Raw genomic sequence first — 57671 nt, 5'->3', positions numbered from 1 at the left:
GATAACGTTAATAATGGGCGCCAGCGCATTGGGCAAGGCATGGCTGAGAACAATGCGCCATTTGGGCAGCCCTTTGAGCAACGCGGTTTCGATATAGCTGCTGGACATGACCGCCCCGACCGACGCTCGCGTCATGCGCAGCATATGCGCCAGCACCACCAGTACCAGCGTGAGCATCGGCAATGTGCAGGTGTACAAACGCTGGCCGAAGCTCACTCCTGGGGCGACTGTCGCCAGGCTGGGAAACCACGCGAAATGGATAGCAAAGAACATCACCAGCAGGTAGCCGACAAAAAACTCCGGTACCGAAATACTCAGCAACGTCAGATTATTAGCCAGACGATCAAACCAGGAATCGCGCCAGATAGCCGAGGCTATCCCCAGCACCATAGCTAACGGGATAGCCACCACCGCCGCATACCCGGCCAGGAACAGGGTATTCTCCAGACGCGGCAGTAACACTGCGCTGACAGGCTCATTATTCGCCAGTGACACCCCCAAATCGCCGTGCAACACCCCGCCCAGCCACTGGAGGTAACGCCATGCGGCGGGTTGATCCAGCCCTAACTGGCTGCGGAGCGCCGCGATGGTTTCCGGAGTACCGTTTTGCCCCAACAACGCGCTGGCGATATCTCCCGGCAATAATTCGGTGCCGAGGAAAATCAGCATTGATACCAGCCACAAGGTTACGATCCCCAGCAACAAACGCTGGATTATCAGCTTTTTCATCACGCCTCCAGCCAGACCCGTTCCGCAAGGCGGCCACCCATAAAGTTAAACAATGGATGCGGTGCGATACCGCCGACCTTCTTGCTGGCGGCATCCAGATAATCACCAAACAGGGGGATCATCGCCCCTCCGTCGTCACGGGCAATGCTTTGTAGCTCACCATAAATTTCCGCGCGTTTGCGGTCATCCAGCAACGAGCGCGCCTGGAGCAGCAATGCGTCGAATTTTTCATTTTTCCAGTGGGTGTCGTTCCACTTCGCCGTGGATTGCCAGGCGGTGGAGAACATCTGGTCGGCGGTAGGCCGCCCACCCCAGTACCCCATACAGAATGGCGCTTTCATCCAGACATCGTCCCAGTAGCTGTCCGCGGGCTGGCGTTTGATGCTGACCTGAATCCCTCCTTTTTTCGCCTGATCCTGGAACAGAGCCGCCGCATCCAGCGCCCCGGCAAATGCCGCATCCGATGAAGACAGCTCCACGGCCAGACTATCCATTCCGGCTTTTTTCAGGTGGAAACGTGCTTTGTCCGGGTCGTACACCCGTTGTTCCAGCGCGTGATTAAAGAAACGATCGGTTTTCGGAATGGGGTGATCGTTGCCCAACTGGCCGTAGCCGCGCAGGATGGTTGACAGAATTTTTTCGCGATCGATGCCGTACTTAATCGCCAGACGCACATCATTGTTGCTGAATGTCGGGGTGCGGCAATCCATCAGGAAGGTGAAATGCTGCCCGCCGGACGAGCGCACGATATTCAACGCAGGGCTACGTTTGAGGAAATCGACTGTTTTGAAGTCCACACGGTTGATGGCGTGCACCTGGCCTGAGATCAACGCATTGGTTCGCGCGGTGGCGTCGTTGATGACCAGCACTTCCACCGCGTCGACAAACGCGCGGTTCGGCTTCCAGTAATGGGGGTTGCGCTGGAATAACGAACGTACCCCTGGCTGGTACTGGCCGAACACAAACGGGCCGGTGCCAATCGGGTGCGACCAATCATTAAAACCATTGGGCACCACCAGCAGGTGGTAATCCGCCAGCAGATAAGGCAAGTCGGCATTGCCGCTATCCAGGGTGAGCGTAATTTCGTCCGGTGCGGATTTCACCAGGTTAACAATGCTATCCAGTTGCGTTTTAATGGCGCTGCGCGACTGGTCGCCACGGTGTAAATTGATAGACCAGAGAATGTCATCCGCATCGAGTGTTTTACCATTATGGAATGTCACATCTTTACGTACTTTAAACACCCACTCTTTCGCGCCCGGTTTGGCTTCCCAGCTTTCCAGCAGTTCCGGCACCGCCTGGTTATGTTCATCAATTTCCACCAGGCCATTCATCAGCATATAAGCCTGGTTTAAAGGCACCCAGTCGGTAAACAGACGTGGGTCCAGCGTATCGCTGGTATTCCCGCCGGACATCCCCAGTTTCAGCGTGCCACCTTTTTTTGGAACGGCATCGGCGGCAAAAACATTCAGAGGAGAAAGAGAAAACGAACTACCAATCCCCAGTGCTGCGGCGCCGGTGATAAAAGACCGGCGGCTCAGACGCCCCTGTTGAAATAATTCCTGCCAATGGGAGTGACTCTCTTTCATTTATTTTTCTCCGTGAGTTATCAGTCTGCTTTACGCATCTCCTCTGCATCGTGGAGTGTCGCAATTATGATTTATATCAAAATGTTTTATGACTAATGCATGAATTTTTCGTATCAGACTATGCAAAAAACAGGCGGCAGAACACCCCTGAAAACGTTATTTTCATCGTAATGATTTATACAAAAGGAATTAGGTCCGGTGGAATTACATACGGTCGTCGGGTTAATTGGGGTATTCTGCTACCTGTTAGCCTATGCATTAGTACAAATGCGTAATCTACAGATAGATTCTGACATTTATGCCATTCTGAATATTATTGGCGGGGTATGCGGACTTTATTCCCTCAGCCATGATTTTAATCTTGCCGCGGCAATTTCACAAAGCATGTGGTTAATTTTCACCCTTATTGGTATGCATACTTCACGCAGAAGACGCAGCATAGTCAAGGATAAAAAAACTACCGGATAATGAATAACCTTAATAAACAAAAGTCTATCATTATAATTAAATGCTTTTACTGCCCGCGTGGACATATAAGAAAGTAATGATATTTCCACTACGCTATCAGGGGTTTATTTATCTCAGCGGAATGATTCCTGACAGATAAAACAAGGGGTTTAACGCGACTGATATAACGCGTTAATCACCTGGCGAATAACCGGCTTGAGATAACGCTCTTTCGGAGTCATCAGGAAACATTTCCCCGCCGCGCCCAGTTTGCCAGGCCAGGCGGGGACCAGTTCCCCGCGGGTAATCTGGTCTTGTACTAATCCTTCCCATCCCAGCAGAATGCCATCCCCCTGAACCGCCGCCTGCACCAGAAAAGGGTAGTTATTGGCCCGCCAGCACTGGCGGGGGAAAAAACCAGGCACTTGCTGGGACTCGAACCATTCGCGCCAGCCAGTCCATTCCCGTTGCGGGTCGTCCTGAACCAGCAGCGTAAATCGCAATAAATCTGCGGCGGAGTCGAGCGGCCCCATTTTCGCCAGATAGTCCGGCGCACACATGGGGTAACAGATTTCGTCAAATAATACGGTCGACTCCAGCCCTGGCGGGGGTTCACGGAGATAAAAAATCGCAAGGTCAAACTCGGAAGTACGCAAATCGGCAAAACTATCGGAAATGCGCATCCGCACTTGCAGGTCCGGCAGCTGGCGATGTAGCGCCGCTAACCGGGGAGATAACCACAGAGAGCTCATCGCGCTGGTACAGGCGATAGTCACCAGGGGCTGACCATTCCAGCCCATCACTTCCGCCGTCGCCTGGGAAAGCGCCGCCAGTTGTGTCCGCACCTGGGCGACGTAAGCCTCGCCACGCGGCGTCAGCAACACCCGACGCTGCGTGCGCAGGAACAATTTGCAGCCAAGCATCTCTTCGAGCTGGATTATCTGTCGGCTAATGGCGCTTTGCGTCAGATTCAATTCAAGGCACGCCCGTGAGATATTCCCGTAGCGCGCGACACACTCAAAAGCAATCAAGGTATTAAGCGGCGGTAATGGTTCAATTTGCATAGTGATATTCCAGGTGACACCTTCTCAGGCCAGGTATTTCTGATAATGGCCGTCTGCGGCACAGAGATATCTATCCCCATCTTGCGTAGCTGAGAAAGGGTCTCGAATAACAAGTTGCTTTTCGTGGTGCCAATCATACGCGGAGACAGGACATAACCGATAACACTTATTACCATGCGACCCGCATTCAGTTTCACCAGGCGGGCAAGATGTTTTCCGCAACAGATGCTAATCCCCTTCTGGGGTAAAAAGCTCACTTCTCAGGGCGGCGGGCGGCGCCAGCCGGGAAATCCCGCCTGTAATGCCGTTCAGTTAAGGATTGGTTGACCACGATTGATTTTATCCCTGTACTTGCCCGCCAACCGGGAAAACGGCACAACCGGTTAGTTGTAGGGCGCCTCAAAGACCTCAATCATCCGCATTCTCTTACGCTGCAAATCAGAGACAACATCAACGCCAGGAAGCTCAGCCGGTTTGGGAGGTACTGCGTGCAGACGATGGACTAAAAACAGACGAAAAAGTCCGGGAGTGGGGAAATTTTTGTGGGATGCGCTGGAACGAAAAAAGGACCCGAAGGTCCTTTTTCATAGACTTACAGATAACTGCGGCTATCTGTAAATCAAAATCTGGAGCGGGAAACGAGACTCGAACTCGCGACCCCGACCTTGGCAAGGTCGTGCTCTACCAACTGAGCTATTCCCGCTTAATCTTCGTCTTTCAAGCTGCTTCTGCGTTAACTACTTTACCGCAACCTGAAATCCTGTCATCAGGATGGTGCTTTCAAATTTTTGGAGCGGGAAACGACTCTAAAACCTAATTCATTGATTTTAAAAATCTTTTCCATCACCCCCATAACAGGATGGGCAGAATTATGAACGAACTCCGGAGTGATAGCAATACCTGTTCTCAATTTTTTTGCACGACAGCCTAAATTACAACCAGTTACAACAACCTCGGTCGTTCAACCTGGACTAACGTCTACACACCTGGCCATCCAGAGCTAATTATTGTGGAGCGAAACGTGGGACGAGCGCTTCTTTCTCATAGCCTGTCTGTTCCAGCCTTGGCCCAAGCATGGTGAGTTCATTGCACTGACAGGGCATCTCGCTGAGAACGAGCGGCATGGCAGTCTGTCCTTCATCAAGCTAGCCATGTGTGTACAGAAGGCCAGAGCATTGTGCGAGCAGGCAACCCGGCCTTCCGGGAGGCCGCACGTTATTTGTCTGATTACAACAATATTGTCGAAAAACAGTTCAAGGAGGAGTTCTTCGTGCATCAGGCTTTCCTACCGATGGGGTTACGGGCACACTGGATGACTCACCGTTTCATTAGTACCCGGATAAAGCCCGCACGATACAGGAATAGGCCGGAATGAAAGATGTGACGTTTACGCCTTCCGTGGCGGACCAGTTGCCTTATCTGGATATCGCCCAGGCATTACGGATAAGATTAATCTGCGGGGACGTGAGGGTAGAACTCCAGATCGGCAGTAGCCGCGAAATCTCCGCCGCCACGTAAGCGCATCACTACCAGGCAACTCTGAGTTTCTGGAGCGCGAATTATTATGCCCCGAATACTTATTGCTTCGGCGTTCGCCTGGATCCCGGGAAATGGACGCACAACCCTGACAATTCGCTCTGGCTAAGTATACCCCGAGTTGAACCAACAAACCCAGGCCGCGATTACCACGCTCTCGTTTGAGCAACGCGGGCATATTTACCAGTAGATGCAACGCGAGCTACTGGCCCGTTCCCCGTATGTGATTGTCCTGCAAGGCCGCAGCCTGATCGGAATACGCGAAAATGTGCAGGAATATATCCAGGGGTTTAACCCGGATATAGTGTATTACAACCGGGTCCCGAAATAACGCCTGGTGCGCTATCATTCTTCCCCGCCCTCCAGCCAGCGTGGATCCCCGACCGTTTTACCCACCTGTCTTGCTACATTGCGAACGCGTTCGCCAAGCTGGCTGACTTCCTGTTCTGTCGCGATGGATGACGGGAATGTCAGGCAAAATGCCAGCATTTCGCCGGTATGCGGATCGCGCACAGCGCTGCTGACTGACGCTGCGCCAGGGACGGATTCATTAATGGCCGAGGCCCACTGGCGATGACGAATAACCTGAATCTGCTGTTGCAGAGTTGCCAGTGACATGGATGCCTCTCCATTGGGTGTCAGAATCGGGCGATACTGCGTTTCCAGCTCGTTGTCGTTCAGGTAGGCCAGCAAGGCACGTCCGGTGGATGTCCCCCAGGCGGGGGAGCGGGTCCCCGGATGGGTAATTACCCGCAGGGCGTGCATACCGGGCATCACCCGCAGCACCAGCACATCCTGCCCGCTTAGCATGGAGATATAACCGGTGTGCCCGGTTTGCTGGCACAACGGCTGCAACATCTGTTCAATATGGTCGCTGAGGTTGGAGTTATGACGCACCAGCCAGGTAACTTCCAGCAGCAGCAGGCTGGGCTGATAGGCCCGTGTCCGGCTGTCGCGCTCCAGAAAGCCGGTTTCGGATAATTGTTTCAGTAAGCGGGATGCAGTGCTCTTTGGGTAACCAAGGTGTTCTACCACATCGCTCACAGTGACACTGCGCTTCAGACGGCTCATCAACTGAAGAACCGCTGCTGTGTTATTTAGTATGCTCATGCACATCTCGTTAATAAGGAACCTGGGCCGCAAGGCCAATACATCCGCATAATAACCGTCTGAGCGCGTCTGTATCGGCGTTGCAGCGAGCGTAGTTTATAGCATGTAATTGTCGGTACATGGAGAAAGTGTCTCAGGTGTTGGCTCCCGTTTCGTCCATTTCAGGTCATCCATCCAGGCTGCGCACTATTTTTGCGATATGGCCAGATAATGCACACACCAGTATTTATCGGGCGTCCATGCTGAGTCAGACATACACGCACAATTTCAGTGCACCACTCGCTCTACATTAGTGCAATGTCTTTGAATTACAAATAAAAAAATATCATGACAGGGACAAAAACACCTTGACGGGTTTTTGCTCACCGCTTTATGTTAAGAACATAAAAAATAGAACATGGTTCCATAAAATGGAACAAAAAAGGGATGGAATTCAGTCTTTGCTGGCAGGCCGTGAGCTAATGCGTCGCACTATTGTCTCCGCTTGGTATCACGTCTTGCGGTAACCCTGTGTTCGTTCCCCGGATAACGTCAGGCCACATGCCGTGGCTACAGATACACACAACTTCGCTACCTTAACCGTTCGGGGGTTAAATGAATAAACGTCTTTTGATGGTGATTGCAGGAGCATTTTCTGTAACCAGTCTGGGTTTCAGCGCGGCAGGGTATGCTGCTGAGAATCTGAATATCGGCCTGGAAGCGGTGCCCGGTACGCTGGATCCGGTAAAATATACCGGGACTTACGAATCCGACGTGATGATGAATATCTTCAATACGCTGGTGTATTACGACAAAAATCTCAAAAGCATTATTCCAGGCCTGGCGACACAGTGGCAGGTTAGTCCGGATATGAAAACGTACACATTCACGTTGCGTGATGATGTCTATTTTCAGCCCGGGAAATTCCAGCAGGGCCGGAAAATGACGGCGGAAGATGTGCGCTATAGCTTGCTGCGCTCGGCAAAAGAGTCTGTCATGAAGCGCGCACGGATGATTCAGGACGTTCAGGTTATCCCCCCTAATCAGGTCAAAGTCACGCTTAACCAACCGAATGCCGCTTTTCTCGCAGTACTGACTGACGTGGGCAACGCCATTGTTCCTAAAGAAGAAGTGGAAGGACAGGGCAACAATTTTGGCCTGCACCCGGTCGGCACAGGGCCTTTCATGCTGAAGAAGTGGAATAAAGACGAGAAAATCAGCCTTGTCCGATTCGACAAGTATTACGCGCACAATGTGAATCTTGAGCATGTGGTCTGGAAGTTTATCCCTGATCTCAACATGATGACTAACGCCCTGTTAACCGGGGAAATCGACATCGCGACCAATATTGACGGCCCAAACCGTAAAGCGGTTCAGGACAGCCGCAATGCCCGGCTGATGTCGACACCTGGGTTAAATGTCACCTTCAGCGCCATGAATATGCAAAATGGTCCCACAAAGGATATCCGCGTGCGCCAGGCCATTGAGAAAGTGGTGAATGTGGATGACATCGTCAAAGGAATTTTCCAGTGGGGCGGAGGCTCCCGTTCGTACTCGCCTTTGCCGCAAGGCTCCTGGGGATACTGGACTGGCGCGTCGGAACAAGCGGTGAAGCCGGATCTGGCAGGCGCGAAAAAACTGATGGCTCAGGCGGGTTATCCACAAGGCTTTAAGGCAACACTGGTAACGCCGCAGGACCCGGATCGCATCAAGGCTGCGACTATCATGCAGCAGCAACTCCAGCAGATCGGTATTGATCTTTCCATCAAAAGCATGGAATGGGGCTCGTTTAGCGAATCCGTGTCAAAAGGGTTGCCGACGTTTTATAACCTGAGCTGGTCCTGGTACCCCGATCCTGACTTTTTCCTGTATCAGATGTTTAGCAGTAAACAGATTGGTTCGCTGGGGAATGGTCAGGGCTACAGCAACCCGGATGTGGATAAACTGTTGACCGATGCGGTAGGGAAAACGGGCGATCAGCAGGCACGCAGCGCGTTGTACCAGCAGGCACAGCAGAAGATCCTGGCTGATTCGCCACGCATTGAGCTCTGGACCAAAGACTTTGTGAACGGCGTCAACCGCAAGGTGGAAGGCTATCAGGTGTCTCCCGACGGGTTAATCCGTATCGTGACGCCAGACACGAACGTGACCATGAGCAAATAAGCAATGATCCGTTTTCTGTGTCATCGTGTGCTGCAAATGGTCGTGGTGCTGTTTCTGGTAGCGACTATCGTATTCCTGATAACCCGGATTATCCCCGGCGACCCGGCCGCCGTTATGCTTGGCCCGCAAGCCACTGTGGAAGCTGTCCATGAATTGAGGATGAAGCTGGGTCTGGATCGTTCGTTGCTTTCGCAATATCTGTTTTTTTTGCGGGATCTAGCGCATGGCGATTTGGGCTATTCCCTCTATTACGGCGAAAGCGTCAGTGCGCTGATTATGGAACGTCTGCCGAACACGTTGTTGCTCGGCGGCTTCGCGCTGGTGTTGTCGTTGCTGGTGGCCATCCCGGCGGGGATTATCTCCGCCGTGCGTCAGCACAGTCTGTTTGATTATGTGAGCGTGTTGCTGGCATTGATTGGCGTTTCCATTCCGGTCTTCTGGTTGGGATTACTGCTGGTGTTGCTGTTCTCCGTTCGACTGGCGTGGCTGCCCGCGACAGGCATGGGGGACTGGGACGAAGGGGCTATGGATGTGCTGCGCCATCTGATATTGCCCGGCGTCGCGTTATCCACGGTGCCGATGGCAACATTTGTGCGCATCACTCGTACCGCCATGCTGGAAGTTATCAACGCGTCTTTTATTCGCACAGCCAGGGCGAAAGGACTGTCGGAGTTCTCCGTGATTGGTAAGCACGCGTTTCGCAATGCGTTAAACCCCATCCTGACGGTGCTGGGGATTCAGATCTCAACCTTGTTGGGCGGCGCGGTTCTGACCGAAACCATTTTTGCCTGGCCGGGGATGGGGAGGCTCATTATCAGCGCCATTGAAAAACGCGATTTCATGGTGGTGCAAGGTACGATTATGTTCACCGCATTGATCTTTGTGGTGGTGAATACCTGCGTTGATGTGCTGTATGTGCTGGTCAACCCCCGAATCGATCTCAATGCCACACAGGGAGAACGTTGATGGACGCATTACGACGTTTCTGCCAGAACCGGATAGCGGTTATTGGACTGATAGTGGTTATCGTCATTGTGCTGATGGCATTGCTGGCACCCTGGATTACGCCGCACGACCCCAATCAAATGAACCTTGAGCGGTCGTTAAAAGGCATTGGTACACCGGGCGCATGGCTGGGGACAGATAATTTCGGGCGCGATATTTTAAGCCGCCTGATTTATGGCTCCAGGGTGTCGATTCTTATCGCGTTTACATCTATCGCCATTGGCGGGCTATTGGGCACCATGCTGGGCCTGGTGGCGGGGTATTTCGGCGGTTGGATTGATAATGCGGTAATGCGCCTGATGGATGCGCTGTTCGCATTCCCGTCGGTGTTGTTAGCCATTGCGCTGATGACGGTGCTGGGCGACGGGATGCTGAACCTGATAATCGCTATCTCGTTAGTGAATGTGCCCAACTTTGCCCGCATCATCCGCGGCGAAGCGCTGGCGATAAAACAGGAAAGTTATATCGATGTGGTGCGCACGCTCGGCGCGGGCCACGGGCGGATTATTTTCCGCCACATCCTGCCGAACACTATCGCCCCGCTCATTGTGTACGGCACCATGAGCATTGCGGGAGCGATTTTATCAGAAGCCGCGCTGAGTTTCCTGGGGCTTGGTATTCAGCCTCCCACGGCGACCTGGGGCAACATGCTGCGCGATGGGCAAGAGTTTTTGCGCATTGATTCCACGCTGACGTTGAGCGCCGGGCTGGCCATCCTTATGACCGTTTTAGCTTTTAACCTGGTGGGTGACGGGGTGCGTGAAGCCCTGGACCCTAAAATGAAAAAATGAGGCCCATTGTGATCGACGCAATTAATAACATCGCGACAACGCTGCGTGACGAACTGGTCGGCGCTGCCCGTTTTATCCACGCCAACCCCGAACTCGGGCTGGAAGAGAAAAAAGCACAAGCCACGCTGGTGGCGTTGCTGCGCAACCATGGTTTTGCGGTGGAGACCGGGCTGGCCGGGATGGAAACGTCCTTTGTGGCAGAATTCAGCACAGGCCCAGGGCCGGTTATCGCTTACCTGTCGGAATATGATGCACTACCTGGCATCGGCCATGCCTGCGGACATAACATTATCGGGACGTCCGGGGCGGGCGCCGGAATTATTACGAAAAAAATCATGGAACAGCGTGGCCTGTCCGGAACGGTGAAGGTGTTCGGCACCCCGGCAGAGGAGATAGGCGTGGGTAAAATCCGCATGATTGAGGCCGGGCTGTTTCAGGGCGTGGACGCCGCGATGCTAATGCACCCTTCGGATACTGCAATGGCGGACGATATCTCGTTTGCCAACTACACCTTTGAATACCACTTTACCGGCAAACCCGCCCATGCGGCGGCTTATCCGTGGGAAGGACGTAATGCTCTGGCCGGCGTAATTGAAATGTTCAATTCAATCAATGCATTGCGCCTCCATATGCGCGATTTTTGCCGGATAAACGGCATCATCACAGAAGGGGGACTGGCATCCAATATTATCCCGGCCAGCGCGAAAGCCGTGTTTAACCTACGCGCGCTGGATGGTGACACGCTGAAAACCGTGATTGAAAAAGTCCACAACTGCGCCAGGGGCGCTGCGCTGGCGACTGATACTGAGGTGAACATCACACAGACCGGGCTTGGGACGAAAGAAATCCGCAACAACAAGCGTATTGTGTCGCTGATTGCCCATCATTTTGATAACTTCGGCATCCCCCACATCCCACGTGACCTGACGCAGGGTATCGGCTCCACCGATATGGCGAACGTCACGCACGAAATCCCGGCTGTGCAGTCGTATATCGGTATCGGGAACGCCGCCGGGGCAACGCATACGCTGTCGTTTGCAAAAGCGGCGGGCTCGGAAACGGGCGATCAGGCGGTGCTGGATGCCGCCCGGGTCATGGCGGCCACCGGGTTGCAACTCATGACGGAAAGCACCCTGTTGGCCGACGTACAAGCTGAATTCGCGCAACGCCGGAAGCCCATATGATACCGCTGCTGGAGATAAAAAACCTTACGGTCGATTTCGCCTCCGGCAAACGGCACGCACGGGTTATTGACGGGCTAAACCTGACGCTACAGGCAGGGGAAATTCTGGCGATAGTCGGGGAGTCCGGCTCGGGGAAAAGCGTGACTGCGCTTAGCGTGATGGGGCTGTTGCCCACACAGGCATCCCTGGGGAAGCAGTCGGAAATCCGCTTTAACGGCACTAACTTGCGCGGATTATCTCCGGCCAGAATGCGGGCGTTGCGGGGGAAAGATATCGCCATGATTTTTCAGGACCCGATGTCGTCGCTGGATCCGTGCTACACCATCGGCGAGCAAATCATGGAAACCCTGCTGGCGCACCAATCGATGAGTCGTATTCAGGCACGAGAGGAGGCTCTGGCGCTGTTGCGTCAGGTGCATCTGACTGACCCGGAACGGCGCATGCAGCAGTATCCCCATGAATTATCCGGCGGGATGTGCCAGCGTGTGATGATAGCGATGGCGTTAAGTTCCCGCCCGCGGCTATTAATTGCCGATGAACCGACGACTGCGGTGGATGTCACGCTTCAGGCGCAAATCCTGGCGTTGCTCCGGGAACTGAATACGACGCTTGGCATTGGCATCATCATGATAACCCATGATCTGGGCGTAGTGGCCGAGCTTTGCCACCAGGTGCTGGTGATGTATGCAGGCACTTGTGTGGAATACGCCAGTGTGGAAACTCTGTTTGATACGCCCCGCCACCCCTACACGATTGGGCTGATGAAGTCGCGCCCGACGCTACATCAAGGGAAACAGGCTCTGACACCAATAGAAGGTAGCCCCCCGGACTTATTCCAGCGCCAACCAGGTTGTCAGTTTGCCGCGCGTTGTCGCCATGTGACGCCCGCATGTCGGGTACGCCCCCCGGCGCTCACCATGCTGAATGCCGGGCATCAGGTTGCCTGTTTACTGGTTAACGAGAACGCCCTATGAATAAAGAAAAAATCCTCGAAGTGACGGGATTGCGGAAAAATTTCCGGGTCAATGGACGGGGCTGGTCTGCCACATCATCCCGGACGGTGACAGCGGTGGATGATGTGTCATTTAGCTTGTATCGGGGGGAAACGTTGGGGATTGTCGGCGAATCGGGATGTGGGAAATCCACCACTGCGCGCATGATTATTGGGCTGTTAACGCCCAGCGCCGGGCACGTACAATTTCATGGTGAGGATGTCCATCGCTGTGATAACACTGCCCGGCAAAACATCACCCGCCGCTTACAAATGGTTTTTCAGGACCCGTTCTCCTCACTTAACCCACGCCATAACGTCAATAGCCTGTTATCTGAGCCGTTTGCCATTCACTGCCCGCAGTTATCGCGTACCGAGGTGCGCAAGGCGGTGGTCGAATTGCTTGCGTTGATAGGGCTGGATGAGCAGGCGCTGAGCAAATATCCTCATGAGTTTTCCGGCGGGCAGCGTCAGCGGCTTAACATTGCCCGCGCTATCGCGCTACGCCCGGAGATAGTTATTTGCGATGAGGCGGTGTCCGCACTGGATGTGTCCATTCAGGCTCAGATCCTGAACTTGTTGAAAAAGCTCCAGAGCGAGCTTGGGATAACCTGGTTGTTTGTTTCTCACGATCTCAGCGTTGTGCGTTACATCAGCGATCGTATCGCGGTGATGTATCGGGGACGGATTGTGGAAATGGGGGATTGCGAAACCATTTACAACGCGCCGAAACACCCCTATACCCAGTCGTTGTTTGCGGCTATTCCCGCAGACCATCCTCGTAATAAGCAGCCCCGCCCGTTACGAAGTCATAATGAGTTGCCTGCGCCAGCGCCCGGCAGCCAGGGGTGCGCGTTTTATCAGGGCTGCCCGCGAGCGTCGGCACATTGTCAGGCGAGGGTCCCCGATGTACGGCTTGATGATGGCCGGCATGTCGCTTGCCACCTTTATGCAGATAATGCCATGGAATACTGATGAGGCTGAACGGGACAATGTGCCAGAAGATGGTCGGATACTGAGAACGTTGTCAAACCGTTCGGCCGACACGGCAGGCTGGCCGTTGCGGTCCGTTGTCCCGTAACTCATCAGTTCTCCTGCCGGACACACATACACATCTTTCTCCAGACCGTATCTGAAGTGCTTTTTCTGGTAATCATTCGGACCTGTGATACCCTGGAAGCATCATTTTAAGCAGGCGTACCAGGTCAATGGCGGAGCGACCATTATCAGAGCAGTAAAGATGGGCAACGGTATCGCGGATAAATTCAAAGTCGATGACGACATCGATTTTACGCACCAGATAGTCTTCAGGGGCCCGTTCTTCAAGGGACACCATTTAAAACGGGTATTGCTGCGAGGTGGGTTCTCTGAGCATTACGGTCAGCCCATAAAAATACTGACCTTATTAGGTAATAAGTTCCTGCTTTACGACCAGGACGCAATCTTAAAGGACTGAAAGGTTCTTTTTCAATGGAGGGTAGATAACGATGGACGTCTACAGAACCTGAATTGGAGCGGGAAACGAGACTCGAACTCGCGACCCCGACCTTGGCAAGGTCGTGCTCTACCAACTGAGCTATTCCCGCATATTTCTATGGTGCCGTGATGCGCATTTCTGCTTCGTCACGGGAGGCGCATTATACGAGAATTGGATTTACCTGCAACCCCCTGAGAGCAATTTTTTTCGTTTTTAGTTTAAGTGCCCACTTTATCATCAAATATGCGTTTAAATTGTCTGAATAATCAGCACATTCAGCAAAATCACTTTTTCCTGCTCCGCTAAAGGGGCAAAATCGCTCAGGTTTACAGGCGGATATCGCCCGCTAACGGTCAACAACGATGGCAATCCGGGAAATAAAATGAACAAAGCGCTTACCGTCCTGCTACTGTCCACATTTGCCGCAGGAACAGCAGCGGCGACAACGCTACATTTCGGGACCACAACGGCCAATCCGCCGTATGAAACCGTCAACAGTAAAAATCAGCCCACAGGTTTCGATATCGACCTGGCCAATGCCCTGTGCAGACAGATGCAGGCCACATGTAAATTTACCGCCCAGCGGTTCGATACGCTGATACCGGCGCTGCGCTTTAAGAAGTTCGACGCCATTATTGCCGGCATTGAAGTGCTTCCGATGCGAGAAAAACAGGTTGCCTTTAGCCACCCCTATCGTCAGGCGCTATCCGGCGTGGTGGTGACCGCAAAGGATGCCGCCCACACCTTTGCCGATCTGCAAAATAAAACGCTCGGTGTAGTGAAAGGGACGATTCATCAGCGCTATCTGCGGGATAAACAAAAAGCCATTCATGCGGTGCCTTACGAGAGCGACGAAAGTGCCTTAAACGCGCTGAAAGAAGGTGCGATCAGCGGGGTCATAGGCGATCAGGAAACCCTGAGCAAATGGCTTGAGGTTAACCCAGGCTACGCCATGATGGATCAACGCGCGACGGACCCGGGCTACTACGGAAAGCAGATCGCCATCGCAGTGCGTAAAGACGATCCTGAACTGCTGAATAACCTTAATGCCGCTCTGGAGACGGTCAAAGCCTCAGCGGAATTCCAGCAAATGGAACAGAAATGGTTTAAATAGCCGGGGATACCTCAGCGTTTGTGCCCCCGGCCAGGCCATTAAAGCTTAATAAAGTGCTCGCGGTAGTAGGCCAGTTCCGCGACCGACTCGCGAATATCGTCCATCGCCTGGTGTGTTCCCTGTTTCTTAAAACCGTCGAGGATTTCCGGCTTCCAGCGACGAGCCAGCTCTTTCAGCGTGCTGACGTCCAGATACCGATAGTGGAAGTAGGCTTCCAGCTCTGGCATATATTTAAACAAAAAGCGCCGGTCCTGGCCGATGCTGTTACCGCAAATCGGCGACTTACCCGCCGGCACCCACTGTTTGAGAAATGCGATTGTCTCCAGCTCCGCTTCACGCTCGCCCTGCGTACTCGCTTTCACCCGCGCCACCAGTCCACTACCGGTATGGGTACGCACGTTCCACTCATCCATCAGCGCCAGCTGCGCCTCCGACTGATGTACCGCAATTGTCGGCCCTTCCGCCAGAATATTCAGGTTTGCATCAGTCACCAGGGTGGCGATCTCAATGATGCGATCGCGTTCCGGATCCAGCCCCGTCATTTCAAGATCGATCCAAATCAGGTTGTTTTCATCTGCACTCATGTTATTTTCCACCCTTCTCACGTGACTATACCCTAAATAATTCAAGTCGCATCAAAGCGGCAAGCAAGCGACACATTCGTCAGGAACGAACTTGACCAGCCAAAAGCCGGCCTCCGGTGAGAGCATGGATGAGCCGAGTAATCCGCAGCCAATACCGAGGCAACTTGAAGGATGACGGGTATATATTCATCTAAAATAGCGTGTATCATAGATGTTTTGCCCCTACAGGGCGACCAGGAGCCAGTCCGATTGAGTAAAAATAAACTCTCCAAAGGCCAGCAGCGCCGCGTAAAGGCCAATCACCAGCGCCGCCTGAAAACGACTTCGGAGAAGGCCGATTTTGATGACAATCTGTTCGGTGAGAAAGCCGAAGGTATCGTCATTAGCCGCTTTGGTATGCATGCCGATGTTGAATCCGCCGACGGCAGCGTCCACCGTTGCAATATTCGTCGCACCATTCGTTCGCTGGTTACCGGCGATCGCGTCGTCTGGCGGCCAGGCAAAAGCGCGGCGGAAGGCGTGAATGTGAAAGGTATCGTCGAAGCCGTGCATGAGCGGACTTCCGTCCTGACGCGTCCGGATTTCTATGACGGCGTTAAACCCATTGCCGCCAATATCGATCAGATTGTTATTGTTTCGGCGATTTTGCCTGAACTATCGCCGAATATTATCGATCGCTATCTCGTCGCCTGCGAAACGTTGAACGTTGAGCCGCTGATCGTGCTCAATAAGATCGATTTGCTGGATCAGGAAGGTATGGACTTTGTCAACGCGCAAATGGACATTTATCGCGATATTGGCTATCGCGTATTGATGGTCTCCAGCCGTACTCAGGATGGCCTGAAGCCGCTTGAAGAGGCGCTCACCGAGCGTATCAGTATTTTTGCCGGGCAGTCCGGGGTCGGTAAATCCAGCCTGCTGAATGCGCTGTTGGGTCTGCGGGACGATCAAATTCTCACTAATGACGTTTCTGATGTGTCCGGTCTTGGCCAGCACACCACCACCGCCGCCCGCCTGTATCACTTCCCGCACGGCGGCGATGTGATTGACTCTCCTGGCGTGCGCGAGTTTGGCTTGTGGCACCTCGACGCGGAACAAATCACCCACGGTTTTGTCGAATTCCATGATTATTTAGGCCGTTGCAAATATCGCGACTGCAAACATGACACGGACCCAGGCTGTGCCATTCGCCAGGCGGTAGAAAACGGCGAAATCGCCGAGAGCCGGTTTGAAAACTACCACCGTATTCTGGAAAGCATGGCGCAGGTGCAGGTAAAAACGCGTAAAAGCTTTTCATCAACCGATGACTGACATTTAAGCTGGGCACCGTTAGAATCGTCCCCCTTTTTTCAGACCTCTCGCTAACAGGTGAGGTCAGGAACGACAAATCATGGCCTGGAGGCTACCTTGTTAAACGATCTTAAACTTTCACTGCAATACATTCTGCCGAAACTATGGCTCACCCGCCTCGCAGGCTGGGGAGCGCGCAAGCGAGCAGGCTGGCTGACAAAACTGGTCATCGACCTGTTCGTGAAATACTACAAGGTCGATATGAAGGAGGCGCAGAAGCCTGATACCGCCAGCTACCGCACCTTTAACGATTTCTTCGTTCGTCCGCTGCGCGACGACGTTCGCCCGCTAAACACCGATCCTGGCGTTCTGGTGATGCCAGCCGACGGTGTGATCAGTCAGCTCGGCACCATCGAAGACGACAAAATTCTGCAGGCCAAAGGCCACAACTACAGCCTGGAAGCGCTACTGGCCGGTAATTACCAGATGGCCGATCTGTTCCGTCATGGACACTTCGTCACGACCTATCTTTCACCGCGCGACTACCACCGCGTACATATGCCGTGTAACGGCATTCTGCGCGAAATGATCTACGTGCCGGGCGATCTGTTCTCTGTAAACCACCTGACCGCGCAAAACGTGCCAAATCTTTTTGCCCGCAACGAACGCGTCATCTGCCTGTTTGATACTGAATTTGGCCCCATGGCACAGATCCTGGTGGGCGCAACCATCGTCGGCAGCATTGAAACCGTATGGTCCGGCACCGTCACGCCGCCGCGTGAAGGGATTATTAAACGCTGGACATGGCCTGCTGGCGATAATGAAGGTTCCGTCGCCCTGCTTAAAGGCCAGGAGATGGGCCGCTTCAAGCTCGGTTCAACCGTGATTAACCTGTTTGCGCCGGGTCAGGTTAAATGGGTTGAGCAATTACAAAGCCTGTCAGTCACCAAAATTGGCCAGCCGCTGGCAATCGCCCCTGAAGCCGCTCCCCAGGACCAACCGGCTCCGCTGTCGGAAGAGGAAGTCCGCGCCGAACACGCGGCCAGCCCGTTGGTTGACGATAAACAAGACGAAGGTTAATTCCTGAGAAAAAAGGTTACGCCGTGCGCCTGATATACACTTTCCTGTTGGCCTTGAGCCTCAGTTTTGGGGCGTACGCTGCGACCGCCCCGGATGCTAAACATATCGCTCAGGAACTGGAACAGGCAAAGGCGGCGAAGCCCGCCCAGCCTGAAACCGTTGAGGTTCTGCAATCCGCCCTGAATGCGCTTGACGAGCGTAATGCTTCCCTTGAACGCGCTCGCCAGTATCAGCAGGTTATCGATAACTTTCCGAAACTCTCGCAAACCTTACGCACGCAGCTCAATAATCTGAGCGATGAGCCGCCTCAGATCGCCACCACCCTCTCCTCAGAGGCGCTGAACCAGGAGATTCTTCAGGTCAGCAGCCAGCTACTGGAAGTCAGCCGCACGGCCCAGCAGGAGCAGGATCGCGCGCGTGACATCGCCGACTCGCTCAATCAGCTACCGCAGCAGCAGAGCGATGCCCGTCGTCAGTTGAACGAGGTAGAACGCCGAATCGGCGCGCAAAACAGCAATACGCCGCTGGCACAGGCGCAAAACCTCGGCCTGCAGGCGGAGTCCGCGCGGCTCAAAGCCCTGGTCGATGAACTGGATCTGGCGCAGCTTTCCGCCAATAACCGTCAGGAGCTGTCACGGCTGCGCGCAGAGCTGGCGCAGAAAGAGAGCGAACAGCTTGACGCCCGGCTGCAGGCGCTACGTAATCAGCTTAACAGCCAGCGACAGCGCGAAGCGGAAAAAGCGCTGGAAAGTACTGAGCTCCTGGCGGAAAACAGCGAAAATCTGCCGCCCGACATCGTGAACCAGTTCAAAGTCAACCGGGAGCTTTCACAGGCGCTGAATCAACAGGCTCAACGCATGGATCTGATCGCCTCTCAGCAACGCCAGGCCAGCAACCAGACCCTGCAGGTGCGTCAGGCGCTAAACACCTTACGCGAGCAGGCGCAGTGGCTGGGCTCTTCCAATCTGCTTGGCGAAGCCTTACGGGCTCAGGTCGCCCGACTGCCGGATATACCGCGCCCGCAGCAACTGGACACCGAAATGGCGCAGCTTCGCGTACAGCGCCTGCGCTATGAAGATCAGCTCAACAAGCAATCACAGTTAAGGCAAATTCGTCAGGCCGATGGTCAACCGCTTACCCGCGAGCAGAACCGTATTCTGCAGGCCCAGATGCGTACACAAACCGAGTTGCTTAACTCGCTGCTGCGCGGCGGCGATACATTGATGCTTGAACTGACCAAGCTGAAGGTTGCCAACGGCCAACTGGAGGACGCGCTTAAAGAGATCAACGAAGCCACCCACCGGTATCTGTTCTGGACCTCAGACGTCAGCCCTGTCGGTTTTTCATGGCCGCTGGAAATCGTTCAGGATTTACGTCGGCTGATTTCGCTCAATACCATGAGCCAGCTCGGTAAAGCCAGCATCATGATGCTGACCAGCAAAGAGACGCTCCTGCCGCTCTTCGGCGCGCTGATCCTGGTCGGGTTCAGTATCAGCTCTCGTCGCCACTTCACGCGCTTTCTTGAGCGCTCCAGCGCCCGCGTCGGTAAGGTTACTCAGGATCACTTCTGGCTCACCTTACGCACCGTTTTCTGGTCGATACTGGTGGCTTCGCCGCTACCGGTCCTGTGGATGACGCTGGGTTACGGCCTGCAGGCCGCCTGGCCGTATCCGTTGGCCGTCGCCATTGGCGATAGCGTCACCGCCACCGTGCCGCTGCTGTGGGTGGTGATGATTTGCGCCACCTTCGCCCGTCCTGACGGCCTGTTCATCGCTCACTTTGGCTGGCCGCGCAATCGCGTCAGCAGAGCGATGCGCTACTACCTGATGAGTATCGGGCTGATTGTGCCGCTGATCATGGCGCTGATCACCTTCGATAACCTTAACGATCGCGAGTTTTCCGCCTCGCTGGGCCGCCTCTGCTTTATGCTGATTTGCGGCGCGCTGGCGGTGGTCACCCTGAGCCTGAAGCGCGCCGGGATACCGCTGTACCTCGACAAAGAAGGTAGCGGCGACAATATGGTTAACCGGCTGCTGTGGAATATGCTGCTCGGCGCGCCGCTGGTAGCAATGCTGGCGGCGGCGGTCGGTTACCTCGCCACGTCTCAGGCGCTGCTGGCCAGGCTGGAAACCTCGGTCGCCATCTGGTTCCTGCTGCTGGTGGTTTATCACATCATTCGCCGCTGGATGTTAATTCAGCGCCGTCGCCTGGCGTTCGATCGCGCAAAGCACCGGCGGGCAGAGATCCTCGCCCAACGCGCCCGCGGCGAAGAAGAGGTTCAGCACGCCAGCAGTCTGGAAGGTTCAATGGAGGCTGAGGTCAGCGAAATCGATCTTGATGCCATTAGCACTCAGTCATTACGTCTGGTGCGCTCTCTGCTGATGCTGATCGCGCTGGTGTCGGTCATTGTACTGTGGTCGGAAATCCACTCTGCGTTTGCTTTCCTGGAAAACATCTCGCTGTGGGACGTCACCTCAACCGCCCAGGGGGTAGAAAGTCTGGAGCCGATTACCCTCGGCGCGGTGCTTATTGCCATCCTGGTGCTGATTATCACGACACAACTGGTGCGTAACTTGCCCGCGCTGCTGGAGCTGGCAATCCTTCAGCACCTGGATCTGACGCCGGGCACCGGCTATGCCATTACCACCATTACCAAATATCTGTTGATGCTGATCGGCGGCCTGGTCGGTTTTTCGATGATTGGCATCGAATGGTCGAAGCTCCAGTGGCTCATCGCCGCTCTCGGCGTCGGACTGGGTTTTGGTTTACAGGAGATCTTCGCCAACTTTATCTCCGGCCTGATTATTCTGTTTGAGAAACCGATACGCATTGGCGATACGGTCACCATCCGCGATCTCACCGGCAGCGTCACGCGTATTAATACGCGCGCCACCACCATCAGCGACTGGGACCGCAAAGAGATTATTGTGCCGAACAAGGCGTTCATCACCGAGCAGTTCATCAACTGGTCGTTGTCGGATTCCGTCACCCGCGTGGTATTAACGGTGCCTGCGCCGGTAGATGCCAATACGGAAGAGGTATCGCAGATCCTGTTAACCGCCGCGCATCGCTGTTCGTTAGTTATTGATACGCCAGCGCCGGAAGCTTTCCTCGTTGACCTGCAGCAGGGGATACAGATTTTCGAGCTGCGTATTTTCGCCGCGGAGATGGGACACCGTATGCCGTTGCGTCACGAGATGCACCAGTTGATTCTGGCCGGCTTCCGTGAGCACGGGATCGATATGCCATTCCCGCCGTTTCAGATGCGTCTGGAAAGCATTGATGGCAGGAAAAGCAGCAGAACGCTGACATCAGCGGGGAAAACCAGTCGCACCGCCGGCAGCCTGTAAGTGTGAATCGGCTAATTGAACAGAGAGACCGCCGGTCTCTCTCGCAAAACCGCCTGTCCGCGGCGAAAGGGAAATGGGCTAAATATCAGGCCCGGTCAACGGTAAAAGACATTACCTCGCCGATACTTTCCGCGCCCAGCGCCAGCATCACCACGCGATCCACCCCCAATGCCACACCGGAGCAATCCGGCAGACCGGCTTCCAGCGCCGCCAGCAGGTTATAATCAATCGGCTGCTGAGGCAGGCCACGAGCCGCCCGCTTACGGTTATCCTGCTCAAAACGCTGCCGTTGCTCGCCCGCATCAGTCAGTTCGTGGAAGCCATTTGCCAGCTCAATGCCCTTGTAATAGACCTCAAAACGCTCTGCCACACGGTGATCTTCAGTGCTGATTTGCGCCAACGACGCCTGGCTTGCCGGAAAGTGATAGACAAATGTCGGACGATCTTTGCCAATATGCGGCTCAACGCCCATTGTAAAGAGCAACTGTAGCAGCGTATCCCTGTCGTCTTCCGTATCGGCGATATTGCTCAAATCCAGTTTCGCCGCCACCTCCCGCAACTGCGTTTTATCTGCTGACAACGGGTCTACTTCCAGGTACCGCTGGAATGCCTGCTGGTAGGAGAGGCTTTCCGCAGGCTGGCATTCCAGAACCTGCTGCAGCAGATCGTCGACTTCATTCATCAGTCGATACATGTCATAGCAGGGGCGATACCACTCCAGCATGGTGAATTCCGGGTTATGATGACGCCCCATCTCTTCATTGCGGAAGCTGCGACATAGCTGAAACACCGGGCCGCAACCGGCTGCCAGCAGGCGCTTCATATGGTATTCAGGGCTGGTCATCAGATACAAATTCAACCCCTGGGAATGGCCGGGGCCAACGAAACGGGTTTCAAACGGGACCATATGGATATCCGTCACCGTCGCCTGACTCATGCAAGGCGTCTCCACCTCCAGCACGCCGCGATCGGTAAAGAAACGGCGAATTTCCGCCATCACCGCGGCACGTTTTAACAGATTAGGAATGGATGCGCTCGGCTGCCAGCTTGCCGTTTCGCTCATGGTACTTTCTCCGATTTGAAACAAGGGCTCGAAGTCTACTCGTAACTGGCGAGTGAAACAAATTATGTGCAACGCCGCGAACATATTACATACGTTTAATTTATTGATAATCAGTAAAAACGGCAGAGAACAGCGAAAAAACCGCACGGAACGATAAAAAAATCGAACACGTCAATTTTCCCTGATGATCGTACGGCTATACTCCCTACCTATAAAGGAGAAGTAATACATTTTCGCCAATCCGCCGGCGGAATAAACAAAAACTGGAGGAATGTCGTGCAAACTTTTCAAGCCGATCTTGCCGTAATTGGCGCAGGCGGAGCAGGTCTTCGCACCGCAATTGCCGCCGCACATGCGAATCCAAATGCCAAAATCGCTCTAATTTCCAAAGTCTATCCTATGCGTAGCCATACCGTGGCGGCTGAAGGAGGGTCCGCTGCCGTCGCCCAGGATCATGATAGTTTTGAGTACCATTTTCACGACACCGTTGCCGGTGGAGACTGGTTGTGCGAGCAGGATGTGGTCGACTACTTCGTCCATCACTGCCCGCAAGAGATGACCCAACTTGAACAGTGGGGATGTCCATGGAGTCGTCGCCCTGACGGCAGCGTCAACGTCCGACGCTTCGGCGGCATGAAAATCGAACGCACCTGGTTCGCCGCCGATAAAACCGGCTTTCATATGCTACACACCCTGTTCCAGACCTCCCTCCAGTTTCCGCAAATTCAACGCTTCGATGAGCATTTCGTCCTCGACATTCTGGTCGATGATGGCCAGGCGCGTGGCCTGGTCGCGATGAACATGATGGAAGGTACGCTGGTGCAGATCCGTGCTAACGCGGTGGTGCTGGCGACCGGCGGCGCGGGGCGCGTTTATCGTTATAATACCAACGGCGGCATCGTCACTGGCGACGGGATGGGCATGGCGCTAAGTCACGGCGTACCGCTGCGGGACATGGAGTTCGTACAATATCACCCAACGGGTCTGCCGGGGTCCGGTATCCTGATGACCGAAGGCTGTCGCGGCGAAGGTGGCATTCTGGTCAACAAAAACGGCTACCGCTATCTCCAGGATTACGGCATGGGTCCGGAAACGCCCCTCGGCGAACCGAAAAACAAATACATGGAGCTTGGCCCTCGGGACAAAGTCTCCCAGGCATTCTGGCACGAATGGCGCAAAGGCAATACGATCCCAACGCCGCGAGGCGATGTGGTTTATCTCGATCTGCGCCATCTCGGCGAGAAAAAACTGCTCGAACGTCTGCCGTTCATTTGTGAACTCTCGAAGGCCTACGTCGGCGTCGATCCGGTGAAAGACCCGATTCCGGTACGGCCAACCGCCCACTACACCATGGGCGGTATCGAAACCGACCAGCAGTGTGAAACCCGCATTAAAGGCCTCTTTGCCGTGGGCGAATGCTCATCCGTTGGCCTGCACGGCGCTAACCGTCTTGGTTCCAATTCGCTGGCGGAACTGGTGGTCTTTGGTCGTCTGGCCGGCGAGCAAGCGATGCTGCGCGCAGCAGATGCCGGCGACGCTAACGGCGCGGCGCTGGATGCACAGGCCGCCGATGTCGAGAAACGTTTGCACGCCCTGGTTAACCAGGAAGGTAACGAGAACTGGGCGAAAATCCGCGATGAAATGGGCCTGTCGATGGAGGAAGGTTGCGGCATCTACCGTACGCCGGAGTTGATGCAGAAAACCATTGATAAACTGGCCGAGCTGCAGGAGCGCTTCCGGCGTGTGCGTATCACCGACACCTCCAGCGTGTTCAATACTGACCTGCTTTACACCATTGAGTTAGGACACGGCCTGAACGTCGCTGAATGTATGGCGCACTCAGCGATGGCGCGTAAAGAATCCCGCGGCGCGCATCAGCGTCTGGATGAGGGGTGCACTGAACGCGACGATGTCAATTTCCTCAAGCATACGCTCGCTTTCCGTGATGCCGACGGTAATACCAGCCTGGCGTACAGTGATGTAAAAATCACCACTCTGCCGCCAGCAAAACGCGTGTATGGCGCTGAAGCGGAAGCAGCCGAGAAGAAGGAGACGACGAATGGCTGAGATGAAAAATATGAAGGTCGAAGTGGTGCGCTACAATCCGGAAGTGGACAGCGCACCCCACAGCGCTTTCTATGACGTTCCCTACGATGAGCAAACTTCACTGCTTGATGCCCTCGGCTATATCAAAGATAACCTTGCGCCCGATCTCAGCTACCGCTGGTCATGCCGTATGGCGATTTGCGGCTCCTGCGGCATGATGGTGAACAACGTGCCAAAACTGGCCTGTAAAACCTTCCTGCGCGAGTACAGTAAGGGGATTAAGGTTGAAGCGCTGGCCAACTTCCCGATTGAGCGCGACCTGGTCGTCGATATGACCCACTTTATTGAAAGTCTGGAAGCGATTAAGCCATACATCATCGGCAACTCACGTACGACTGACCAGGGGCCAAACAAGCAAACGCCGGCGCAAATGGCGAAGTATCACCAGTTTTCTGGCTGTATCAACTGCGGCTTGTGCTATGCGGCCTGCCCACAGTTTGGCCTTAATCCTGAGTTTATCGGCCCGGCGGCGATCACTCTCGCCCATCGTTACAACGAAGACAGCCGTGACCACGGTAAAAAGGAACGTATGGCGCAGCTTAATGGCAAGAATGGCGTCTGGACCTGTACTTTCGTGGGCTACTGCTCTGAAGTCTGTCCTAAACACGTCGATCCGGCGGCCGCGATCCAGCAGGGCAAGGTCGAAAGTTCGAAAGACTTTCTTATCGCCACCCTGAAACCACGCTAAGGAGTGCAGTATGACGACTAAACGCAAACCCTACGTACGGCCAATGCCGTCCACCTGGTGGAAAAAGCTGCCGTTTTATCGCTTCTATATGCTGCGCGAGGGGACAGCGGTGCCAACGGTGTGGTTCAGCATTGTGCTGATTTACGGACTCTTCGCCCTGAAGCAGGGTGCGGAAAGCTGGGCGGGCTATATCGGTTTTCTACAAAACCCGATTGTCGTGATTCTGAACCTGATCACGCTTGCTGCCGCGCTGCTGCATAGCAAAACCTGGTTCGAACTGGCGCCGAAAGCCGCCAATATTATCGTCAAAGGCGAGAAAATGGGGCCAGAGCCAATCATTAAAGGGCTTTGGGTCGTCACTGCGGTCGTTACCGTGGTGATTCTGTTTGTCGCCCTGTTCTGGTAAGGAGGCTGGAATGATCAATCCCAACCCAAAACGTTCTGATGAACCCGTATTCTGGGGGCTGTTTGGCGCCGGTGGTATGTGGGGGGCAATTATCGCCCCCGTGATAGTACTGCTGGTTGGCATTATTATGCCGCTCGGCCTCGCCCCCGATGATGCGTTTAGTTACCAACGCGTACTGGCTTTTGCCCACAGTTTCATTGGCCGCGCATTCATTTTCCTGATGATTGTTCTGCCCCTGTGGTGCGGACTCCACCGTATTCATCACGCGATGCATGATTTGAAAATTCACATTCCCAACGGGAAGTGGATTTTCTACGGGCTGGCAGCAATTCTGACGATTGTGACGCTGGTCGGCATTTTATTTATATAAATCCGATTGCCGGATGACGCATTTATGCAGACTCCGGCCTTCACAGCGATCAAATCGTTATGCGCGAATCAATACGTTTAATGGGCACTCAACTTCAGCCCGATAATGCCAATCACAATACAGACGAGGCTGGTAATACGCAGCAGACTGGCAGACTCTCCCAATAAAATAATCCCCGTGACCGCGGCACCAACCGCGCCAATCCCGGTCCATATCGCGTAAGCCGTCCCCACAGGTAATGTTTTCATCGCCCACGACAGCAATGTCAGACTCACAACCATCGCAACAATCGTGATCGCGCTGGGTAACAGACGGCTAAAACCGTGGGTATATTTCAGGCCAACCGCCCAGACAACTTCGAGAAGACCCGCAATAAATAACGCTAACCAGGACATATGGCTCCTTTGCTGGAGTCGTCCCCGAATGTGAAGCGCTCACGGGTCGTCCCGTAAGGCAGATGATCGTCCGTGGAGATTATACACAATGCACTGAGGGAAGAAAGAACGGTACGACCAATGGCCGTACCGCCATGGTCTATTGCTGAGCTTTGGTTGCCGCGCCAGAAATTGCGCTACCACCTTCGGAAATATCCTGACCAATACCGCGCGTTGTATTGCATGCGGTCAATACAGAGGAAAGAACCAAAACCGTAAAGAACGCTGCAATTGTTTTTTTCACCATAATGTCATCCTTATTTACCCGTTTTTAGTTATCGTGCTCTATAAGCATAGACAATCGGCTCTGGAATGAAGGCAGCGCTACGTTTTTTAAGAAAAAAGAGATTAACGACAAGCGTCAGGGAGGAGGAATCGTTTATAAATCTGAATTGCCTGATGCGGAAAATGCGCTGGCAGTCAAGGGAAACACGCCCCGGATTCTGGATATCGTCGCCAGCGCCACAAACCATATTGCATTAACAGGGCGCCGCTCAGGAACAACACGACCAGACGTTTTATGGTGCGCTTCATCTTCCTGGCGACGGTTTCGCCAGGCAAAAGGCGCAGCATCGCGCTGCGCCAACCCGCTCATCGCGTAAATTACTTCACGCGGGATACATATTCGCCAGAGCGGGTATCCACTTTGATGACTTCGCCAATCTGCACGAACAGCGGAACTTTAACCACTGCGCCGGTAGACAGCGTCGCCGGTTTGCCGCCAGTACCTGCGGTATCGCCTTTCAGACCTGGGTCAGTGTCGACGATTTCCAGTTCAACGAAGTTTGGCGGGGTGACGGAGATAGGCTGGCCGTTCCACAGCGTTACGATGCATTCAGCCTGATCCAGCAGCCATTTGGCGTTATCGCCAACCGCTTTCTCGTCAGCAGCAAGCTGTTCGAAAGTTGAGTTATTCATAAAGTGCCAAAACTCACCATCGCTATAGAGGTAAGTCAGGTTCATATCAACAACATCGGCGCCTTCCGCGGAATCGGTGGACTTGAAGGTTTTCTCAACACGCGTTCCTGTCAGCAGGCGACGCAGCTTAACGCGCGCAAAGGCCTGGCCTTTACCGGGTTTCACAAATTCGCTTGCTTCAACTGCATAAGGTTCGCCGTCCAGCATGATTTTAAGACCGGCACGAAAATCGTTGCTATAGTAAGTCGCCATAAGGCCCTCTAAAATTTTGTTAATTGGTAGCTAAGCCACAAAATGGCGCATATTGTAACCCTAAATACCTCATCCAGAGAAGATTGGTTAACGCAACTTTCCGATGTCGTGACCAGTCCCGATGAACTGCTACAGCTTTTAAGTATAACTGCTGATGCAAAGCTGTTGGCCGGATACGATGCCCGGCGCCTGTTCGCCCTACGCGTTCCGCGGGCGTTTATCGCCAGAATGGAACCTGGCAATCCTGATGATCCCCTGCTTCGTCAGGTACTTACATCACAAGATGAATTCATCACTGCACCAGGATTCTCAACCGATCCCCTGCAAGAACAGCACAGCGTGGTTCCCGGTTTGCTGCACAAATACAAGAATCGTGCGCTGCTGCTGGTCAAAGGCGGCTGTGCCGTAAACTGCCGCTACTGCTTCCGTCGCCACTTCCCCTACGCCGAAAATCAGGGTAATAAACGCAACTGGCAGATGGCGCTGGAGTATATTGCGACCCATCCTCAGCTTGACGAGATTATCTTTTCCGGAGGCGATCCGCTAATGGCAAAAGATCACGAACTTGACTGGCTATTCACACAGCTGGAAGCGATTGCACATATAAAACGTGTGCGTATCCACAGCCGGTTACCAATCGTCATCCCGGCGCGTATTACCGATACACTCGTTGACCGGGTCGCCGCATCATCGTTACAGATATTGCTTGTCAATCATATCAACCATGCCAATGAAATTGACGGTGAATTTCGTCGCGCGATGATGCGGCTTCGTATGGCCGGCGTCACACTGCTTAACCAAAGTGTGCTGCTACGTGGCGTCAACAATAGTGCAAAAACCCTTGCTGACTTGAGTAACGCGCTGTTCGATGCCGGGGTAATGCCTTATTACTTGCATGTCCTGGACAAAGTTCAGGGCGCATCCCATTTTATGGTCGACGACGAAGAGGCTCGCGCAATTATGCGAGAACTACTGACGCTGGTTTCCGGCTATATGGTGCCAAAACTCGCGCGGGAGATTGGGGGAGAACCCAGTAAAACACCGCTGGATCTCGGATTAAAACAGCGCTAATCAAGTGGATCTGCCGGTTTTATCCGGCAGAGGAACGATGACCGGTGGACAAATGAAGGTCAGGTGCCACGCCTTATGATCGGGGCACCGAATGCCGTCAATTCGGGCACTTATAGACCTGGCCATTCATCTGGCTGTCTGTCGGGATAAAGCTCGACAGCAGATTCTGAGTCGGGCTGCTGACGCCGTAAATCACATTGCCGCCCATTTCCGCCGCATGGTTACGCAGCGCGTTTGCCGCACCGCGCATAGAACCGCCTTCATCGCCATTCTGCCCTGACAGCCAGTTACTTTGCTTACCGGTCGCGGTTCCTAATAACTGGCATTCCGAACCCGGTTTATCTTCAACAAAGCGCACATTCTGGCCACCAGAGGTCAGTTCGTTGCTGGTGCTGCAACCTGCTAACAATAATGCTGCGCCGACGATCCCTGCTACATATTTTATCTGCATGTTATTCCCCACGATCAATGAGCCGGACGCGCTGGCCCGGATGTACAACCTTATACTAAAAAGGTAGCAAAAAGAAAAACCCCCGAGCATTTCTGCCCGGGGGTTTCCTTATTACTAAGCGGTATAGCGCACGATTACATCATGCCGCCCATACCACCCATGCCGCCCATGCCGCCAGCAGCACCTAAGTCAGGCGCATCGGCTTTCGGCAGGTCGGTTACCATGCACTCGGTGGTGATCATCAGACCAGCAACGGATGCCGCATACTGCAGAGCAGAACGGGTCACTTTGGTTGGGTCCAGGATACCGAAGTCGATCATGTTGCCGTATTCTTCGGTCGCGGCGTTATAACCGTAGTTACCTTCACCGCCTTTCACGTTGTTAGCCACAACAGACGGCTCTTCACCGGCGTTGGAAACGATCTGACGCAGCGGAGCTTCCATCGCGCGCAGCGCAACTTTGATACCCACGTTCTGGTCTTCGTTCTGCGCAGTCAGGCCAGACAGTTTAGCGGCGACGCGAACCAGCGCAACACCACCACCAGCAACCACGCCTTCTTCTACCGCAGCACGGGTCGCGTGCAGGGCATCATCAACGCGGGCTTTCTTCTCTTTCATTTCAACTTCGGTCGCAGCACCAACTTTGATTACTGCCACACCGCCTGCCAGTTTAGCAACGCGTTCCTGCAGTTTTTCGCGGTCGTAGTCAGAAGTCGCTTCTTCGATCTGCTTACGGATCTGAGAAACGCGGCCCTGAATCGCCGCTTCTTCACCCACACCATCAATAATAGTGGTGGTATCTTTGTTGATAACAATGCGTTTTGCCTGACCCAGGTCTTCCAGCGTCGCTTTTTCCAGCTCCATACCGATCTCTTCAGAGATAACGGTACCGCCAGTCAGGGTTGCGATGTCCTGCAGCATTGCTTTACGACGGTCACCGAAGCCCGGCGCTTTAACCGCAGCCACTTTAACAATACCACGCATGGTGTTAACCACCAGGGTCGCCAGCGCTTCGCCTTCAACGTCTTCAGCGATGATAACCAGCGGTTTACCCGCTTTTGCTACGGCTTCCAGAACCGGCAGCAATTCGCGGATGTTGGAGACTTTTTTGTCAGCCAGCAGGATATACGGGCTTTCCAGCTCAACAGCACCGGTGTCCGGTTTGTTGATGAAGTACGGAGAGAGGTAACCGCGGTCAAACTGCATACCTTCAACGACATCCAGCTCGTCTTCCAGACCGGTACCATCTTCAACGGTAATCACGCCTTCTTTACCGACTTTGTCCATCGCTTCCGCGATCAGTTTACCAACGGTTTCATCGGAGTTAGCGGAGATCGTACCAACCTGAGCGATAGCTTTAGAGTCAGAGCACGGTACAGACAGCACTTTCAGCTCTTCAACCGCGGCCTGAACGGCTTTATCGATACCACGTTTCAGATCCATCGGGTTCATGCCCGCCGCAACGGCTTTCAGGCCTTCAGCGATGATAGACTGAGCCAGTACGGTCGCGGTGGTGGTACCGTCGCCTGCCGCGTCATTCGCTTTAGAGGCCACTTCTTTCACCATCTGCGCACCCATGTTTTCGAACTTGTCTTCCAGTTCGATTTCACGTGCAACGGATACGCCATCTTTGGTGATGGTCGGTGCGCCGAAGGATTTGTCGAGAACAACGTTACGGCCTTTCGGGCCCAGAGTCACTTTAACTGCGTCTGCCAGTACGTTTACGCCGCGCAGCATTTTCACACGAGCGTCGTTACCGAATTTTACGTCTTTAGCTGCCATTTTACTTTTCCCTTAAATTCGTATGTTCAGTGTCGTTCGCGGATTACGCTTCAACAATTGCCAGAATGTCGTTTTCGGACATGATCAACACTTCTTCATTGTCGATCTTCTCGGATTTCACCCCGTAACCATCGTTAAAAATCACGATGTCACCAACTTTAACGTCCAGAGGCTGCACGGTTCCGTTTTCCAGAATGCGGCCCTTACCGACAGCGATGATTTCGCCACGAGTTGATTTTGTTGCCGCAGAGCCGGTCAGAACGATGCCACCTGCAGATTTGGTTTCAACTTCTTTACGTTTGACGATCACACGATCATGTAACGGACGAATACTCATTGATAGCTCTCCTTTGAGAAAGTCATTATCAGTTATGGATGACGCCGGTCCGCACACGGTTTTCCGGCTAGTGCACTGAGAGATGGGGATGGGGTTTCACCGCTTCAAGGGGAAAACAAAAAAAAATTTGTCTCCGTGTGGCGAAATACGCAAATTCGCGCGCTCTCCCCTGGCGCCATAAGTAAAAGTGATTGTGATACCATCCTGTTTTTACCGAGCACAAGGTTGAATCATGGGTGGTTTAAAACAGGAGTTGGGGCTTGCTCAAGGCGTGGGATTACTGTCCACATCATTACTGGGAACCGGCGTCTTTGCCGTCCCGGCGCTGGCTGCCCTGGTTGCCGGCGATAACAGCCTGTGGGCATGGCCGGCGCTGATTCTGCTGGTTTTTCCAATCGCAATCGTTTTTGCAACGCTGGGCCGCCACTTTCCCAGCGCGGGCGGCGTCGCACATTTTGTCGCCATGGCCTTTGGCCCACGGCTGGCGCGCGTCACCGGCTGGCTATTTTTATCGGTGATCCCCGTCGGGCTGCCCGCCGCCCTGCATATCGCCACTGGCTTTGGCCAGGCGCTTTTTGGCTGGCACGATAGCCAGTTATTGCTGGCCGAACTGGGAACGCTGGCGATTATCTGGTGGGTTGGCTCGCGCGGCGCCAGCTCCAGCGCCAATCTGCAAACGCTGATTGCCGTATTGATTGTGGCTTTAATCGTTGCCATCTGGTGGCGCGGCGATATAAACCCAACGCAAATCCCCTTCCCGGCCCCTTCTGATATCAGTCATTCGCAGCTTTTTTCTGCGCTCTCGGTGATGTTCTGGTGTTTTGTTGGTCTGGAAGCTTTTGCGCATCTGGCCGCGGAATTTAAGCAGCCAGAGCGTGACTTTCCTCGTGCGCTAATGATTGGCTTATTGCTGGCGGGCTCCGTTTACTGGGCCTGTACCGTGCTGGTGCTGCATTTTCATGCTTTCGGCGAAGAGATGGCCGCCGCCGCGTCGCTGCCCAATATCGTGGTGCGCCTGTTCGGCGTTAAGGCGCTGTGGATTGCCTGCGTTATCGGCTACCTCGCCTGTTTCGCCAGCCTCAATATTTATATTCAGAGCTTTGCCCGCCTGGTCTGGTCGCAGGCGCAATACAAGCCAGACAGCTATCTGGCCCGACTATCGCCGCGGCAAATTCCGCGCAATGCCCTGAACGCGGTGCTGGGTTGCTGTGTAGTAAGTTCCCTGTGCATTTATGAGCTCAATATCAATCTTGATGCCCTGATCATCTATGCCAACGGCATCTTTATCATGATTTATCTGTTGTGCATGCTGGCAGGATGTCAGTTACTGCAGGGGCGTTATCGCATGCTGGCGGCGGTTGGCAGCGCGCTGTGTCTTCTGCTGCTGGCGATGGTTGGCTGGAAGAGCCTGTATGCATTAGTGATGCTGGTCGTGCTATGGCTGTTCTTGCCCCAGCGCAAGTTAGCCGTCAAACAACTGTAGGCCGGATGCGCATGGCGCTACCCGGCCCGGCCCGGCCAATGTTAGTCCCGACGATCGTCTTTGTGATCCAGGCGATCGCGCTCCTCGTCTTTACGCTGAAACTCACCTTCAAAGGTATCGCCACTCCCCGTTCCCGCGCTAAATCCTCCCCCGGGCATCCGGCTAAAACGCAGATATGGCATCAGCTTCATCGTCAGATGCTTCTGCACCGGTGGCAACAGCAGCAGTAAACCCAGGAAGTCGGTAAAAAACCCCGGCAGTAACAGCAGCAAACCCGCAATAATCAATGACACACTTTTGATCATCTCCGCGGCCGGACTCTCCCCGGCCTCTATTTTTTGCTGCATCAGCATCAGGTTTTTAAAGCCCTGGTTTTTCACCAGCGATATCCCGACGACCGAGCTAAAGATCACCAGAATCAGGGTCAGCAATACACCGAGCACATGGGCGACCTGGATAAAGATCGATATCTCAATATAAACGTATAAAAAAACGGCAATTAACGGAATCCAACGCACCGGCGTCTCCTTCATTAACGGACGCCAGTGTTGGCCCCCGTAGTCAAAAATGTGCTATTCGCATAGCAAAGATCTTGGGTCAAAACGCGGTTTTTCAATCATCAAAAAAGCTTATTTTTTTCAAGAATAGAAAAGCGGTGATACATTTCACAGATTAATAATTCTTATCAGATCCGCTACATAATAAGTGATCGGGACGACGGATATTCGCTATCATCAGAATATAATCGTGGGCACCAGGCTTGTTGATGAAATAATCTGCGGCCAGAAAATGCGTCAGATTCCATAAATCCTGCGTATTTGGTGAATTCATAGGCAGCTTGAGAGAGAAGGTTCACATGTTAAACCACATTCGTATCGAAGAAGATTTGTTGGGTACCAGGGAAGTTCCAGCTGACGCCTACTATGGCGTTCACACTCTGAGAGCGATTGAAAACTTCTATATCAGCAACAACAAGATCAGCGACATACCTGAATTTGTCCGGGGTATGGTGATGGTGAAAAAAGCCGCGGCGTTGGCCAACAAAGAGCTGAAAACCATTCCTAAAAGCGTTGCGAATGCCATTATCGCCGCATGCGATGAGGTGCTGAATAACGGAAAATGCATGGACCAGTTCCCGGTTGATGTATTCCAGGGCGGGGCAGGCACTTCCGTGAATATGAACACCAACGAAGTGTTGGCAAACATCGGCCTTGAGCTGATGGGCCACCAAAAAGGTGAATATCAGTATCTCAACCCAAACGACCATGTTAACAAATGCCAGTCCACCAACGATGCCTACCCGACGGGTTTTCGTATCGCGGTCTACGCCTCTATCCTCAAACTGATTGATGCAATTAATCAGCTTGGCGAAGGCTTCCGGCAGAAGGCCGTTGAGTTCCAGGATATTCTGAAAATGGGCCGTACTCAGTTACAGGATGCGGTGCCCATGACCCTCGGTCAGGAGTTCCATGCATTCAACGTTCTGCTCAATGAAGAGACCAAATGCATCCTGCGTACCGCAGAACTGCTGCTGGAAGTCAACCTCGGCGCGACCGCGATCGGTACCCGTCTGAACACGCCGGAGGGTTACCAGCAGTTAGCGGTACAAAAACTGGCGGAAGTCAGCAACCTGCCGGTCATCCCCGCGGAAGATCTGATTGAAGCCACCTCCGACTGCGGCGCCTACGTCATGGTACACAGCGCCCTGAAACGTCTGGCGGTAAAACTCTCCAAAATCTGTAACGACCTGCGCCTGCTCTCTTCCGGCCCGCGCGCTGGTCTGAACGAAATCAATCTGCCAGAGCTGCAGGCGGGTTCTTCCATCATGCCGGCTAAAGTCAATCCGGTGGTCCCGGAAGTTGTCAACCAGGTGTGCTTCAAGGTTATCGGGAATGACACCACCGTCACGATGGCCGCCGAAGCCGGTCAGTTGCAACTGAACGTCATGGAACCGGTCATTGGCCAGGCGATGTTCGAATCTATCCATATTCTGACCAACGCCTGCTACAACCTGCTGGAAAAATGCGTCAACGGCATCACCGCCAACAAAGCGGTATGCGAAAGCTATGTCTACAACTCCATTGGCATCGTTACCTATCTCAACCCCTATATTGGCCACCACAATGGCGACATCGTCGGCAAAATTTGCGCCGAAACGGGCAAGAGCGTCAGGGATGTTGTGCTTGAGCGCGGGCTGCTGACCACTGCGGAGCTGGATGACATCTTCTCCGCGCAGAACCTGATGCATCCGGCCTATAAAGCGAAGCGTTATACCGATGAAAGTGAACAGTAAATTTCCAGATTAAACGTACAACGGGCATGTCAGCACTGACATGCCTTTTTTGTTCTTATTAGGTCATTAAATTACAACAAATTAATATCAACTTGCTAACAAACAAGGAAGACATCTATGTTTGGTGCAGAACTCATTATTGTCCTGCTGGCCATTTATCTGGGAGCCAGACTCGGGGGTATCGGCATCGGTTTTGCCGGAGGACTCGGCGTCCTCGTCCTTACCCTTGTTTTTCAAATCAAACCCGGGGCGATCCCCTTCGACGTCATTGAAATCATTATGGCGGTTATCGCTGCTATCGCCGCGATGCAGGTCGCCGGAGGAATGGACTATCTGGTCAGCCTTGCCGAACGCATGCTGCGGCGTCATCCTAAATACATTACCTTTCTCGCCCCGCTGGTCACCTGGTTTATGACCGTGCTGGCCGGAACCGGGCATACCGCTTTTTCTACGTTGCCGGTTATCACCGAAGTGGCGAAAGAACAGGGGATCCGTCCCTCACGCCCGCTCTCCATTGCCGTGGTCGCCTCACAGATTGCGATTACCGCCTCGCCGATTTCTGCGGCGGTGGTCTTTTTTGCCGGCATCCTCGAACCACTGGGCGTCAGCTACCTGACGCTACTGGCAATCTGCATTCCGGTCACCCTCGTCGCCGTCATGCTCACCGCCATCGTGTGTAACTTCCTCGGCAGCGAACTGAAAGACGACCCGGTCTATCAGGAGAGACTGGCCAAAGGGGAAGTCAAACTACGCGGCAGCCAGGTTTTTGAACTTAAGCCACACGCCAGACGCTCAGTCTTGCTGTTTCTGGTTGGTATCGTGGCGGTAATGTTCTACGCCACCGCCATCAGCGATACTGTCGGCCTGATCAAGAATCCGGTCCTGCCGCGTAATGAAGCGATCGTGGTATTTATGCTGACCATTGCGGCGCTGATTAGCATCACCTGTAAAATTGATACCGGAGAGGTGCTCAACGCCAGTACCTTTAAGTCCGGGATGAGCGCCTGCGTCTGCGTTCTCGGCGTTGCCTGGCTGGGCGATACGTTTGTCAAAGCCCATATTAGCGATATTCAGGCCGTCGCGGGCGACCTGCTGCACAACTATCCGTGGCTGCTGGCGGTGGTGCTGTTTTTCGCCGCGACACTGCTTTATTCCCAGGCAGCCACCACCAAGGCGTTGATGCCCGCCGCGCTCCTGCTGGGCGTCACGCCGCTGACCGCCATCGCCTCGTTCGCCGCCGTTTCTGCGCTGTTCGTCCTGCCGACCTACCCAACCCTGCTGGCGGCAGTCGAAATGGATGACACCGGCTCAACCCGCATTGGCAAATATGTCTTTAACCATGCTTTCCTGATCCCTGGCGTGATCGCCATTGCGCTGTGTGTGATCCTCGGGTTTATTTTTGGCGGCATCATGTTATAAATCTCAACAAATTCGGGCCAGATCCTGGCCCGTTTCGCTAATCTCCCCTTATTTTGCGTGCTATAGTGCCTCTTTTCGCTGATACGAGGTTCACGATGACGACGCCTGATGCTGTTGTTGTACTCTGTACTGCACCGGATGAAGCAACCGCCCAGGAACTGGCGGCCAAAGTGCTGGCGGAAAAACTCGCCGCCTGCGCGACGCTCTTGCCGGGAGCGACTTCGCTTTACTATTGGGAAGGGAAACTGGAGCAGGAGTATGAAGTACAAATGCTGCTAAAAACCGACCTCTCCCATCAGCAGGCGCTGCTGGACTGCCTGAAGTCCCATCACCCGTATCAAACCCCTGAACTTTTGGTTCTGCCCGTTATTCACGGAGACAACGATTACCTCTCATGGCTCAACGCATCATTACGCTGATCCTGCTGCTGTGCAGCACATCGGCCCTTGCCGGGCTGTTCGACGCCCCTGGCCATTCGAACTTTGTTCCTGCCGATCAGGCTTTCGCTTTTGATTTTCAGCAAAATCAACATGATATCAATCTGAGCTGGCAAATTAAGGAGGGGTACTACCTTTATCGCAAACAGATCAAACTGACCTCGGCCAATGCCACCTTTGGCGCCCCCGCCATGCCCTCAGGGGAATGGCATGAGGATGAGTTCTACGGCAAGAGCGAAATTTACCGTCATCGCCTGACAATACCTGTCACCCTGACAGAGGCTGCCGCTGGCGCGACCCTCACCGTGACGTATCAGGGATGTGCGGATGCGGGTTTTTGCTATCCGCCGGAAAGCAAAATCGTGCCGCTTGGCAAAGCGCTCCCGCTCACCGATCGCGCAACATCCGCCGTACAGCCGAAGCTGAATCCACCGCTGCCGCTGGAAACGCGCCCTGCGTTACCGGTAGAGTCTCCGCCCGTACTTCCGCGTCCCGCAGCGGATACCCCTGGTTCCCATCTGCCCTTTAGCGCGCTCTGGGCGCTATTAATCGGTATCGGCATCGCCTTTACTCCCTGCGTTCTGCCAATGTATCCGCTGATTTCCGGCATCGTCCTGGGCAGTAAACAGCGACTCACGACGCCCCGTGCGCTGCTGCTGGCATTTATCTACGTCCAGGGAATGGCGTTAACGTATACCGCGCTGGGTCTGGTGGTCGCCGCTGCCGGTCTGCAGTTCCAGGCGGCATTGCAGCACCCTTATGTGCTGATCGCCCTGTCTGTGGTATTTATTGTACTGGCGCTGTCGATGTTTGGGCTGTTTACTCTCCAGCTACCTTCGTCTCTGCAGACGCGTCTGACGCTGATGAGCAATCAACGTCAGGGCGGTTCGCCGGGCGGCGTATTCACGATGGGAGCGATTGCCGGGCTCATCTGCTCGCCCTGCACTACCGCACCACTGAGCGCTATTCTGCTGTATATCGCCCAGAGCGGTAATCTGTGGCTGGGCGGAGGAACACTCTATCTCTACGCGCTGGGTATGGGGCTGCCGTTGATTCTGGTGACCGTCTTTGGCAATCGCCTGCTACCCAAAAGCGGCCCGTGGATGGCTCACGTCAAAACAGCCTTTGGCTTTGTGATCCTCGCCCTACCGGTATTTTTGCTGGAGCGTATCGTCGGTGACCTATGGGGTCTACGGCTTTGGTCTCTGCTTGGCGTTGCCTTCTTTAGCTGGGCGTTTATTACCTCACTGAGTGCCCCTCGCCCATGGCTGCGTATCGTGCAGATAGCGATGCTTGGCGCCGCGCTGGTTAGCGCGCGTCCATTGCAGGACTGGGCTTTCGGCGAGCCGGTCGCCCAGCGACAGGCTCATCTGCAATTTACCCGCGTCAGCAACGTCGATGAGCTCAACATTGCGCTGGGCCAGGCTAAAGGTAAACCGGTGATGCTCGATCTCTACGCTGACTGGTGCGTGGCCTGCAAAGAGTTTGAGAAATACACGTTTAGTTCGCCTGATGTCCAACAGGCGCTGCATGAGACGGTGCTGCTGCAAGCGGATGTCACAAAAAACAACGTGGAAGAAGCGGCGCTGCTGAAGCACCTGCAGGTGCTCGGCCTACCCACAATTCTGTTCTTCAATGAACAGGGCGAGGAACAGTCCGCACGACGTGTCACCGGGTTTATGGACGCCGCGGCATTCATCGCCCATTTGCGCGATCGGCAACCGTGAGCAACACTTGAGGAGAGAAAATGGAGGAGAAGACCGTGCAACGTGAAGATGTCCTGGGTGAAGCCATCCGAATCCTCGAAATCGACGGTATTGCTAACACCACGCTGGAAATGGTCGCCGAACGTGTGGCTTACCCGCTTGATGATCTCAAACGTTTCTGGCCAGACCGCGAAGCGCTGCTGTATGACGCGCTGCGCTACCTCAGCCAGCAAGTCGACGCCTGGCGTCGCCAGCTCTTACTGGACACGTCGCTAAGCGCAGAACAGAAACTGTTAGCCCGTTATAGCGCGCTGACCACCTGCGTAAGCAACCATCGCTATCCGGGCTGCCTGTTTATTGCCGCCTGCACTTTCTATCCGGATGCCGGACATCCCATTCATCAGTTGGCGGAGCAGCAAAAGCAGGCTTCACTGGCCTATACCCATGAACTCCTCAGCCAGATGGAAGTTGACGATCCAGAGATGGTCGCCAGGCAAATGGAGCTTATCATTGAAGGCTGCCTGGGCCGCCTGTTGATCAAGCGCAGCCAGACCGATGTCGATACCGCACGACGCCTGGCGGAAGACATTTTACGTTTTGCGCAGTGCCGAACGGGTGGAGCTTTAACCTGATTCCGATATCTTAACGGTTTCGTCGCGCATATAATTTGCCTTTTACCGATATGCTGACAGGGTTTTATATGCGCTCTTTTCTTTGGGTCGCCATCATGGGGCTGTGTTCCGCACCGCTTCTGGCCGCCCCTCCGCAAGGTTTTTCTTTCGCGTATAAAGACTGGGAACTTGCCTGCGACAACACAGGCACCTGCCGCGCCGCAGGTTATGGCACGACACCTGGTGAAGTCAGCGTCCTGCTCACCCGTAACGCAGGCGCGGCACAGCACGTCAGCGCCGTCGCCACCTTCGCTCAAACCGAGCATGATATTCCGCCGGATGCCACGGTGAATCTCTTCATCGATGATCAGGATAACGGTACGCTTGACGCCACCGACGACAGCCACTTCCGCTTTGATGATACGCAGACAGCGGCCTTGATTCAGGCCCTGGAGCACAACGGTAAAATTGAGCTTGCGCTTAACGACGAACATAAGCTTCTCTCCAGCGCAGGCAGCAGTGCGGTATTCCTGAAAATGGATGAATTCCAGCAGCGTCTGGGTACCGCCGATGCGCTGCTACGTAAAGGCGACGCCGATGATGACAACACTCTGGCGGCGGCGCCCGCTCCCGAAATCATCGCCGCGCCGGTCATCCACAACGCAACAGCGATAGCGTTGACGACAAAACAAAGGAAGAAACTCCTGCCGTTGCTGGTTCCTCAGCTAAACAGTCATTGTGACGACTGGAAAAATGAGGAAATTCCAACTCAGGAACGCCAGCTCACTGCAACCCCGCTGGATAAAAACCACACATTGATTCAGGCCCTCTGCTGGCGCGCAGCCTATAACGACGGCTACGCCATGTGGGTCGTCGACAAAGCGCGTCTGACCCAACCTCAGCTCGTGGCCACTGACGCCTCCAGCTATGCCGACGGTGTTATCACCTTCTTCCACAAAGGTCGCGGTATCGCTGATTGTATCAGCGGTGAGGAACGCGTATGGGATGGTAAAACATTTGTGCAGAGCCTGAAATACACCACCGACGCTTGCCGGGAAATCGCTCCCGGCGGAGCGTGGATGCTGCCTACGTTTGTCAGTCAGGTGATCCCAAAGCAGCAGAAAGATGCCGATAACAACGCGCTGAAGGCGTTATACGACGCCGTGTTAAAAGAGCAAAAAATCAATCCGGAGATGGATCTGAATAAAATCGCCGAACAGTTTCCGCTAAGTGGCCATATCAGCCATTTTACGCTCGCCTATGTAGATGACTCTTTGGTCTCAACGAGCAAACCCTCCGCCGATATCAGCGATGACGAGTGGCAGGCATTTCTCCGGTCCGACATCAGCGCCGACTCTGAAAACGGCAAAGTCAGTTTCACGCTTGTCGACCTCGACGGTGACGGCAAACGTGATTTAATCATCGACAGCTACGTCGGCGGTAGCGGGCTCTTTAGCTATACCGGTGTATTAAAACGCGATGACGATACGTTTGATGCGGTGAATAGCGACGACAGCGGGAACGGCGATGACTTTGACGCGGGCGTCCCCGGTGCGATCTATTCTCTTAACGAACGCGGCGCGAACCAGTGGAGCCACTGGGTACGAATTAATGGCCAAGTGTATGCGCTCTGGTATAACGGTCAGTTTGGCGAAGATAATCTCTATCTGTTGCGTCCGTTTAGTTCCTCCAGCGGCACGCCTGCAGTGACTATTCGCTACCGCTATACCCTCAATGACATCAGATCGCCGGAAAAAGACCAGCCCCTGACGCCCGCGCTAAATCGCAGGGAAAAATCGGATTTACTGAAGTCGCTGGAAGTCATGCAGGGCAGTCTGTTAAAGGATAAACCGCAGAGCGACAGTGATGCCCCCATTTGCCCTATTCCTCCCGGAACCTCATCCGACGATGCGAATAACTATTACAGCGGCGTAGCCTCTAACTATATTTACGAAACCGTGGCATATATCCCGGTCTGGCTAAACGATAAATGTTTTATCGGTACCATATTTAGCCACCACGGCGCATACCGTCACGGCGTTGATGCGGAAATCACGATCAGCTCGCCGCGAGATGATGAGGACGTCGTTGGCGACTACATCATCTCCGGGCTACGCCGCGCAATTTCAGTAACCCACAGCTGGAAAATCCGCGAAGGTGATAACGGTATGATGTAATTTCGGGCAAAAAAGCGCATTCAGATGCAGAATTGCCGCAAAGTTAAGCAACCGGGAGATAAATCGAGAAATTTGATTGACGGAGCGTACGGATTACGGTTTAATGCGCCCCGTTGCCCGGATAGCTCAGTCGGTAGAGCAGGGGATTGAAAATCCCCGTGTCCTTGGTTCGATTCCGAGTCCGGGCACCACTTATTTAGAAACGGACGCCCTTCGGCGTCCGTTTTGCTTTATAAAATCAATAAGTTATCCCCATCCGGTTGTCTACTACTGTCCGTTAAAATCGACTGGCAGCGCCCCCTATTTGTTGGTAAAAAAGTTGGTAAACTCAGTTCGATGGGATTTTTACCAACATTTGCACAGGAGGCTTGTTATGCGCTTAACGGATATTGCTGTAAAAAACGCCAGGCCTTACGGCAAGCCAACAAAAATTTCTGATGGCAAAGGTCTGTATCTGCTCGTTTATCCCAACCGCTCTAAAGACTGGCAAGCGTCTTATCGCGTCGACGGTTAGCCAAAAGCCTTCTCAACTGGCACTTACCCTACCGTATCGCTTACTGGCACACGATGACTCTTTTATGGTGACTTTATGCCGCGCCATTACGCACCAGCGCCCCACCCTCCCGCAACAGACTGAGGATACGGTCGTGCTGGCGACGGTACTGGGTTTCCAGCATCAGCCAGGTATACGACCGGCAACTGGACTCCCGATGATGACGCAGCAATCGCAGCCCAGGAAACGCACCGCCGTGGTAGCTTTTGTCCTGATGAAAATCATCGGTAGAGACGTAGCGTACCCTGTGCAGTAGCCCCAACAGTTGGCGTATGGCCTTCCGGCTCGGCGCAGCACGCGCGTACTCATCCTGCAACGCCGTCAGCTCCCCAGTAAGGCGCGACAGATCAAAGTGCGGATCCAGTTCTTGTTGCAGTTGTACCAGCTCTTGCTGCAATTGCGCCAGATAATGCGGCGCGTCAAACGGCAACTCAGGCGCAGTCAGCAATTCTTCCAGCCAGCGGAAATGAATCTCGCAGTCGCGCCACTGGATATCATCGTCCACCTTGTCGCGGGTGTCGCACTCGGTATGCCACCACCAGCCACCGCCGCTACCGGGGGACTGAGTGGTGCGGGTTTCCGGCTCCTCGCGGAAGGCGAAATGCAGCGGGATACCGCAGCCCCAGAAGGATTGATCGCCTCCTTTGCCGAGCGGAGTGATGCGCCGGGCCGGGCCGCCAGTGACGTCACGTACCGCCCGGTTGAGAAACGCAACGCTCTCCGCGCCGCTGGCGTTGACCACCACCTGCGTGGCGTCCCGGCAGCCGGGAGAATCGACGTTGATATGCGCCACGCAGCGTTGTTGCAGCTCAAAGCGATACCGATCGGCGTACCATGTGGAACCGCCATAGCGGGCGTTGGAGTGCCCCGGCCACCAGGCGATACGCAGGCCGCGTTTCAGCACCTGACGATGCGCGGCAAAATGTGCCGCCATTGCCAGACATAGCGCGTTGCCGGTGGCGTTGTCGGTCACGCCTTCGTGCCAGGAATCGTAGTGGGACGATAACAGCACGAACTCGTCATGCTCGCCGCCAATTTCTACCACCGGCAGGCTGCACTCCGCCACGTGCAGATTCAGCCTCGTGGCGATGCGCGCCGTCAGCGGCCCCTGCACCAACAGCGACTGCAGTTCGGCCCCGCTACGTTTATTGATACTGATCACCGGCAGCGTCGGGTAAAGCACCGCATCATCCGGCACCGGTGAACCCCACACCGGGCCGACCGTCTCTTCGTGCAGCGCATCTTCGTCCGAGTCCCAGATATGAATCAGCCCAGCGGCTCCTGCCTGCATCAGCCGCTGCACGTAATCTTCGAAGCCCTGAAAAGCCACTACAATGCGGCCTTTCACCGCGGCTTCCCACGCCGGCAGTTCGTCGTCCGGCACGTATTCCTGGGAACGAACATCGAAGTACAACTCGGCCTCCACCCCCTGCGGGCAGTGAGCGGAGAAAGAGCGGGTTTTGGCCGCGCAGCGCCAATTCGGATGCGTGGGTAACGACAACGCGCCGGCCAGCGGATCGCTTAGCCACAACCGGCAGCGCTCGCGCTTTGCCGTCAGGCCATGACGCTCCAACAAGCCGATTAACACATCAACACTTCGCTCCGCATCCAGTGTGCCGGAAAGGCGGTGCAACCGCTGGAACTCGTCCAGCAGTGCAGTCATCAACGCCTTGAGCTGCGGAACGTCGGGAGTCATTGCGCGCCTCGCTGAACTTTCATTTCAATGTTACCGAAATAGTGCTGCTTGAGTTTTTCCCAGGTGCCGTCGGCCATAATTTTCGCCAACCCTTGATTCAGCCGCTGTTTCAACGCCTCATCGCCTTTACGAAGGCCATACGCCGAACCGATGCTGAACAATTTATTGTCCCGCACTTCGCCCCCCACCAGTTCAAAATCTTTGCCTTCCGGCTTGCTGAGAAAACCGAAGGTCACCGCCACCGCCGGGCTGAGCGCACCGTCCAGACGTCCGGCGGTTAGATCCTGATAAATAGAATCTTGATCGGCGTAAGCCACCACATCCACGCCGTGCGACGCCCAATACTGATTAGCGTACATTTCCTGAATGGTGCCCTGCTGCACAGCGATACGTTTCCCCCTCAATTTATCTACATCCGGCAGCAGGCCGCTGCCTTTGCACGCAACCAGTTGGGTGGGAATGTGGTAAACAAAGTCGGTGAAATCAATCGCCTTGCGCCGCTTCTCAGTGGCACCCTGGGGAGAGATAAAGTCCACCTTTTTCGCCAACAGTGCCGGGATTTCCGAATCGAAACTGCCAGCGACGTACTCACATTTCGCCTGAATGGCGGCGCACACCGCGTTGGTGATGTCGATTTCAAAACCCGACGGCACACCGTGGTTGTCGCGGTACTGGAACGGCGGATAGCCCAGATCGGCGGCGACGCGCAGCGTATCCGCCGCGGCGAGAGATTGGGTACAGACCAGCACGACAGACGCCGCCAAAACAGTTTTGATTATATTCATTGAGTTATTTCCCGGTGTTGGTTTGCCATTGAGTAAATTCACTACGCATTGCCTGGAAAAAGTCTTGATCGATGCACAGATCGTAAGCGGTCAATGCCAGCGCCTTAGCCGCATTTAGCATGGCGTCAATGCCCGCTGGCGCAGCGGCGGCGACGGCGAATTCCGGCGTGTGAGGCGTAACGTCGCCGATGCGTAAATAAGGATGGATGGTGGCGGTCACCTGGCTGACGTTACCGATATCCGACGACCCTACCCCGCCTTTCTGCGGCGGCTCATTCACGTCCAGTCCCAGTTGTTCCAGATTACGGCGGAAGCCCGCCGCCAGCGTTTGGTTGGTGTTGCGCTCGGCGTAGGTCAGCCCTTCTTCGATCTCCAGCCGGGCGCCGCTCATGTCGGCGGCGGCCTGCGCGGCGGCAAACACCTTCTGGCGCACGGTTTGCAGTCCTTTCACCGTGGCGGCGCGCATCAGGAATTTGGCTTCGGCGTAGGCCGGCACAATATTGGTGGCACTGCCGCCGTTGGTGATGATGCCATGCACCCGAATGTCATCGGTGAAAAACTGGCGTAGCGCGTTAACGCCGACAAAAGTATGAATTACCGCATCCAGCGCGCTGATGCCTTTTTCCGGCGCCGACGCTGCGTGGGACGCCTTGCCGTAAAATTTGAACACCGCATCCACACAGGCCAACGCCCCGCGCGTGACCATATTTTTCTCACGCGGATGGAACATCATCGCTGCGTCCACGTCGTCGAACACGCCGTGGTCAACCATGGTTATCTTGCCGCCACCCTCTTCTTCCGCCGGGGTGCCGATCACCTCCAGCCGCCCCGGCATCTCCGGATAAGCACTTTTTAGCGCCAGCGCGGCGGCAACCGATGCGGTGCCGATCAGGTTATGTCCGCAAGCATGTCCCAGCTCCGGCAGAGCATCGTATTCCGCCAACAGGGCGATGCGCGGGCCAGGTTTGCCGCTGTTCCAGGTGGCGCGGAAGGCCGTCGGCAGCCCTGCTACACCGGCGGTGATATCAAAGTCAGCCTCACGCAACGGCGCCATCAGCGCCGCCGCTGAACGCTGCTCGCCAAAGCTCAGTTCCGGCTGGGCATGGATGCGGCGCGCCAACTGCCCCATCGGTTCGCGTAACGCCTCAACGGCAAAAATAATTTTATCCTTGTGCTCAGTTATAGTGCAGGACGCCATGCCTGTCTCCTCAAATCAATGCAGGTAATCTTTTTTAAATTAATATGTTAGTTAGATATAAAACTTTTCCACTATGATGAAAAGTTAAGCTTTTTTATTGATTGTCAACTGAGACAAAAAATTATTTTATAGTTAAAGGAAAACATGAGGTTAAGCGCGATGAACGAAAAAGACTGGCTGATTGTGCACACCGTGTGGCAGCACAAGAACATCACCCGGGCGGCGGAGCAGCTATACACCTCTCAGCCGGCACTCAGCTACCGACTGCGGCAGATCGAACGCAAGCTCGGCATTCGGCTGTTTGCAGACGGTGCGCGTGGGCTGACGTTCAGCGCCCAGGGCCGCTATCTGGCACAACGGGCGGAGAGCATGCTCAACGACTACCAGCAGCTCAAGCAGACGTTACTCAATCTGGACAAACCGCAGCAGGGGGAATTGCGGATCGGCGTATCCAGCAACTATGCTGCCTACCGCCTGCCGGACAAGCTGGCGCAGTTCAACCAGCGCTACCCGGACATCAACATCCACCTGATTAGCGGTTACAGCGAAGAGATGTTCCAGCAGCTCCAGCGCGAGACCATCCATCTGGCGTTAGTGAAAGACCATTTCGGCTGGCGCGAAGGCAAGCAATTGGTCGAAGAAGACGACTATTACCTCGTCAGCCATCAGCCACTGGATCTGACGCGGCTACCGCACCTGCCGCAAATCCGCATCAACCACGGCCCGCACATATCCCAACTGATCGAGCGCTGGTGGAACGCCAACTACACCCGGCTGCCCAACGTGGCGATGACAGTGGACAAGCTGGAAGTGTGCCTGGCGATGGTGACACGCGGACTGGGCTATGCCATCGTTTCCAGCTATCTGGCCTTCGATGAACGTCTGTTCCGGGTCCCCATCGCCATCGACGGCCAGCCGGTGAAAAACCGCACCTGGCTGCTGTACCGCCACACCAGCACCGACGCCTCGGTGATTCTGCCGTTCGTGGGATTATTCGGATGAAGTGAAAACATCAAAGAAACAACAGGAACACGTTCGAGACCCAGAACAGAGCGCCTGGGCAAAATTATCCGCAGCTGTTACAGAACGCATGTGATACTGATTTTGCTGAGTGTTGGTACTGGACCTGTGGGCCCACCGTCCAGTGGACGTACTCAATACCGCGTTTCAGTTCGCCAGCCGTATCTTCACGCATCTTGCCATGCTCGTCGCTGATAAGCGCGACGGTTTTCTTTTCATTGGCTGTCCGCAACGGCTTGAAACGATAAAAATCGGTGCGCGTCTGGCCGGCGGCAGATTACGTCAGGCTGGCAGAGCCGCTTTGGCTGCAGCAATAACATCTCTCAATCTGACGAATCGCCTCGTCAATGGAGGGGACACTGCCAGCGGCAGCCTGACGCATTCCACCGTTAATCAAATAAGTAACGGTCTCCATCAGGCACACTCTTAACTAATCTGATGCAAGGCGTCGCCCACCGCGTCAAATAGACGATCCAGTTCAGCGGGTTCGCTGTTGAACATTGGCCCAAATTGCAAAGTGTCACCGCCAAAACGGACGTAGAAGCCTGCTTTCCACAGCGCCATGCCCGCATCAAAGGGGCGAACAGTCGCGTCGCCATCGCGACTGGCAAGCTGAATGGCGCCCACCAGACCACAGTTGCGAATATCAACCACATTCGGGCAGTTACGTAGTGCGTGCAGAGCGGTTTCAAAATGCTGCGCCAGTTCGGCGGAGCGGGCGATCAGTTGCTCTTTTTCCAGCAGGTCAAGAGTGGCAAGGCCCGCCGCGCACGCCACCGGATGAGCGGAGTAGGTGTAGCCGTGGCCGAACTCCACCGCGTGTTCCGGCAACGGCTGTGACATGAAAGCATCATAGATTTCGCTACTGGCCACCACGCCACCCAGCGGAATGGCACCATTGGTTATCTGCTTGGCGAAGTTGAGGATATCTGGCGTAACGCCAAAATACTCCGCCCCGCTCCAACGTCCCATACGCCCGAACCCGGTAATAACTTCGTCGAAAATCAGCAAAATATCGTGCCGGGTGCAAATTTCCCGCAGTCGTTGCAGGTAGCCCTGCGGCGGAATAATCGCGCCGGCGGAACCTGACAGCGGCTCAACGATCACGGCGGCGATGTTGCTGGCATCGTGCAGTTCAATCAGCTTCAGAAGCTCATCCGCCAGCGCCGGGCCGCCGGTGGCCGCCATCCCTTTGGTGAATGCCATACCCGCTTGCAGCGTATGCGGCAGGTGATCGACGTCCAGCAGAGGGCCGAACACCTTGCGATTGCCGCCGATGCCACCAAGACTGGTCCCCGCCATGTTAACGCCGTGATAGCCCCTGGCGCGGCCGATCAGTTTTGTCCTGGCGGGTTGCCCTTTAGCGCGCCAGTAGGCTCGAGCCATTTTGATGGCAGTATCGGCGGATTCGGAGCCAGAGCCGGTAAAAAAAACGTGGTTCAGGTTGCCTGGCATCAGGCTGGCGATTTTATCCGCCAGTTGAAACGACAGCGGGTGGCCATACTGGAAGCCCGGGGAATAGTCGAGCGTACCCAGCTGTTTGGCCACAGCTTGCTGGATTTCACTGCGAGTATGACCAGCGCCGCAGGTCCAGAGCCCCGACAGACTGTCATAAATCTGGCGCCCGTTAGCGTCTTGCAGCCAGCGTCCCTTCGCGGCCACGATAAAACGTGGATCACGGTGAAAGTTACGGTTGGCGCTAAACGGCATCCAGTGTGATTTCAGATTCAGCGATGCGATGTTGATGGCTTCGGACATAACGGATCTCTTCCTGCAAAGTGTTAGAAGAGTTTGCAATCAAGCAAAAGATAAGTTAAATCCAAATTACGAGACATTTAGTTAAGGTTTTTTTTACCTATGAAAACAAAATCGCTCGGACAGGTGACCGATTTCGATCTGAAGCTGCTGCGGATTTTTAAAACGGTGGTGGAATGCGGGAGTTTTTCCGGCGCCGAAAGCCTGCTGGGTATTACCCGTTCAGCCATCAGTATGCACATGAGCGATTTAGAAAAACGGCTGGGTATGCGGCTATGTCAGCGCGGCCGGGCAGGCTTTTCCCTTACTGACGAAGGGCGCGAGATACTGCGTATCAGCGACACCATGATGGCCGCTATTGAGGCGTTCCGTCAGCAGGTGAACCAGATGCACCGGCACCTGCGTGGCGAGTTTAACATCGGCATCATCAACAATCTGGTGACCCAGCCGATGATGCGCATTACCAATGCGCTGGATATGCTACGCGCGAAGGGGCCGGACGTGCGCATCAACCTGAGCATGTGCACGGCGGCGGATATCGAACGCGGCCTGATGGACGGGCGATTGCATGTGGGGGCACTGCCGTTAACGTCGCCGATATCCGCCCTGGATTACAAGCATCTTTATGATGAAAAATCAAACCTTTACTGTAGCGATAAACACCCTCTGTTCCACTGTGGAAAGGTATCCGACACTGCGCAACTCAGCCGTCTTGACGCGGTAGTACCGAGCTACCGGATGACGGCAGAAAGCATTGGCATTCACCAGTTGTTGTCATGCTCGGCGACGGCTTCCGATCGCGAAGGCGTCGCGTTTTTGATCCTGACGGGTCGCTTTGTGGGCTTTCTGCCGGATCACTATGCAGCACACTGGGTAGAAAAGGGAATAATGCGCGCCATTGAACCCGACAGACTGAGTTTTTCGACCAAAATCGCCCTCGCGACGCGTAAGGGGTCAAGACCAAATTCCATTCTTGAACTGTTTCTTAATTCCCTTTCCTGAGCACAAACTCCCCCTTGTTTAAGCAGATCAATGACATCGTCTATATGATGTTGCGCCATCGTATCGATAATAAAACCGGGCAAACCTGCACCACATCGTCATCCGGGAGTGCGGATCGCGCGCCCTGTAGGACGAGAAGCTCAGCCCATCTGGCGGTACTGAAAACAGAGAGTTTCAGTCAGCTTGCTGGAGTATACTCCGCCGACACCGCTACCACCGCGGCTCATACTGGCTGCATAAACAATGTCACCATTCCTCTTCTCACACGATCACATTTGTCCAGTTTTTTTACTGATAAATTATGTTACGTTATAACATTGCAATTTATAATTTAGTATTGGTGTATGAAACTTAAGCCTTCTTTGATAGCTCTCGCAGTAGCAGTAAATACTTCGCCTCTGGCCTGTGCAGCAGATGAAACCATCGTCGTCACCGGCAGTGACGTATCCGACTATTCCATCGAATCCGACTCGGCACGTCTTTCATCCGGTTCAGCCTCACGTCTCGGTCTGACCGATAAGCAAACGCCACGCCATACTGAAACCATCAGCGCCAGAACCATTGCGGCTAAGGGCAAACGCACGCTCACCGAAGTCGTTGAGAACGCCCCAGGCATGTCCGGCACCAGCTCACCTACGCTCTCAAACAGCGTTTCACTGCGCGGCTTCTCCGGCGTTTCCTGGCTGCTAAACGGCGTGGCTGTACCCGGTAGCACCATTCAAATCGCCGACCCGGTTCATTATGAAAACGTGGACATCCTGTATGGCACAGGCTCCGTTTTAAACGGTCTGAGTTCTGCCGGTGGCAGCGTCAACCTGATATCACGTAAAGCAACCTTTGGTCGACAGCCAGTAGAAGCTGACTATAGCTGGTCAAGCTATAACAGCCATCGCGCCCACATCGGCGCGGGCGGTACGCTTATTGAGGGTATCGCTGCTGGCCGCGTGGATGTCAGCGCATCAAATACCGGCACTCAGGTTGATAAAGAGCGCAGTCGCCCGAAGCGCATCAGCGCACAGCTCCTGCTGACGCCGACCGATAACACACAGGTCACTTTTGACATCGATCGTAGCTTAACGGATATGCGCAATCCCTATTTCGGGACGCCTGTCATCAACGGTAAAGTTGATCGCGACTTGCGCCATGTAAACTACAACAACATTCAGGATGCGCATATCCGCAGCCAGGCAACCTCATTCCAGTCGACCCAGTCCTGGTATGCGACGCCTGATGTAACCTTTGATAACCAGTTCTACTATTACAAAGGTTTCCGCGAATGGCAGAACGTTGAACGCTATTACCCGTCAAACAAAGCGGGCTATGTGACCCGTGATTCTTATGGCGATCTTGCTCATGATGACAAGCTGACGGGCAACCGTACTATGGTCACCTGGGATCACCCGATTGCATCATTCACCAACCGCGTGACTGCGGGTGTCGATTTTTCAAAACGCGAATTCCAGTACTATTATAACGGCTTCCCGGGGGGCGAAGAGGTTCTGCTGACCAACCCCGCCGCCAATGACTTTCGCACCGGTGCGGGTGGCAAGATGCGCTCACCTGTTCGTCACATCACTCAGAACCAGTATGCCTTGCTGCTGGAAGACAATCTGAATATCACTGATGCTGTCGCCCTGTTAAGCCAGTTGCGCTATACCAACCTGGACATGCACTGGAATTACCAGCAGGACAATAAAACCATCAATCATAGCTATAGCTTTATGAGCGTTGGTATTGGGCCGAGCTGGGCCATTAACGAAAACTGGACGGTATATGCCAACTATTCCACAGGTAAAGAGCCCGGCAGCGATATCTTCTTTATCAGCCCTGAACAAACGTCCCTGCCACTTACAGAAGTTCAGCAATATGAAGCCGGTGTAAAAGGGACATTCGACCACGGCGAAATGAAGCTGGCCGTTTACGATCTGCAGAAAAAAAATCTTTATCAGCAATCGGCTGTCCAGGCCGGTGTATGGAATGCGGTTGGCAAGCAGACTTCGCGCGGCATCGAGTTCAGCGGATTGATTAAACCGCTGGATAGCGTCACGCTGGCGGGTAATGTGGCTTATACCCATGCGCGCTTTGACCATTTCAAACAAGGTACGCAGGACCTTTCCGGTAATCAGCCGCGCTATATCCCGGCGTGGACGGCTAACCTTTCTGGCCGTTATATGCCGATTAGCAAACTGGGGCTGGGCGCGCAGCTCCACTATGTTGGCAGTAGCTATAACGATGATGCCAACAAAAACAAAATGGGCGATTACACGACTGTCGACCTGAACGCCGATTATGAAGTGATTAAGGACGTTACCGTAGGCACCCGCGTGCGTAACCTGACGGATCGCTTCTACACCTGGCAGCGTACTTATACAGGGCAGGAAATGATTGCGCCAGGTCGAACTTACGAAGCCTATGTCAACATGCGCTTCTGATGAAACGTCTGGCCTCCCTCGCATTGCTGGCAACCTTCGCCAGCTTTGCGCATCCCGTTACGTTACAGAACTGCGGAAGATCCTGGACGTTTGAGCACGTACCACAGCGGGCAATCGTCTATATGCCGACCGCAATGGAAAACATGCTCGCATTACGTCTGGGAGATTCCGTGATCAGTGCTGTTGGTTATCGGCCAGATGAAGATACCGCGCCCTCCCCCTGGTACAAACCGCTAAAAGCACGTCTCGACAGTTCGCCCTGGTCGGGAGAGGCCTTGCTGAGTTCCCGGCCAGATTTTATCTATTCCGGCAGCTATTACTGGTTTAACAGCCCGGAGACCGCCGGTCGTGAAAGGATGGCTGAATGGGGAATTGGAAGCTGGCTCATTGAAGGGATGTGCAATGGCCTGCAAAGTGGGCCTCCTGCGCCTGTAACCTTCGACAGCATCTACGACGAGTTGCGTAATATTGCGCGCATATATGGCGTGGAGCCGCGCGCAGAGGCGCTTATCAATGAACTGAAGCAGCAGGTCACTGCTGACAGCCGCATAAAACTGCCACGCAGAACGCTCATGTGGTGGTATTCCGGTACGGCAACACCTTATGTGGCGGGCGGTTATGGCGCTTCTGAACTGTTAACCAAAACCATCGGCAGTAAAAATATCTTTGATAACAGTGCTGAACTGTGGCCCGCCATGAGCTGGGAGGTCATTGCCGAACGAGACCCTGACTACCTGATCCTGGGCGATCTGCAAAGGGGTGGAGATGGCGACAGCGCCCGGAGCAAAATCGATTTTCTTGAACGTCATCCCCTCACCGCAGGCATGAAGGCGGTTAAAGCAAAACGTTACATCATTTTACCTGGCTATGACATGGACGCATCTGCGCGTTCAGTTCTGGCCCTTCACCGACTAGTCACACAAATACACGCTAAGGAACAACATGACCTTTCCAGCCCGCGAATTACTGAAAAACTGGGACGAACAACAAAGCGCCTACATCGCTCACCGTGAAGAACGCTATAACGCCGCGCTGGATGTTCTGGCAATGCTATATGGCGAAGAATTCCATGTGGTGGATCTGGCCTGTGGTCCAGGCTCATTCAGCATGCGTCTTCTGAATCGCTTTCCGGCGATAAGAGTAACGGCTATTGACCTAGACCCGCTTCTGCTTACGCTGGCCAAAGAAGCCTTATCTGAATACAGTGACCGTATTCAGTTCTTCAGCGGCGATATTGCAACAGCGGATTGCTTTGCCGCTATTACCGACAAACCGCAGGCCGTTGTTTCCAGTACAGCCATCCACTGGCTGCTGCCGGAACAGCAGGTCGCGCTTTATCGCAACATCTTTAACCTGCTGGATGAACATGGCTTATTTATGAATGCCGACCACCAGCGCTTTGACGCGCGTAACCCGCACCAGGAACGGATTGCCCGGCTTCATGACGAAGATACGCAGAAAAAAGCCTGGACAGCGGGCGTGCAGGACTGGGATAGCTGGTTTGCATCGGCCACCCGTCATCATGAGCTGGCTGATTTGATGGACGCGCGCACCGCTATCTTTAAAGACCGCCCGACACCGCTGCCCACCACGGTCGAATTCCAGCTCGCCGCTCTGCGCCAGGCGGGTTTTAGCGAAACGGGTACTCTCTGGCAATTCCTGGATGATTATGTGATCGCTGGCTGGAAATAATCATGCTGCGTTCGCCTGTTTTTCGCCTCTCCATGCTGTTTCCGGCCCTGATGCTGGCGTTTTGCATTGCCATTATGTATGGCCCGGTGACCTTTTCCATAAAGGACGTAGCAAATGCCATACTGGCAGGCTACTGGCATAGCGATACAGCGGGAACGCTTCATCAGCGGATCGTATGGTCTCTGCGTATGCCGCGCACCCTGCTTGCTGCGCTGGCGGGCGCCGCATTAGCGCTGGCCGGAACGGTGCTCCAGTCGTTGACACGTAATCCTCTTGCCGACCCCTGGGTGTTGGGGATCTCATCCGGCGCAGGGTTTGGCGCGGTACTGGTCATTGCGCTTGGTCTCAGTGCGGGCTGGGCCGCTGTACCTGCCGGAGCGTTCTGCGGCGCGATGCTGGCTTTCGCACTGGTGCTTTTCATGGCGCGGAAATCGCTATCCAGCCAGTCCAGCCGTTTTATCCTGACCGGCGTCGCCGTGACACAGCTTCTCTCCGCCGCCACATCATTAACCACGCTCTGGAAAACGGATGCAGACACCACGCGAGGGGTGATGTTCTGGCTGCTGGGAAGCTTTGCACAGGCATCCTGGCTTCAGGTACTGCTTTGCGCACTGGTGCTGCTGCCGATATTTATGTTCTGCTGGTGGCGGGCAATAGAGCTGGATGTGCTCACGTTCGGCAATGTGACGGCGGCGTCGCTTGGTGTGGACGTTGGCGCAATCAGGCTCGCCCTGTATTGTTTATTGACCTTATTGACTGCGGTCATTGTGGCATGTTGCGGAGCAATAGGTTTTATTGGGCTGACCGTGCCTCATATCGCCCGCATATTCATTGGTCATCGCCATCGATCGCTGCTGCCGGCATCCATGCTGTGCGGCGCGACTTTTACCGTTCTGGCGGATACGCTTGCCCGAACGCTGTTTGCGCCCCGTGAACTCCCCGTCGGCATCCTGACGGCGATGCTCGGGGTTCCGGTATTTCTGTTCCTGATTTCACGGACTTCCCGATAAAAGGCGGCTCCGGATGGTACTGACCGATTGCTGACAGAGTGTGTATTCTGAAATTGCGCGACGGGGCTACGCAAAATCTATAACGCGGTAATATTGTTCATATTGCAGGCCGGGCCAGGCGTTAGCCGCGACCCCGTAGAAATACGAACACCATATCTAAGCCAGATTTGTCATCGGCCTCAAAACGGTTAACCGTTTCATTCTGCGACTCAAGTTATTCAGGACATAGCAACAAAGAACAAACCGCTTCTTTATTATATATAACGCATTATTAGTAGCGTTTCCCGTAACAATGATTGTGCCTATCAATATCGGATTAAATTAATAAAATTCCACACATTTTCATCTTGCAGATCTAACTCAATGGTATTAATCCCTCCATTTAACATTCTCACAAGGGGATTCCAACAGTTTATTTTTAAAGATAAACAAACAAGCTTCGTTAAAATTAGTCAGTCCCAGACGTTCATAAAGCTCAATCCGTTTTCGATAAAGACTTTTCACCGAAGTATTGAGTTCAGCCGCAATTTCACCCATGGTCATTCCTGCATTGAGTCGCTGCAAAATAATTTTCTCCTGCACATTCAGGCGCAGACTCTGTAGCCCCTCTTTGGTCAGGCGTTTACTTCTTAACTTAAGAAAGAGCGTAAAAAGGGCCGCTATATCGGTATCAGTAGACATCGATGACATGTTCAATAAAAAACTCAGGCTGAGTAGATTTTCTTCCCGGTGACGCATATCAAGGACGATGCAGCTAATGCGTTTTCTGGTCAAAGCGGCATCCAGTATAAGATGTTCATAAAAATGTAGCGGCGCGCGGCTATCGATAAGAGCAGAATACTCGTCAGCATCGCCGAAAAATAGCGTTGTGTTAATCGAATATAACTGGATGATATCAGGATAAAAGACCTTAACACCTTGAAAAAGATAGTAGTCCTGAGTAATCAACAACATCTTCGTTGCCACAAACCATCCTTTAACATTAAAGCAACAAAATTCCTCCAGGTGAAGGGTATCTCCGCCTTATGGAGCATTGACTATAACGATAAACAGTCCCCTGTTATCATAATTTATCTATTTCTCGTCGATAACGCGTCAAGCCTTGCCAGACTTCAGAATTTTCAATTACCGAATCAATAACAATTATAAATAAAAAATCACTCACAAAAAAGAAGCTTTTTAGCCATTAAGAATTTTTGTCAAAAATTCTCTTAAACATTGAGAGAAAACGCCTCACTTAACTACAGTAATGACCTATAGAAAACACTGAAAAAAAATTTCAGCCAATTTTATCTTTTTTATTTCAGTGGGTTAAGGACATCAGATAAAACTTATTCCTGCTAACAACTGCTAAACACCAGATTTATCTTAAAACATATTCTTGATTATTTTTCAGCAAAGATATCAGGTGTACATTAATCTTCAGTCACCTTGACTTTATTACTTTGGAATAAAGCATCAAACGCAACGCAATAGGCAAGTTGAAAAATCTCACACTCATACTTAATCTTCGGGTTAAAAGCTTAATGTACTGCGAATGGATTCTTGATAGAGATATGGAAAATAGTTATGGAGCGATTTCCTGTTTTCAATAAGCAATTCTTTCATCACAGCAATCAATTATCGCTGGCAATGAGTCTATTATTGCTATTACCTGGTGTGGTCCATGCCACTCAATCGGTATACGACCTGCAGATTCAGCAAGCGCGCAACGGCAACTATGCCCCTTTTCTGGATTCTCTTCGACAATATCAACGACTGCACGCGTTAAACCCGCAGCAAGTCGCAGACTGGCTGCAGGTCGCCCTGTGGGCCGGGCGTGATGACGAGGTCATTCGTGTCTGGCAACGATATCAGGTTTATATGCCCCTGCCCGCTCGTGGTATCGCCGCGGCAGCGCAAGCGTATCGCAACCTGCATCACTGGTCTCTCTCTCTGGATCTATGGGACCGGGCCATTAGCTTCGCTCCCGGTACTGACGACTACCGCATTGGCCGAATAAAGACGCTGGCCGACGCACGCAAGGATACGCAAGCGCTGGATGAGGCTCGCCAGCTGGTTGCCGCACAGCCCACCGTCGCACACCTGCAAACGCTCTCTTATGTTTACCTGCGCCAGGGAAAAAGCTGGGATCGGCTACTTAGCGATACCCGCGCGCTCAATACCGCGCCGGAGAACAAAGAGGCACTGAATAACCTGATTAACTCCCTCACTCTCAACAGAATTGATAGCCCCGCTTTGGCATTATCAAAACAAAGTGACCTCTCGCCCGCCGCCCGTCGGGCTCTGGAAATTAACGCGGCGGCAGAACGGGTGCGCCTTGCCGATACCCGTTCTCGCGGGGAAAAGGAACGATTTTCCCTCGCCCGCCAGGCGCTTGAAAACTATGACCGTATTTTTAGCCGCTGGCGTAACGATCCACAGGCCGCCGCCGATCTCACCCGTGCGCGTATTGATCGACTTGGCGCGCTCTACGCCCACGGCGACTACACGCAAGCGATCGCGGAATATGAATCCCTGACAGCGGAACAAGTCCGCATTCCCGACTGGGCAATCGGTTGGGTTATCTCCTCTTACCTCGCGGAAAAAAAAGTCGATGTCGCGCTATCTGTCGCCCGGCAGCACCCTGAAACGCTGGCGTTGCCGCAGGGCGAGGGGCATGAAATTTTCTTCGCTCTGCTGGATAGCGGCCGTTATAAAGCCGCTCATCAATATGTCGAACGATTGAGCAAAAGCTCGCCCTATCACATCTATGCCCTCGGCTCCACGGTGCCCGAACCAAACGATCGCTGGCTGGAGGCGCAGTCGCTCAATTTTCAGTATTTGTTGGCGACCAATGCGTTACCGCAAGCGCAGACATTGGCGCAGCGTCTGGCGGCAACGGCTCCGGGAAATCAGAAGTTGCGGATCGATTACGCCATGCTGCTGCAAGCGCGTGGATTGCCAGGGGCCGCCGAGCAAGAACTCAAAACGGCTGAAGCGCTGGAACCGTCGAATATCGATCTTGAACGCCAGCAAGCATACGTTGCGATGGATCTTCAG

At 54.0% G+C, this 57671-nt stretch carries 51 protein-coding genes, 3 tRNA genes and 2 pseudogenes (2 of these 56 cut by a window edge); 35 read left to right on the top strand and 21 right to left on the bottom strand.

Annotated features, from left to right (window positions below):
- Together ABK821_RS04225 and ABK821_RS04220 are read right to left on the bottom strand one after the other, a co-directional pair.
- Positions 1 to 729, bottom strand: partial view of an ABC transporter permease gene (locus tag ABK821_RS04225; RefSeq protein ID WP_138358530.1) — the 5' portion only. 225 nt of this gene lie to the left of the window's left edge; the window shows 729 of its 954 coding nt (coding positions 1-729); the start codon lies at positions 727 to 729; its stop codon lies off the left edge, out of view.
- The gene (locus ABK821_RS04220) at positions 729 to 2318 is read right to left on the bottom strand and encodes an ABC transporter substrate-binding protein (RefSeq protein WP_142502898.1); all 1590 of its coding nucleotides are present in this window, start codon (positions 2316 to 2318) and stop codon (positions 729 to 731) included. Before ABK821_RS04220 ends, ABK821_RS04225 begins: the two co-directional genes overlap by 1 nt.
- 198 nt (positions 2319 to 2516) lie before the next feature.
- On the opposite strand from ABK821_RS04220, the gene ABK821_RS04215 reads away from it, so the two are divergent.
- Positions 2517 to 2786 (top strand): cyclic nucleotide-binding protein, encoded by a 270-nt coding sequence (locus tag ABK821_RS04215; protein WP_138358526.1) that lies wholly within the window; start codon positions 2517 to 2519, stop codon positions 2784 to 2786.
- Positions 2787 to 2935: 149 nt separating this feature from the next.
- On the opposite strand, the gene ABK821_RS04210 is transcribed toward ABK821_RS04215, so the two are convergent.
- Entirely contained in the window at positions 2936 to 3829 is an 894-nt protein-coding gene (locus ABK821_RS04210) for a LysR substrate-binding domain-containing protein (RefSeq protein ID WP_138358524.1), read from the bottom strand.
- Between the two features lie 627 nt (positions 3830 to 4456).
- A tRNA-Gly gene (locus ABK821_RS04205) sits at positions 4457 to 4532 on the bottom strand.
- Positions 4533 to 4836: 304 nt separating this feature from the next.
- On the opposite strand from ABK821_RS04205, the pseudogene ABK821_RS04200 reads away from it, so the two are divergent.
- Both ABK821_RS04200 and ABK821_RS04195 read left to right on the top strand, forming a co-directional pair.
- Positions 4837 to 5016: pseudogene (locus ABK821_RS04200) on the top strand (hypothetical protein); the annotation flags it as partial.
- Between the two features lie 184 nt (positions 5017 to 5200).
- A complete protein-coding gene (locus ABK821_RS04195; RefSeq protein WP_171034799.1) occupies positions 5201 to 5347 on the top strand; it encodes a hypothetical protein in 147 nt (48 codons plus the stop codon).
- A 363-nt stretch (positions 5348 to 5710) separates the two neighbouring features.
- Here the strand turns inward: ABK821_RS04195 and ABK821_RS04190 are convergent, their stop codons facing one another.
- Positions 5711 to 6475, bottom strand: coding sequence for an IclR family transcriptional regulator (locus ABK821_RS04190; RefSeq protein ID WP_343178159.1), 765 nt, complete (start codon positions 6473 to 6475; stop codon positions 5711 to 5713).
- Positions 6476 to 7069: 594 nt separating this feature from the next.
- On the opposite strand from ABK821_RS04190, the gene ABK821_RS04185 reads away from it, so the two are divergent.
- From ABK821_RS04185 to ABK821_RS04160, 6 genes are read left to right on the top strand one after another with little or no spacing between them, the layout of a single operon-like run.
- Positions 7070 to 8617, top strand: coding sequence for an ABC transporter substrate-binding protein (locus ABK821_RS04185; protein ID WP_138358520.1), 1548 nt, complete (start codon positions 7070 to 7072; stop codon positions 8615 to 8617).
- 3 nt (positions 8618 to 8620) lie between these two features.
- Positions 8621 to 9583 (top strand): ABC transporter permease, encoded by a 963-nt coding sequence (locus ABK821_RS04180; RefSeq protein ID WP_138358518.1) that lies wholly within the window; start codon positions 8621 to 8623, stop codon positions 9581 to 9583.
- Positions 9583 to 10413 (top strand): ABC transporter permease, encoded by an 831-nt coding sequence (locus ABK821_RS04175; protein WP_138358516.1) that lies wholly within the window; start codon positions 9583 to 9585, stop codon positions 10411 to 10413. The genes ABK821_RS04180 and ABK821_RS04175 overlap by 1 nt, the downstream gene beginning before the upstream one ends.
- Positions 10414 to 10421: 8 nt before the next feature.
- Positions 10422 to 11597: a M20 family metallopeptidase gene (locus ABK821_RS04170; protein WP_138358514.1), complete on the top strand. Its 1176-nt coding sequence runs from the start codon at positions 10422 to 10424 to the stop codon at positions 11595 to 11597.
- Positions 11594 to 12571, top strand: coding sequence for an ABC transporter ATP-binding protein (locus tag ABK821_RS04165; protein ID WP_138358512.1), 978 nt, complete (start codon positions 11594 to 11596; stop codon positions 12569 to 12571). Before ABK821_RS04170 ends, ABK821_RS04165 begins: the two co-directional genes overlap by 4 nt.
- A complete protein-coding gene (locus ABK821_RS04160) occupies positions 12568 to 13563 on the top strand; it encodes an ABC transporter ATP-binding protein (RefSeq protein WP_138358510.1) in 996 nt (331 codons plus the stop codon). Before ABK821_RS04165 ends, ABK821_RS04160 begins: the two co-directional genes overlap by 4 nt.
- Before the next feature lie 193 nt (positions 13564 to 13756).
- Here the strand turns inward: ABK821_RS04160 and ABK821_RS04155 are convergent.
- Together ABK821_RS04155 and ABK821_RS04150 are read right to left on the bottom strand one after the other, a co-directional pair.
- Positions 13757 to 13924, bottom strand: a pseudogene (locus tag ABK821_RS04155) (IS5/IS1182 family transposase); the annotation flags it as partial.
- Between the two features lie 174 nt (positions 13925 to 14098).
- Positions 14099 to 14174 (bottom strand) — tRNA-Gly (locus tag ABK821_RS04150).
- A gap of 273 nt (positions 14175 to 14447) precedes the next feature.
- Here ABK821_RS04150 and ABK821_RS04145 point away from each other — a divergent pair.
- Positions 14448 to 15179 carry an arginine ABC transporter substrate-binding protein gene (locus ABK821_RS04145; RefSeq protein ID WP_343178160.1) on the top strand — a complete coding sequence of 244 codons (732 nt, stop codon included), beginning with the start codon at positions 14448 to 14450 and terminating at the stop codon, positions 15177 to 15179.
- Positions 15180 to 15217: 38 nt separating this feature from the next.
- On the opposite strand, the gene orn is transcribed toward ABK821_RS04145, so the two are convergent.
- Entirely contained in the window at positions 15218 to 15763 is a 546-nt protein-coding gene (orn, locus tag ABK821_RS04140) for an oligoribonuclease (RefSeq protein ID WP_138358504.1), read from the bottom strand.
- Positions 15764 to 16012: 249 nt separating this feature from the next.
- Between orn and rsgA the strand changes: the two genes are divergently transcribed.
- The 3 genes from rsgA to mscM all read left to right on the top strand — a co-directional run bounded on the left by rsgA (position 16013) and on the right by mscM (position 21483).
- Positions 16013 to 17074, top strand: a complete 1062-nt coding sequence (rsgA, locus tag ABK821_RS04135; protein WP_138358502.1) for a small ribosomal subunit biogenesis GTPase RsgA — start codon at positions 16013 to 16015, stop codon at positions 17072 to 17074.
- Positions 17075 to 17170: 96 nt separating this feature from the next.
- Positions 17171 to 18133 (top strand): archaetidylserine decarboxylase, encoded by a 963-nt coding sequence (asd, locus tag ABK821_RS04130; protein WP_138358500.1) that lies wholly within the window; start codon positions 17171 to 17173, stop codon positions 18131 to 18133.
- A gap of 23 nt (positions 18134 to 18156) precedes the next feature.
- Positions 18157 to 21483 (top strand): miniconductance mechanosensitive channel MscM, encoded by a 3327-nt coding sequence (gene mscM / locus ABK821_RS04125; protein ID WP_343178161.1) that lies wholly within the window; start codon positions 18157 to 18159, stop codon positions 21481 to 21483.
- Positions 21484 to 21568: 85 nt separating this feature from the next.
- On the opposite strand, the gene epmA is transcribed toward mscM, so the two are convergent.
- On the bottom strand, positions 21569 to 22546 hold the full coding sequence (epmA, locus tag ABK821_RS04120) for an elongation factor P--(R)-beta-lysine ligase (RefSeq protein ID WP_138358496.1): 978 nt from the start codon (positions 22544 to 22546) through the stop codon (positions 21569 to 21571).
- Positions 22547 to 22822: 276 nt separating this feature from the next.
- Between epmA and frdA the strand changes: the two genes are divergently transcribed.
- From frdA to frdD, 4 genes are read left to right on the top strand one after another with little or no spacing between them, the layout of a single operon-like run.
- The gene (gene frdA / locus ABK821_RS04115; RefSeq protein ID WP_138358494.1) at positions 22823 to 24613 is read left to right on the top strand and encodes a fumarate reductase (quinol) flavoprotein subunit; all 1791 of its coding nucleotides are present in this window, start codon (positions 22823 to 22825) and stop codon (positions 24611 to 24613) included.
- On the top strand, positions 24606 to 25340 hold the full coding sequence (locus tag ABK821_RS04110; RefSeq protein WP_138358492.1) for a succinate dehydrogenase/fumarate reductase iron-sulfur subunit: 735 nt from the start codon (positions 24606 to 24608) through the stop codon (positions 25338 to 25340). The genes frdA and ABK821_RS04110 overlap by 8 nt, the downstream gene beginning before the upstream one ends.
- 10 nt (positions 25341 to 25350) lie before the next feature.
- Positions 25351 to 25746: a fumarate reductase subunit FrdC gene (frdC, locus tag ABK821_RS04105; RefSeq protein WP_138358490.1), complete on the top strand. Its 396-nt coding sequence runs from the start codon at positions 25351 to 25353 to the stop codon at positions 25744 to 25746.
- Positions 25747 to 25756: 10 nt separating this feature from the next.
- Positions 25757 to 26116, top strand: a complete 360-nt coding sequence (frdD, locus tag ABK821_RS04100; RefSeq protein WP_138358488.1) for a fumarate reductase subunit FrdD — start codon at positions 25757 to 25759, stop codon at positions 26114 to 26116.
- Positions 26117 to 26193: 77 nt separating this feature from the next.
- On the opposite strand, the gene sugE is transcribed toward frdD, so the two are convergent.
- The 3 genes from sugE to efp all read right to left on the bottom strand — a co-directional run bounded on the left by sugE (position 26194) and on the right by efp (position 27720).
- On the bottom strand, positions 26194 to 26511 hold the full coding sequence (gene sugE, locus ABK821_RS04095) for a quaternary ammonium compound efflux SMR transporter SugE (RefSeq protein ID WP_138358486.1): 318 nt from the start codon (positions 26509 to 26511) through the stop codon (positions 26194 to 26196).
- Between the two features lie 139 nt (positions 26512 to 26650).
- On the bottom strand, positions 26651 to 26797 hold the full coding sequence (gene ecnB, locus ABK821_RS04090) for a lipoprotein toxin entericidin B (RefSeq protein WP_138358484.1): 147 nt from the start codon (positions 26795 to 26797) through the stop codon (positions 26651 to 26653).
- A gap of 356 nt (positions 26798 to 27153) precedes the next feature.
- Positions 27154 to 27720 (bottom strand): elongation factor P, encoded by a 567-nt coding sequence (gene efp, locus ABK821_RS04085; protein WP_138358482.1) that lies wholly within the window; start codon positions 27718 to 27720, stop codon positions 27154 to 27156.
- Positions 27721 to 27762: 42 nt separating this feature from the next.
- Between efp and epmB the strand changes: the two genes are divergently transcribed.
- The gene (gene epmB / locus ABK821_RS04080; RefSeq protein WP_343178162.1) at positions 27763 to 28791 is read left to right on the top strand and encodes an EF-P beta-lysylation protein EpmB; all 1029 of its coding nucleotides are present in this window, start codon (positions 27763 to 27765) and stop codon (positions 28789 to 28791) included.
- A 97-nt stretch (positions 28792 to 28888) separates the two neighbouring features.
- Here epmB and ABK821_RS04075 read toward each other — a convergent pair whose 3' ends face one another.
- The 3 genes from ABK821_RS04075 to ABK821_RS04065 all read right to left on the bottom strand — a co-directional run bounded on the left by ABK821_RS04075 (position 28889) and on the right by ABK821_RS04065 (position 31360).
- Positions 28889 to 29242 carry a DUF4156 domain-containing protein gene (locus ABK821_RS04075; protein WP_138358478.1) on the bottom strand — a complete coding sequence of 118 codons (354 nt, stop codon included), beginning with the start codon at positions 29240 to 29242 and terminating at the stop codon, positions 28889 to 28891.
- A 134-nt stretch (positions 29243 to 29376) separates the two neighbouring features.
- Positions 29377 to 31023: a chaperonin GroEL gene (groL, locus tag ABK821_RS04070; RefSeq protein WP_138358476.1), complete on the bottom strand. Its 1647-nt coding sequence runs from the start codon at positions 31021 to 31023 to the stop codon at positions 29377 to 29379.
- Positions 31024 to 31066: 43 nt separating this feature from the next.
- A complete protein-coding gene (locus ABK821_RS04065) occupies positions 31067 to 31360 on the bottom strand; it encodes a co-chaperone GroES (protein ID WP_138358474.1) in 294 nt (97 codons plus the stop codon).
- A 232-nt stretch (positions 31361 to 31592) separates the two neighbouring features.
- Between ABK821_RS04065 and yjeH the strand changes: the two genes are divergently transcribed.
- Positions 31593 to 32843: an L-methionine/branched-chain amino acid transporter gene (gene yjeH / locus ABK821_RS04060; RefSeq protein ID WP_138358472.1), complete on the top strand. Its 1251-nt coding sequence runs from the start codon at positions 31593 to 31595 to the stop codon at positions 32841 to 32843.
- 41 nt (positions 32844 to 32884) lie between these two features.
- Here yjeH and ABK821_RS04055 read toward each other — a convergent pair whose 3' ends face one another.
- Positions 32885 to 33361 carry an FxsA family protein gene (locus tag ABK821_RS04055; protein ID WP_171034797.1) on the bottom strand — a complete coding sequence of 159 codons (477 nt, stop codon included), beginning with the start codon at positions 33359 to 33361 and terminating at the stop codon, positions 32885 to 32887.
- Between the two features lie 338 nt (positions 33362 to 33699).
- Here ABK821_RS04055 and aspA point away from each other — a divergent pair, with 338 nt between their 5' ends.
- The 8 genes from aspA (at position 33700) to ABK821_RS04015 (ending at position 42000) form a co-directional block, all read left to right on the top strand.
- Positions 33700 to 35136 carry an aspartate ammonia-lyase gene (gene aspA / locus ABK821_RS04050; protein WP_138358468.1) on the top strand — a complete coding sequence of 479 codons (1437 nt, stop codon included), beginning with the start codon at positions 33700 to 33702 and terminating at the stop codon, positions 35134 to 35136.
- Positions 35137 to 35253: 117 nt separating this feature from the next.
- Positions 35254 to 36555 (top strand): anaerobic C4-dicarboxylate transporter, encoded by a 1302-nt coding sequence (locus ABK821_RS04045; protein WP_138358466.1) that lies wholly within the window; start codon positions 35254 to 35256, stop codon positions 36553 to 36555.
- Between the two features lie 95 nt (positions 36556 to 36650).
- Positions 36651 to 36974 (top strand): divalent cation tolerance protein CutA, encoded by a 324-nt coding sequence (gene cutA / locus ABK821_RS04040; RefSeq protein WP_138358464.1) that lies wholly within the window; start codon positions 36651 to 36653, stop codon positions 36972 to 36974.
- Complete coding sequence (locus ABK821_RS04035; RefSeq protein WP_343178163.1) at positions 36950 to 38719, top strand: protein-disulfide reductase DsbD; 1770 nt, start codon at positions 36950 to 36952, stop codon at positions 38717 to 38719. Before cutA ends, ABK821_RS04035 begins: the two co-directional genes overlap by 25 nt.
- A gap of 20 nt (positions 38720 to 38739) precedes the next feature.
- Positions 38740 to 39330, top strand: a complete 591-nt coding sequence (locus tag ABK821_RS04030; RefSeq protein WP_185929282.1) for a transcriptional regulator — start codon at positions 38740 to 38742, stop codon at positions 39328 to 39330.
- Positions 39331 to 39398: 68 nt separating this feature from the next.
- Positions 39399 to 41486, top strand: a complete 2088-nt coding sequence (locus ABK821_RS04025) for a DUF1176 domain-containing protein (RefSeq protein ID WP_343178164.1) — start codon at positions 39399 to 39401, stop codon at positions 41484 to 41486.
- A gap of 115 nt (positions 41487 to 41601) precedes the next feature.
- Positions 41602 to 41677: transfer RNA gene (locus ABK821_RS04020), tRNA-Phe, on the top strand.
- A gap of 182 nt (positions 41678 to 41859) precedes the next feature.
- Positions 41860 to 42000 carry an Arm DNA-binding domain-containing protein gene (locus tag ABK821_RS04015; RefSeq protein WP_241675603.1) on the top strand — a complete coding sequence of 47 codons (141 nt, stop codon included), beginning with the start codon at positions 41860 to 41862 and terminating at the stop codon, positions 41998 to 42000.
- Between the two features lie 73 nt (positions 42001 to 42073).
- Here the strand turns inward: ABK821_RS04015 and ABK821_RS04010 are convergent, their stop codons facing one another.
- The 3 genes from ABK821_RS04010 to ABK821_RS04000 are packed head-to-tail and all read right to left on the bottom strand — an operon-like array spanning position 42074 to position 45718.
- The gene (locus ABK821_RS04010; RefSeq protein ID WP_142502928.1) at positions 42074 to 43735 is read right to left on the bottom strand and encodes a M28 family metallopeptidase; all 1662 of its coding nucleotides are present in this window, start codon (positions 43733 to 43735) and stop codon (positions 42074 to 42076) included.
- Positions 43732 to 44520: a transporter substrate-binding domain-containing protein gene (locus tag ABK821_RS04005; RefSeq protein ID WP_343178165.1), complete on the bottom strand. Its 789-nt coding sequence runs from the start codon at positions 44518 to 44520 to the stop codon at positions 43732 to 43734. Before ABK821_RS04005 ends, ABK821_RS04010 begins: the two co-directional genes overlap by 4 nt.
- A gap of 4 nt (positions 44521 to 44524) precedes the next feature.
- A complete protein-coding gene (locus ABK821_RS04000; protein WP_142502929.1) occupies positions 44525 to 45718 on the bottom strand; it encodes a M20 family metallopeptidase in 1194 nt (397 codons plus the stop codon).
- Positions 45719 to 45877: 159 nt separating this feature from the next.
- On the opposite strand from ABK821_RS04000, the gene ABK821_RS03995 reads away from it, so the two are divergent.
- Both ABK821_RS03995 and ABK821_RS03990 read left to right on the top strand, forming a co-directional pair.
- The gene (locus ABK821_RS03995) at positions 45878 to 46720 is read left to right on the top strand and encodes a LysR family transcriptional regulator (RefSeq protein WP_142502930.1); all 843 of its coding nucleotides are present in this window, start codon (positions 45878 to 45880) and stop codon (positions 46718 to 46720) included.
- Between the two features lie 142 nt (positions 46721 to 46862).
- Positions 46863 to 47168 carry a hypothetical protein gene (locus tag ABK821_RS03990; RefSeq protein ID WP_185929285.1) on the top strand — a complete coding sequence of 102 codons (306 nt, stop codon included), beginning with the start codon at positions 46863 to 46865 and terminating at the stop codon, positions 47166 to 47168.
- Here ABK821_RS03990 and ABK821_RS03985 read toward each other — a convergent pair.
- Positions 47165 to 48496, bottom strand: a complete 1332-nt coding sequence (locus ABK821_RS03985) for an aspartate aminotransferase family protein (RefSeq protein ID WP_308560755.1) — start codon at positions 48494 to 48496, stop codon at positions 47165 to 47167. The two genes, ABK821_RS03990 and ABK821_RS03985, sit on opposite strands and share 4 nt — an antisense overlap.
- Before the next feature lie 99 nt (positions 48497 to 48595).
- Here ABK821_RS03985 and ABK821_RS03980 point away from each other — a divergent pair, with 99 nt between their 5' ends.
- From ABK821_RS03980 to ABK821_RS03960, 5 genes are all read left to right on the top strand, one after another.
- Positions 48596 to 49495: a LysR family transcriptional regulator gene (locus tag ABK821_RS03980; protein WP_142502933.1), complete on the top strand. Its 900-nt coding sequence runs from the start codon at positions 48596 to 48598 to the stop codon at positions 49493 to 49495.
- 344 nt (positions 49496 to 49839) lie between these two features.
- Positions 49840 to 51927 (top strand): TonB-dependent receptor, encoded by a 2088-nt coding sequence (locus ABK821_RS03975; RefSeq protein WP_343178167.1) that lies wholly within the window; start codon positions 49840 to 49842, stop codon positions 51925 to 51927.
- Positions 51927 to 52940, top strand: coding sequence for an ABC transporter substrate-binding protein (locus ABK821_RS03970; RefSeq protein ID WP_343178168.1), 1014 nt, complete (start codon positions 51927 to 51929; stop codon positions 52938 to 52940). Before ABK821_RS03975 ends, ABK821_RS03970 begins: the two co-directional genes overlap by 1 nt.
- Complete coding sequence (locus ABK821_RS03965) at positions 52870 to 53619, top strand: class I SAM-dependent methyltransferase (protein WP_343178169.1); 750 nt, start codon at positions 52870 to 52872, stop codon at positions 53617 to 53619. Before ABK821_RS03970 ends, ABK821_RS03965 begins: the two co-directional genes overlap by 71 nt.
- Before the next feature lie 32 nt (positions 53620 to 53651).
- The gene (locus tag ABK821_RS03960; protein WP_308560842.1) at positions 53652 to 54629 is read left to right on the top strand and encodes an iron ABC transporter permease; all 978 of its coding nucleotides are present in this window, start codon (positions 53652 to 53654) and stop codon (positions 54627 to 54629) included.
- A gap of 369 nt (positions 54630 to 54998) precedes the next feature.
- On the opposite strand, the gene ABK821_RS03955 is transcribed toward ABK821_RS03960, so the two are convergent.
- On the bottom strand, positions 54999 to 55583 hold the full coding sequence (locus ABK821_RS03955; protein ID WP_138358651.1) for a LuxR C-terminal-related transcriptional regulator: 585 nt from the start codon (positions 55581 to 55583) through the stop codon (positions 54999 to 55001).
- 615 nt (positions 55584 to 56198) lie between these two features.
- Between ABK821_RS03955 and pgaA the strand changes: the two genes are divergently transcribed.
- Positions 56199 to 57671: the 5' portion of a poly-beta-1,6 N-acetyl-D-glucosamine export porin PgaA gene (pgaA, locus tag ABK821_RS03950; RefSeq protein ID WP_343178170.1), read on the top strand. It continues 975 nt past the right edge of the window; only the first 1473 of its 2448 coding nucleotides appear in the window; the start codon lies at positions 56199 to 56201; the stop codon falls past the right edge of the window.

This window comes from Klebsiella sp. KE9456, from assembly GCF_043832615.1.
In the GTDB taxonomy this organism is placed as follows: domain Bacteria; phylum Pseudomonadota; class Gammaproteobacteria; order Enterobacterales; family Enterobacteriaceae; genus Klebsiella; species Klebsiella indica.
This window is presented reverse-complemented; position numbering and strand designations above follow the sequence as displayed.

Excerpts from the sequence above, each read along its gene's own strand:
- ABK821_RS04160 (WP_138358510.1), top strand. The coding sequence starts at position 12,568 with ATGAATAAAGAAAAAATCCTCGAAGTGACGGGATTGCGGAAAAATTTC.
- ABK821_RS04025 (WP_343178164.1), top strand. The coding sequence starts at position 39,399 with ATGCGCTCTTTTCTTTGGGTCGCCATCATGGGGCTGTGTTCCGCACCG.
- ABK821_RS04045 (WP_138358466.1), top strand. The coding sequence starts at position 35,254 with ATGTTTGGTGCAGAACTCATTATTGTCCTGCTGGCCATTTATCTGGGA.
- yjeH (WP_138358472.1), top strand. The coding sequence starts at position 31,593 with ATGGGTGGTTTAAAACAGGAGTTGGGGCTTGCTCAAGGCGTGGGATTA.
- sugE (WP_138358486.1), bottom strand. The coding sequence starts at position 26,511 with ATGTCCTGGTTAGCGTTATTTATTGCGGGTCTTCTCGAAGTTGTCTGG.
- ABK821_RS04165 (WP_138358512.1), top strand. The coding sequence starts at position 11,594 with ATGATACCGCTGCTGGAGATAAAAAACCTTACGGTCGATTTCGCCTCC.
- frdD (WP_138358488.1), top strand. The coding sequence starts at position 25,757 with ATGATCAATCCCAACCCAAAACGTTCTGATGAACCCGTATTCTGGGGG.
- ABK821_RS04000 (WP_142502929.1), bottom strand. The coding sequence starts at position 45,718 with ATGGCGTCCTGCACTATAACTGAGCACAAGGATAAAATTATTTTTGCC.
- ABK821_RS03985 (WP_308560755.1), bottom strand. The coding sequence starts at position 48,496 with ATGTCCGAAGCCATCAACATCGCATCGCTGAATCTGAAATCACACTGG.
- epmA (WP_138358496.1), bottom strand. The coding sequence starts at position 22,546 with ATGAGCGAAACGGCAAGCTGGCAGCCGAGCGCATCCATTCCTAATCTG.
- ABK821_RS03970 (WP_343178168.1), top strand. The coding sequence starts at position 51,927 with ATGAAACGTCTGGCCTCCCTCGCATTGCTGGCAACCTTCGCCAGCTTT.
- ABK821_RS03995 (WP_142502930.1), top strand. The coding sequence starts at position 45,878 with ATGAACGAAAAAGACTGGCTGATTGTGCACACCGTGTGGCAGCACAAG.
- epmB (WP_343178162.1), top strand. The coding sequence starts at position 27,763 with ATGGCGCATATTGTAACCCTAAATACCTCATCCAGAGAAGATTGGTTA.
- ABK821_RS04065 (WP_138358474.1), bottom strand. The coding sequence starts at position 31,360 with ATGAGTATTCGTCCGTTACATGATCGTGTGATCGTCAAACGTAAAGAA.
- cutA (WP_138358464.1), top strand. The coding sequence starts at position 36,651 with ATGACGACGCCTGATGCTGTTGTTGTACTCTGTACTGCACCGGATGAA.
- ABK821_RS04210 (WP_138358524.1), bottom strand. The coding sequence starts at position 3,829 with ATGCAAATTGAACCATTACCGCCGCTTAATACCTTGATTGCTTTTGAG.
- ecnB (WP_138358484.1), bottom strand. The coding sequence starts at position 26,797 with ATGGTGAAAAAAACAATTGCAGCGTTCTTTACGGTTTTGGTTCTTTCC.
- groL (WP_138358476.1), bottom strand. The coding sequence starts at position 31,023 with ATGGCAGCTAAAGACGTAAAATTCGGTAACGACGCTCGTGTGAAAATG.
- ABK821_RS04185 (WP_138358520.1), top strand. The coding sequence starts at position 7,070 with ATGAATAAACGTCTTTTGATGGTGATTGCAGGAGCATTTTCTGTAACC.
- ABK821_RS03960 (WP_308560842.1), top strand. The coding sequence starts at position 53,652 with ATGCTGTTTCCGGCCCTGATGCTGGCGTTTTGCATTGCCATTATGTAT.
- ABK821_RS04220 (WP_142502898.1), bottom strand. The coding sequence starts at position 2,318 with ATGAAAGAGAGTCACTCCCATTGGCAGGAATTATTTCAACAGGGGCGT.
- ABK821_RS03955 (WP_138358651.1), bottom strand. The coding sequence starts at position 55,583 with ATGTTGTTGATTACTCAGGACTACTATCTTTTTCAAGGTGTTAAGGTC.
- ABK821_RS03965 (WP_343178169.1), top strand. The coding sequence starts at position 52,870 with ATGACCTTTCCAGCCCGCGAATTACTGAAAAACTGGGACGAACAACAA.
- ABK821_RS04110 (WP_138358492.1), top strand. The coding sequence starts at position 24,606 with ATGGCTGAGATGAAAAATATGAAGGTCGAAGTGGTGCGCTACAATCCG.
- orn (WP_138358504.1), bottom strand. The coding sequence starts at position 15,763 with ATGAGTGCAGATGAAAACAACCTGATTTGGATCGATCTTGAAATGACG.
- ABK821_RS04010 (WP_142502928.1), bottom strand. The coding sequence starts at position 43,735 with ATGACTCCCGACGTTCCGCAGCTCAAGGCGTTGATGACTGCACTGCTG.
- ABK821_RS04190 (WP_343178159.1), bottom strand. The coding sequence starts at position 6,475 with ATGAGCATACTAAATAACACAGCAGCGGTTCTTCAGTTGATGAGCCGT.
- ABK821_RS04075 (WP_138358478.1), bottom strand. The coding sequence starts at position 29,242 with ATGCAGATAAAATATGTAGCAGGGATCGTCGGCGCAGCATTATTGTTA.
- ABK821_RS04145 (WP_343178160.1), top strand. The coding sequence starts at position 14,448 with ATGAACAAAGCGCTTACCGTCCTGCTACTGTCCACATTTGCCGCAGGA.
- ABK821_RS03975 (WP_343178167.1), top strand. The coding sequence starts at position 49,840 with ATGAAACTTAAGCCTTCTTTGATAGCTCTCGCAGTAGCAGTAAATACT.
- efp (WP_138358482.1), bottom strand. The coding sequence starts at position 27,720 with ATGGCGACTTACTATAGCAACGATTTTCGTGCCGGTCTTAAAATCATG.
- ABK821_RS04175 (WP_138358516.1), top strand. The coding sequence starts at position 9,583 with ATGGACGCATTACGACGTTTCTGCCAGAACCGGATAGCGGTTATTGGA.
- ABK821_RS04195 (WP_171034799.1), top strand. The coding sequence starts at position 5,201 with ATGAAAGATGTGACGTTTACGCCTTCCGTGGCGGACCAGTTGCCTTAT.
- ABK821_RS04030 (WP_185929282.1), top strand. The coding sequence starts at position 38,740 with ATGGAGGAGAAGACCGTGCAACGTGAAGATGTCCTGGGTGAAGCCATC.
- ABK821_RS04180 (WP_138358518.1), top strand. The coding sequence starts at position 8,621 with ATGATCCGTTTTCTGTGTCATCGTGTGCTGCAAATGGTCGTGGTGCTG.
- ABK821_RS03980 (WP_142502933.1), top strand. The coding sequence starts at position 48,596 with ATGAAAACAAAATCGCTCGGACAGGTGACCGATTTCGATCTGAAGCTG.
- ABK821_RS04015 (WP_241675603.1), top strand. The coding sequence starts at position 41,860 with ATGCGCTTAACGGATATTGCTGTAAAAAACGCCAGGCCTTACGGCAAG.
- frdC (WP_138358490.1), top strand. The coding sequence starts at position 25,351 with ATGACGACTAAACGCAAACCCTACGTACGGCCAATGCCGTCCACCTGG.
- ABK821_RS04005 (WP_343178165.1), bottom strand. The coding sequence starts at position 44,520 with ATGAATATAATCAAAACTGTTTTGGCGGCGTCTGTCGTGCTGGTCTGT.
- aspA (WP_138358468.1), top strand. The coding sequence starts at position 33,700 with ATGTTAAACCACATTCGTATCGAAGAAGATTTGTTGGGTACCAGGGAA.
- ABK821_RS04035 (WP_343178163.1), top strand. The coding sequence starts at position 36,950 with ATGGCTCAACGCATCATTACGCTGATCCTGCTGCTGTGCAGCACATCG.